This is a genomic window from Sphingomonas sp. FG14, assembly GCF_057809675.1.
In genome coordinates this window covers 54671-110706 of record NZ_JBMDKK010000013.1, presented here as the reverse complement: position 1 = coordinate 110706, position 56036 = coordinate 54671, and the positions used below count along the sequence as shown (strand labels likewise).

The following is a 56036-nucleotide window of genomic DNA, read 5'->3' as shown; positions in this document are numbered from 1 at the left end:
GACATCATGTTGCCCGGTGAAAACGGCCTGGATCTGTGCGGCGCGCTCCGTGAGCACAGCACCGTCCCCATCATCATGGTCAGTGCACGCGGCGAGGAAGCCGATCGTGTCGCCGGGCTGGAGGCCGGCGCCGACGACTATATTGCGAAGCCCTTCGGTCGATCCGAACTGCTGGCCCGCGTGCGTGCGCAGTTGCGGCGCGCGACCTGCTTCGCGCGACCGGCGGGCAGCGACGCATCCGAATGGTTGATCTTCGCGGGTTATCGTTTCAACATCCGTCATCGCGAATTGCTGGCCCCCTCTGGCGCGGAGGTCGAATTGTCGGGTGCGGAACAGGATCTCCTGCTCAGCCTGTTGCGGCATCCGCAGCGGGTGATCGGTCGCGAACGGTTGCTTGAACTCTCGCGCACCCGGATCCGCAATTCATCGGATCGCAGCGTCGATGTTCTGGTCAGCCGCCTGCGCCGCAAGCTTGGCGACGGGCGCAGGCCTCGTCCCATGATCCGCACGATCCGGGGCGTCGGCTATATGCTCGCGGTGGACGTCGAGGCCGGTTGATGGATTGGCGCAGATGGCTGCCCCGTTCGATGATCGGCCGCATCGGGGTGGTCCTGCTCCTCGCTCTCCTGCTGGAACTCGCAGGGAACCTGCTGCTGTTTGAACGCTCCGAGCGGGATCTGCTGTCGGCGGACCGCACACGGCACTTCGCCGAGCAATTGCTGGTCGCCGAGCGCGTGCTCAGCGATGTCGAACCCGCGTCTCGCGCGCGGCTGATGCATGACATGCGAACACGCGATGTCGGGCTCAACTGGGTTCCCGCCACCGTGATCGCGGATGCATCCAACGCACAACCTGCGCTGGAACGCATGAAGGCCCGGCTGGTCACCGCCGCGCCTGCGCTTGCCGGCCGCGATCTTCGGCTCAACATCGTTCGCTCCGGGGATTCACAACAACGCGACCTGTTGGGGGCATTCGGCCTGGCCGATGGCGGGTTCATCACCTTTCGCGTGACCCCGTTCCTGAACGCGCCACCAGGGGTGATCCCGACCGTGCTGCTGCACCTGGCGGTCATCGGCGGCGTCGTCCTGGTCACCATGCTGCTGGCCTATGCGCTGGTCCGTCCGCTCCGCGCGCTGGCCGAGGCCGCGAACCGGGTGGGCGGCAACGAAGCCGTCACCATGCCACAGGCCGGTCCGCACGAGGTTCGTCAGCTCGCTACCGCATTGGGCGGCATGCAGGATCGCCTGCTGCGCATCGTGCGTGACCGGACCGAGGCGCTTGTCGCGCTTTCGCACGACCTGCGCACGCCGATCCAGCGCTTGCGCCTGCGCGCATCGCTGCTCGACGACGCCGAAGCACGCGAGACGATGGCCGCAGATCTCGACGATATGGAGAAGTTCGTCGGTTCGGTGCTCGCCTATATGCGCGGCGACGAAGCGGAAGCGCCGCGCCTGATCGATCTGGCCGCGGTCGCGCTCACCCTCGTCGACCAGGCGACCGATGCCGGCGCGGACATTGTCTACGCGGGCCCTGATACGCTCGAGGCGACGGTGCCGCCGATCGCGTTCAAACGGGCGCTTTCCAACCTCATCGAAAATGCGGTGCGATATGGCGAGACCATCCATGTCACTCTCACGCCTGTACAAAGCATGATCGCGGTTACGGTGGAGGATGACGGGCCGGGAATAGTTCCGGAGCACCGCGCCGACGCTTTCGCGCCCTTTCGCCGGATCGATCCCGCGCGTGGTGCGGGTGGCGGCGCCGGGCTGGGACTCGCCATCGTCGAGCGCGCGGTCACCGCCATGGGCGGGCATATCGATCTGGGCGAAAGCGCGCTGGGCGGCCTGCTGGCGAGGATCAAGATCCCCGCCGGCACATGCCGCCCCTGATCGCTGCCAAACGGCTTATTCGGCCGCTTCGGCAATCTCCGGCGTCTTCCATACCAGCACGGGCTTGCGCGCGGCAGCGGTTTCGTCGAGCCGGCGGCGCGGCGCGAAATGCGGCGCGCTCTTGAGCGCCTCGTCGCCCGCCTTGGCGCGTTCCGCCACCGAGCGCAGCGCGCCGATGAACTGATCGAGCGCCGCCCTGCTCTCGGTCTCGGTCGGTTCGACCAGCATCGCGCCATGAACGACGAGCGGGAAATACATCGTCATCGGATGATAGCCCTCGTCGATAAGGCCCTTCGCCACGTCGAGCGTGGTGAAGCCGTCGGCGAGCCCGTCGTCCGAGAACAACGCCTCGTGCATGCACGGCCCGCTCGGCCCGAACGGCGCATCGAGCACGTCCTCCAGGCTGCGCAGGACGTAGTTCGCGTTGAGCACCGCGTCCTCCGAAACCTGACGCAAACCATCAGCGCCATGGCTCAGGATATAGGCCAGCGCGCGCGTGAACATGCCCATCTGGCCATGGAATGCGACCATCCGGCCGAAGCTGTCGGCATGATGCTCACCCGCCGTTTCCTCCTCGACGAGGTGATAACCATCCCCGGTCTTCTCCACGATCGGCAGCGGCGCATAAGCCGCCAGCGCTTCGGAGAAGACCACCGGCCCGGCACCCGGCCCGCCGCCGCCATGCGGCGTCGAGAAAGTCTTGTGCAGGTTGATGTGCATCGCATCGACGCCAAGATCGCCCGGACGCACGCGTCCGACGATCGCGTTGAAATTGGCGCCGTCGCAATAGACCAGCGCGCCCGCATCATGCACGGCGTCGGCGATCGCTTTCATGTCGCGTTCGAACAGGCCGCAGGTATTGGGGTTGGTGATCATCACCGCCGCGACGTCCGGGCCCAGGCGGGCCTTCAAGGCCGCCAGGTCGACGCGCCCTTCTTCCGTCGCCGGAATATTCTCCACCGCATAACCGCAAAATGCCGCCGTCGCCGGATTGGTGCCGTGCGCGCTTTCGGGCACGAGGATCACCGAACGGGCATCGCCGCGCGCTTCCAGAGCCGAGCGGATCGCGAGCAGACCGCACAATTCGCCGTGCGCGCCCGCCTTGGGGCTCATCGCCACCGCGGGCATGCCGGTCAGCGTCGTCAGCCAATGCGCCAGTTCATGGATCACGCCCAGCGCGCCCTGCACCGTATCGATGGTCTGGAGCGGATGGAGATCGGCGAAGCCCGCCATGCGCGCCACTTTCTCGTTGAGGCGCGGATTGTGCTTCATCGTGCACGACCCCAACGGGAACAGGCCCAGGTCGATCGCGTAATTCTGCCGGCTAAGCCGCGTATAGTGACGAACCGTCTCGGGTTCGGACAGGCCGGGCAGGCCGATTTCGCGATTGCGCTCGAGCCCGGAGAGACGCGACGCGATCGCCGGCGCTGCGTCGAGGTCGACGCCGGTGGTGTGCGAGTCGCCGATCTCGAAGATCAGCGCCTCTTCCAGCATCAGTCCGCGATTGCCAGTGAAGGTCGTGCCGGCCGGTGCGCTGCCGTCACCCATTTCTGGCTTCCATCCGCTCTGGTTGATCGTCATGCCAGCGCCTCCTCAAGTCCGGCGGCCAGCGCCTCGACATCCTCGGCGGTGCTCGTCTCCGTCACCGCCACCACAAGCCCGCGTTCGAGCGCCTCGACGCCCGGATAAAGACGCCCGAGCGACACGCCGGCCAAAATCCCGCGTTCGGCGAGCGAACGCACGACCGGCCGCGCCTCACGCCCCAGGTCGAGCGTGAATTCATTGAAGAACCCGTCATTGACCAGGGTGACGCCAGGCACCTTCGCCAGCCGGTCGGCCGCCTTCACAGCCAGGCCGTGATTGAGCATCGCCAGATCGCGCATCCCCTTCTCGCCAAGCAGGGTCATGTGGATCGAGAAAGCGAGCGCGCACAGGCCGCTATTCGTGCAGATGTTCGACGTCGCCTTTTCGCGGCGGATATGCTGTTCGCGGGTGGAAAGCGTCAGCACGAAGCCGCGCTTGCCCTCCGCGTCCACGGTCTCGCCGCACAGGCGACCGGGCATCTGGCGCACGAAACGCTCCTTGCAAGCGAACAGGCCCACATAAGGACCGCCGAACTGAAGGCCGACGCCGATGCCCTGCCCTTCGCCGACGACGATGTCCGCGCCCATTTCACCCGGCGCGCGGAGCGCGCCCAGCGCCACCGGCTCCGTCACCACCGCGATCAGCAGCGCGCCCTTTTCATGCGCGCGCGCCGCGATCTCGGAAAGATCGCCGATCCGGCCGAGAATATCGGGATATTGGACGACGACGCACGAGGTTTCACCATCGATCGCGTCGAGCAGCCGCGCCGCATCGGTAGTGGCCTCAAGCGAAGGCAAGGCGGTTTCGAGCACGTCGCCGGTGAAGCGCGCCATCGTCTGCGCCACTGACACGTAATGCGGGTGAAGCCCGGCCGAGAGGACCGCCTTGTTCCGGCGGGTGACCCGCCGCGCCATCACGATCGCTTCCCAACACGCCGTCGAACCGTCGTACATCGAAGCATTGGCCACGTCGCAACCATAAAGGCGCGCGACCTGGGTCTGGAACTCGAAGAGCATCTGCAGCGTGCCCTGCGCGATCTCCGGCTGATACGGCGTATAGGCGGTCAGGAACTCGCCGCGCTGGATCAGGTGATCGACCGAGGCCGGCACATGATGGCGATAAGCGCCACATCCCAGGAAGAAAGGCGCTTCCCCCGCCGACAGATTGCGCTTCGCCAGCGCCGCCATATGGCGCTCGACCGCGAGCTCGGTCGCGTGGTTGGGCAGGCCGGCGACCGGGCCGGACAGGCGCGCGCTTTCGGGCACATCGACGAACAGATCGTCGATCGACGCCGCGCCGATGCGCGCGAGCATCGCGCTGCGGTCTTCATTGGTCAGGGGAAGGTATCGCATTCGAGTCTCCAGCCCCTCCCTTTCAAGGGAGGGGTTTGGGGTGGGTGAGCAGACCGGACCGCTCGATGCGGGCCGGGCTGCTTTCGGAGCGAGGGCCAAAACAATGTTCCCCACCCCAACCCCTCCCCTGAAGGGGAGGGGCTAAGCTCAGAGCTTCGCGACGAACGCCGCGTAGGCGGCTTCGTCCATCAGGCCTTCGAGTTCGGACGGATCGGAAAGCGTCAGCTTGAAGAACCAGCCATCCTCCTCGGCCGAACCGTTCACCAGCGCGGGGTCGTCAGCGAGATCGGCATTGCCCTCGACCACAGTGCCCGACACCGGCGAATAGACGTCGGACGCTGCCTTGACGCTCTCGACGACGGCGGCATCATCGCCCTTGGCGAGCTGCTTGCCCTCGGCCGGCACTTCGACGAACACGATGTCGCCGAGCTGGCTCTGCGCATAATCGGTGATGCCGACGGTGCCAATCTCGCCGTCGACGTCGACCCATTCATGGTCCTCGGTGAAATAACGGCTCATTTCGGGGCTCCTTTGCGGTGATAGCGATGGGGAACGAAGGGCATGGGGGCAACCGCGACAGGCACGCGCTTGCCGCGCACCTCGGCTTCGAGCGCGGTGCCGGCGGTGGCGAGATCGGCGGAGACATAGCCCATCGCGATCGGCGCACCGACACTGGGCGCGAAACCGCCCGACGTGACGACACCGACCTGGGCCTCACCATTATAAAGCGGCGCGCCTTCGCGTACGGGCAGCCGCCCCTCGACCGACAGGCCGACGCGCTTGTTGGGCGCGCCCTCGGCGAGCTGCTTCAACACGACATCCGCGCCCATGAAACCGCCTTCGGTGCGGCGGCGCTTCTGCATCGCGAAAGTCAGGTCCGCCCCCACCGGCGTGACGCCCGGATCGAGGTCATGGCCATAGAGCGGAAGCCCTGCCTCCAGCCGCAGCGAGTCGCGCGCACCAAGGCCGATCGGCTTGACTTCGGGCTGGCTGGCCAGCGCCTCGGCGAACGCCTCGACGACGTCGGCAGGAACTGAAATCTCGAAACCATCCTCACCGGTATAGCCCGAACGGCTCACCCAGAGCGGCGTGCCCTTCCAGTCGAACCCGCCTGCTTCCATGAAGAACAGCCCCTCCACGCCGGGTACGACCCGCGCCAGCGCGTCCACCGCCTTGGGGCCTTGCAGCGCGATCAGCGCCTGTTCTTCCAGGTGGTTCATCCCGATCTCGTCGGGCAGATGCTCGCGAAGCACGCCGATGTCTTCGAACTTGGTCGCGCCGTTGACGACCATATAGATATCGTCGGCCCGGCGCGTGACCATCAGATCGTCGAGGATGCCGCCATTCTCGTCGAGCAGCAGCGAATAGCGCATCCGCCCGACGCCGAGTTCCTTGATGTTGCCGGGAAGCAAGGTCTCGAGCGCGGCATCGCTATCGTCACCGGTGAAGAGCAACTGGCCCATATGGCTGACATCGAACAGGCCGGCGGATTCGCGCGTCCACAGATGTTCCGCCATGATCCCTTCATATTGGATCGGCATGGAATAGCCCGCGAAGGGCACCATCCGTGCACCACGCGCCCGGTGCCATGCGTCAAGCGGAAGGGCTTCCGCGGCTTCTGCGATATTGGCGTCTTCGCTCATCGATATGCTCCCGTGACGGTCCACAGCCGACAGCGCGCATGATTGCGCCCTGTCTTGCTGCCCCCTCTGTCACGGAACCTGAGAGCTTTCGCGGCGCCATCGGGCGCCGCTTACCCCTTCGGTGGTTCCGACCTTCGCCGAAACGCTTTCCAGAGTGCCTGAGACCGCGCGGTCCAGTGGCCTGAGAGATTCCGGGGCGGTTGCTCCTTCGGCGCCCCGGACGAATCCGGGGGCTCTCCCGCGCGATCCCCGGCGGTTACCCGCCGGCGACGGGATTCCGCTTGGGCGAGGCCGCGATTCGAGTCAATCGCCGATCATCGATCGGCGATCGATTTACCGCCGCCTCGCCCGCAAGGCGTTACCGCGTCGCGTTGTACTGAAGCTGCTCGTTGGTGAGCTGGAAACCGATCAGCAGTTCGAAACTCGTGCGGCTGACCGCATCGCGCACTTCAGGGATCGACAGCGGATCGATCGCGGCGTCGGTATCCCCAGGCTTACGACGACGCACGATCTGCTCGCGGATATCGTCGGGCAAGGTGGCCGCCGCGCGATTGACCGCCGCTCCGGCCGCAGCCGTCGCGGTCGCGCGGGTCTGCCCGTCCTCGAACCGGATCGCGACACGGCTCAGCCGCTTCGAGACGACGGCGCGCCCGCCACGGATCACCGTCGCGAAATAGGGCAGGACCACCTCACGCGCGCCGCTGGCATTGGCGCGGGTCGCGATCACATCGAAGGTCGCGTTGACGGTGAGCTCGGCGCCGGTATCGTCACAGGTCGAACGGAGATTGGTAATCGAGGCGACGACGTCGATCGCGCGCGCCTCCCGGCTCGCCGGCGGATCGAACAGCGTCACGTCGCCGGTATGCGCCGGAATCGCGACCGCCGGGCAGGAAGAACGGGTGACGGTGATGCCGCCGCTGGCATCGATCTGATTGTCTTTCGCGCAGGCGCCCAGGCTGGCAAGCGCGGCAACAAGGATAAACGGCTTCAGATCGGGCACGTACAGACTTCCTTCAGGCGAGCGGAGAAAACCGCAGATCGGCCGATAGGCGGCGGACGCGATCATAGGAAGCGGCTTTCGTCGAAGCAAGCAATCGCGTAGAGGCGCGAGCATGACCGAAACTGCCTCCCAGCGCCCGCCGCTCGAGTTGCTGATCGCTGCCCCGCGCGGTTTTTGCGCGGGCGTCGACCGCGCCATTCGCATCGTCGAACTCGCGATCGAGAAATATGGCGTGCCGGTCTATGTCCGCCACGAGATCGTCCATAACCGCTTCGTCGTTGATGGGCTGAAGGCGAAGGGCGCGATCTTCGTCGAGGAACTGGACGAGGTGCCCGACGACGCGCCCGTCGTCTTTTCGGCGCACGGCGTTCCGAAAGCCGTGCCCGCCAAGGCGGCCGAGCGCGGCCTCTCCTATCTCGACGCCACCTGCCCGCTGGTTTCCAAGGTCCATCGCCAGGCCGAACGGCTCGTCGCCGCCGGCCGGCACATCCTGTTCATCGGCCATCGCGGTCATCCCGAAGTGATCGGGACATTCGGGCAGGTTCCCGAGGGATCGATGACGCTGATCGAGACCGTGGAGGACGTGGCGGCGCTGACGCCGGCCGATCCGGACAATCTCTCCTTCCTGACCCAGACCACCTTGTCGGTGGACGACACGGCGGCGATCGTCGCGGCGCTGCGCGCACGCTTTCCGACCATCGGTGAGCCGCGCGGCGAGGATATCTGCTATGCGACGTCGAACCGTCAGGCCGCGGTCAAGGCGATCGCCGCCGCGTGCGACGCGATGGTGGTGATCGGGGCCCCCAATTCCTCCAATTCCCTGCGTCTTGTCGAAGTGGCGGAACGCGAAGGCACACGGGCACGCCTGATCCAGCGCGCCGACGATCTCGATTTCGACTGGTTGCAGGGCGTCACCCGGCTGGGCATCACGGCCGGCGCCTCCGCACCCGAAATATTGGTGCGTGAAGTCGTCGACCGGCTGGGGACGCGCTTCGACGTCAGCGAACGCGAAGTCGAAACCACGGTCGAAGCGATCGCGTTCAAGCTCCCTCGCGGCCTCGAAGCAGCCTGACATGGCCGTTTATACGCAGGTTTCCGCCGAGGAGATGGCGGCGCTTCTGACGCGCTACGAGGATGCGGGCCAGTTGGTTTCGGCCAAGGGCATCGCCGAGGGCGTGGAGAACAGCAATTATCTGGTCGAAACCGACCGCCATCGCTTCTTCCTGACGCTCTATGAAAAGCGCGTCGATGTCGCGGATCTGCCGTTTTTCTTCGCCTTGCTCGATCATCTCGCCGATGCCGGCAACCGGGTGCCGCGCACGATCAAGGATCGTGATGGAGTCCAGCTCCAGACAGTCGCCGGCCGCCCGGCCTGCCTGATCGAATTCCTGTCGGGCGTATCGGTCAGCCATCCCACCGCCGTTCAGGCGCGTGCCGTGGGCGAGGCGCTCGGCCGCATGCACGCGGCGGTCGCCGATTTCGAGGGTGACCGGCCCAACGCACTGGGGCTGGCCGGCTGGCATGCGCTGGCGGAACGATGCGGCGGCGATCTCGACCAGATTTCACCCGGGCTGGGCCAACGCGTCACCGACGAACTCGCCTATCTGGACGCGCACTGGCCGAGCGACCTGCCAAGCGCGGTGATCCATGCCGACCTGTTCCCGGACAATGTGCTGATGCTCGGCGACGCGGTGACGGGCCTGATCGACTTCTATTTCGCCTGCCGTGAAATCCGCGCCTGGGACGTCGCGGTGACGCATGCGGCGTGGAGCTTCGAGAATGACGGCACCGGCTATCACGCCGATCTCGGTTCGGCCCTGATCGCGGGTTATGACGACAGCTTCGGCCTGAGCGACGCCGAACGCGCGGCGCTGCCCGTTCTGGCACGCGGCGCCTGTCTGCGTTTCCTCCTCACCCGCGCCTGGGATTGGCTCAACACGCCCGCAGATGCGATCGTCAATCGCAAGGATCCACTCGCCTTTCTGCGCCGGCTTGAAACCTATGCCGCCGATCCCGGGATTTTCACGCGATGAGCGAGCTGGAACATGTCGAGATCGCGACCGACGGCGCCTGCAAGGGCAATCCCGGTCGCGGCGGCTGGGGCGCGGTGATCCGCAAGGGAAGCCATGAAAAGGAATTGTCGGGCGGCGAGCCGCACACGACGAACAACCGCATGGAATTGATGGCCGCGATCAAGGCGCTCGAAGCGCTCAAGCGTCCATGCCGCGTGACGCTTTCGACCGACAGCAATTATGTGAAGGACGGGATCACCCGCTGGATCTTCGGCTGGCAGAAGAACGGTTGGAAAACCGCCGATCGCAAGCCGGTGAAGAATGCCGAGCTATGGCAAGAGCTGCTCGCGGCGATCAAGCCGCATCGCGTGGAATGGCTGTGGGTGAAGGGCCATGCCGGCCATCCCGACAATGAACGCGCGGACCGGCTGGCGAGCGACGCCGCGCTCGCCCAGCCGCGCGGCTGAAGAGCTCAGCTCGCGTCTTCGACTTCCGCGCCAGGGCCGTTTTTCTTGAGCGACTCGATCGCTTCCTTGGCGCTGGCCTTGCTCGAATAACCTTCGGTCCAGAACATGATCTCGCTGTTGTACTTGAACTTGGCCACGAACTCGCCTGCCTTGTTCTTCTCGATCACGAACTTGTGCGCCATGGATCCGACTCCTTGTTGATCTCGATCAATCGAGACTAGCGCGCGAGACGCATCTGCCAAGCCTATTCGAACCGTGCCGGATCGTAGATCGCCGGATCGATGCCCGGATCGGGCGACTGCCCTAGGATCAGCGCCGCCGCCAGCCTGGCGGCGGCCGGCGCGGTCTGGATACCGAAACCACCCTGCCCCGCGCACCAGAAGAAGCCGGGCCTTGCCCGATCGAAGCCATAGACCGGCCGCCGGTCGGGCGCGAAACTGCGCAATCCCGCCCATTTCCGCTCGACGGCGTCGACCCGCCAGTCGACCGCCCCCTCGAACCGGTCGATCGCGATCGCGACATCGATTTCCTCGGGCGCCGCATCACAGGGATCGGTCGGGCTTTCGTCATGTGGCGTCAGCCAGAGTCGCCCGCCCGCTTCCGGTTTGAAATAGAAACCTCCGCCGATGTCGATCACGATCGGCAGCGCATCGGGGCGCACCGGCGTCGTGCGGATCTGCGCCACGGTCCGGCGAAAGGGCTTGATACCGAGCGGCCGGACGCCAGCCAATCGCGCCACGGGATCCGCCCATGCGCCTGCCGCGTCGACCAATATATCCGCGCGGACCGGCCCCGCCGCGCTATCGATGACCCATCCCGCACCATCCCGCGTGGCCGAGCGAAGCGCGGCCCTCGTGCGCAATTCGACGCCGTGCCTGCGCGCCCGCACCAGGAAATCGGCATGGAGCGCGCCGACATCGATATAGGCGCAGCTCGGCTCGAACATGCCCAGCGTCCATTCGGGCCTGAGACCAGGGACATGAGCCGCCGGATCAACGGGCGTCAGCACGACGTCGCTCGCCGCGAAAGCTTCATACAATGCATCAAAGGCTGCGCGGTCCGAAACGCGGCCAATGTGCAGTGCCCCCATCGGATCAAGAAAATCGCCATTCCGCAATGCCGCGCCCGACGCGGTGGTCAACGGCTGGATCGCGGGGCCACCATAGGTTTCGCTCCAGAACGCGGCGGAACGGCCGGTGGCATGATAGCCGGGGCTATCCTCCGCCTCCAGCATCACGACCGATGCGTGCGCCGCCAGTTCGGCAGCCAGGCTTGCACCCGCGATGCCGGCGCCGACGATCGCGATGTCGTAGCGCATCAGCCGGCCGGAGCCTTCCGGTCAAGAAAGTCGTCGATCGCGGCGAGCGCCCGGTCACGGACAGAATCGATCTCCCGCAATATCTCATGCGCGGACTCGTCGCCGAAGCGCAGCAGCTCGGCATTGGGCAGCCGGCACGCGGCCTCGCGGATCGCCGCCGGTCGCACCAGCTTGTCGCGATCGGCGCACAACAGCAGCATCGGCGTTTCCACCGCTTCCAGGCGATCGGGCAGGAAGGTGTCGAGAGTCGATCGATAGGCCACGGCCAGCCATTTCCAGCTTGGCGGTCCGAGCGCAAGCGCTGGTTTCTGCGCCTTCCACCATAATTCGTCGTCATAGCGTTCGTTCGAGTGCGTCAGAAAGGCGCGCCGCGACGCGCCGGGTGGTGCCGGACGCTCGTTGTTTTTCCAGGCCGCACGCGCGGGATCGCCGATCCGGGTCATGAAGCGCGCAACCCTCTCCGCCATCACCGGCGTGAAGGGCGCGCTCTGTAAGCCCAGCATCGGCGCGACCAGCACCACGGCATCCGGCGACACGCGCCGTTCCTGAAGCGCGCGCATCACGAGATGCCCACCCATCGAATGCGCGACGATCACATGTGGCCCGGGCGTGGACGCACGCAGCATCGCGAAACGATCCGCAAGGTCGTTGATCCAGGGCGCGAAATCATCAGCATGGCCAACGTTCGGGTTGGCGCTCAGGCGGCCGGAACCGCCCTGTCCGCGCCAGTCGAAGCTCGTGACCGACCAACCGCGATCATGCCAATGCGCGAAGGATTCCAGATACTTCTCCAATATGTCGCCACGCCCGCCTTGGAAGAGCAAGGTGCCGCGCGCCGGCATGACATCGGCCGGCCAGTCGAAGACACGCAGCGACCAGCCATCCGCAACCGATTCGTTGCGCACAACCGCGCCGCGAGGGATGGACCGGCGGAGGGTCGCCGGAAATTCTCCTGATGCATCAGCCATGTCCTTGGTTACGGTTTCGTAAGGCATAGCGTCTAGACCTAGCTGGATGACTGGGGGAATTTTAGCACATGTTCTAGTGGCGGCACTCGGCGGTCTGTTGCTCGTGGCGGTGTTCACCGACCTCAAGGGCCGGACCATCGAGCACTGGACCGTCGCCGCCATCGCATTGCTCGCTCCCCTTTACTGGTGGACCACGGATTATGCGCTGTGGCCTGACGTCGCCGTCCAGATCGGTATCGCGATCGGCGTCTTCGCGCTTTTCGCGGGCGTCTATGCGATCGGCATGATGGGCGGCGGCGACGTCAAACTGCTCGCCGCACTGGCGCTCTGGCTGCCGATCGTGCCGCTGCTCAACATGCTGTTCATCATGGCGATCGCCGGCGGCGTCATCACGATGATCGCCTGGACTGCGCACAAGATACGCAAAATGAACGGAAATATTGAAGTGCCCTACGGCGTCGCAATCGCCATCGGGGGACTTTGGGTGATGTCCGAACACTATTTTAACCAATTTGCTTGATGAAACATCGCGGGCCTTTGGGGGGCCGGCTCAGGAGGCGAGAGTCGTCATGGACGTTAAGAAGATCGCATTGCTGGTTGGCGCGCTGCTCATCGCAGCGGTGACCGCCTTCATGGCAAAGAGCATGTTCTCGGGCGCATCGGCGCCAAGCGCGGCTGCGGCGCCGACGGTGCCGGTGGGGCCCGAGGTTCTGGTCGCGACGCGCGCCATGCCCGTCGGCACCATCATCGAACCAGACAGCTTCCGCTTCCAGCCCTGGCCGAAGGATCTGATCCAGAGCGCCTATTATCTGAAGGGCGAGGCCGATCCGGCGACGCTGTCGGGCACCGTGGTCCGCTACGCGATCACAGCCGGACAGCCGATCACGCAGGGCGCGCTCGTCAAGCCCGGCGACCGTGGCTTCCTGGCGGCCGCGCTCGGCCCTGGCATGCGCGCCGTGACCGTTTCGGTCGGCGCCGCGACCAGCGTGGCCGGTTTCGTCTTCCCGGGCGACCGCGTCGATCTCGTGTTGACGCAGGAAGTCGCCGGCTCGGGCGACGGTCCGGCGCTGAAGACGTCCGAAACCATCATCCGCAACCTGCGCGTGCTCGCTACCGACCAGCGCACCAGCAACACCAATGATGAAGGCCAGACCGAGGTCAAGACCTTCTCGACGGTCACCATCGAAGCGACGCCACGCATCGCCGAGAAGATCGCGGTCGCGCAGACCATCGGCCAGCTCTCGCTGTCGCTGCGCTCGATCGCGGACAACACGGCCGAACTGGAGCGCGCCATCGCCGCAGGTGAAGTCACCGTGCCCGAGAATGGCGACCCGAAGGCAGAGAAGCAGATGCTGCTCGCCATCGCGTCACGCCCGATCGACACCGATACGACCTTTGTCACCGGTGCGGATGTCTCGCGCTTCCAGCGCCGCTCGCTGCCCGTCGCGCAGCGTACCGCCTCCGCAGCGCCTTCGGGCGGCAGCGGGCCGTCGGTCGCCTATGCGCCGCAAGGTCCGGTTGTCCGGGTCGCGCGCGGGAACACTGTCACTGAAGTCCCGGTGGGGGGGAAGTAAGATGTCGATCGTCAATATGACCAAGCGCCAGGCGCTGGGGACCGCGCTCGCCGCCGTCCTGGCCCTGGGAGCAGGCACGGCGGGCACCGCTCCGCTCGAAGCGCAGCCAACCGGCGCGTCGCAGCCCGCGAACACCGTTAATCTCTCGATTGGCCGCGGCACGCTGGTGAATCTTTCCGCCCCGATGAGCGATCTCTTCGTCGCGGACAACAACATCGCCGACGTTCAGGTCCGGTCGTCGACCCAACTCTACGTCTTCGCCAAGACGGCGGGCGAGACGACGATCTACGCGACGTCGAAATCGGGCAAGGTCGTATACTCCGCCAATGTCAGGGTCGGCACCAATATCGGCTCGGTCGATGCGATGCTGCGCCTGGCAATGCCCGATGCACAGATCCAGGCCACGCCGATGAACGGATTGCTGCTGCTGACCGGTACGGTCGCCAGCCCCGACGACGCCGCCGAGGCGGAACGCCTTGCCCAGGCTTTTGTCGGCGCCGGCAGCCAGGTGATCAGCCGCCTGCGCACGGCAACACCGTTGCAGGTGAACCTCCAGGTCAAGATCGCCGAAGTCAGCCGGGAAATCAGCAAGGAGATCGGCTTCAACCTGCTGACGCAGGATCGATCGGGCGGTTTCCTGTTCGGCCTGGCGCAGGGCCGCTCGCCCGGCACCATCACCAATGTCACGAGCCCGACGCTCAAGGATCCATTCGGAAATCCGCGGATCGTCGGCACCGACTACAAGTTCGCGGCGCCCGGCGCGGGCATCACGTCAATCGGCGCGGCAGGCCGGCTCTTCGGCCTCGACATCATCAGTGCCCTCGATCTTGCGGAAGCGGATGGGCTGGTGACGACGCTCGCCAATCCCACGCTGACCGCACTTTCGGGTGAAACGGCAAGCTTCCTGGCGGGCGGTGAAATCCCGATCCCGGTGAGTCAGGATCTCGGCACCGTGACCGTCGAATTCAAGCAATATGGCGTCAGCCTTTCGTTCACGCCGACGGTGCTGGCCGATGGCCGCATCTCCATGCGCGTTCGCCCCGAGGTCTCGCAACTCACCAGCGCCGGCGCCGTAACGCTCAACAACTTCGAAATTCCGGGCTTCACGACCCGGCGCGCCGAGACGACGGTTGAACTCGGATCGGGCCAGAGCTTCATGATCGGCGGTTTGCTGAGCAATTCCAGCAACAACTCAATGGAGAAGGCGCCGTTCCTGGGCGACCTTCCGATACTCGGCAATCTGTTCAGGTCCAAGCGCTGGCGGCGTGCGGAATCCGAGTTGATGATCGTGGTGACGCCATATCTGGTCAAGCCGGTGTCGGCCAACCAGATCGCGCTGCCGACCGACGGATATCGCGCGACCAACGACGCCGAGACATTCCTGCTCGGCCAGACCTTCGAAGGCAAGACGGGCGGCAAGCGGCCCGTGCCGACCATGGGAGTTCCCCAAACGGTGAAGCCCGGCATCGATCCGGCGGCTTCGTTGCCCGCCGGTGGCCTGCCCGGCAATCTACCTGAGCAGCCGACGCCGAAAGTGGCGCAGGCGCCCATAACGCCGCAACCCAAGGGTGTCGCCACGGCGAAACCCGGTTTCAGCTTCGATTGATTGGGAGGGTTTCCATGTCGAACAATGTCCTGCGCAAGGCCGCAAGCCCTCTCCTCCTCGCACTCAGCCTCACACTCGGTGCGTGCGGCGGCACCAAGAACGCTGGTCTGGAATCGGTTCACCAACCAGTGGTCAACCGGTTGGACTACGCGCTTGATCTCAACACCGGCGGCAATGGCGGACTGGCCAATGGCGAGTCCCAGCGCCTGGCCGGCTGGTTCGACACGTTGCATGTCGGCTATGGTGATCGCATCTCGGTCGATGACCCTTCGCCTTATGGAAGCGCCGCCAGCCGCGACGGTGTGGCTGCCGTGGCGGCGCGCTATGGCCTGCTGCTCGACGATGGAGCGCCGGTGACGACGGGCGCGGTCGCCGGGGGAATGATCCGCGTGGTCGTCAGCCGCATGTCCGCGTCGGTGCCCAAATGCCCTGACTGGAGCCGCCCTTCCCAGCCGGAATATGAAGCGTCGAGCATGTCGAACTATGGCTGCGCGATGAACACCAATCTGGCGGCGATGATCGCCAATCCCGAGGATCTCATTCGCGGACAGGTCGGCAGCACCGATCAGCGCGTCTCGAGCAAGGCGATCAAGACCTTCCGCGACAAGGCGCCGACCGGCGCCGCCGATCTGAAGCAAGAGAGCAGCAAGGGAGCAAAATGACCATGAACGCACCCTGGAATTCTTCGCGCGGCGCGGCGCTTCGCGAACCGTTCAGCGCCTATGTCTGCGACGAGATGACTGCGGAAACGCTCCGCTCGGTCGCGATCGAGCTCGGCTGGCTGCCAGACAAGGTCAACAAGGGCGGACTGCGCAACGCCGTCCAGTCGCTCTCGGTTTCGGCAAGTCCGAACGTGCTGTTCGTCGATCTGTCGGAATCGGGCGATCCGCTGAACGACATCAACGCGCTCGCCGAAGTCTGCGAACCCGGCACGATCGTGATCGCCGCCGGCCAGGTCAACGATGTCCGCCTCTATCGCGATCTCATCGCGAGCGGCATCCAGGACTATCTGCTCAAGCCGCTCAACCCCGATCAGCTTCGGGACGCCTTCGGTCAGGCCCAAGCCACGCTGAGCGCGCCGAAACATGTAGAGACCGGCGTGGAGCGGCCCCACGTCATGACCGCGGTCATCGGTGCGCGGGGCGGCGTCGGCGCTTCGACCGTCGCGACGTCTCTCGCCTGGCTGTTCGGCGAGCGCTCCAATCGCTCGACCGCGATCCTGGATCTGGACGTCCATTTCGGCACCGGCGCGCTCGCGCTCGACCTTGAACCCGGTCGCGGGCTGACCGACGCCATCGAGAATCCCAGTCGTATCGATGGACTGTTCATCGAACGCGCCCTGGTGCGAGCGAGCGACAAACTGTCGGTGCTGTCCGCGGAGGCGCCGCTCAGCCAATCGATGCTGACCGACGGATCGGCCTTCTTCCAGCTCCAGGAGGAACTGCGGGCCGCGTTCGAATGCACGGTTATCGATCTGCCGCGCAACATGCTGGTCCAGCACCCGCATCTGCTTCAGGAAGTCCAGGCGGCCGTGATCGTGACGGAGCTGACCCTGGCGGCCGCGCGTGACGTGATCCGCATCCTTTCATGGCTGAAGAGCAATTCACCTCAGTCGCGCGTGATCGTCGTCGCCAATCGTGTGCCGACGACGGGCGCTCCGGAGGTGAGCCGCAAGGAGTTCGAGACTTCGATCGAACGCAAGGTCGATATGATCGTGCCGTTCGACTCCAAGGTCGCCGCCCAGGCGGCGAAGCTCGGCAAGCCATTGGCGGAAGCCGGCAAAGGCTCGAAAGTTGGCCAGGCGCTCCTGGAGCTCTCGAATCGCCTGCTTTCGACCGTCGAGGAAGCGGCGGAGGATGCCAACAGCCAGAACAAAGGCAAGTCGCTGCTCGGCAAGCTGGGCGACATCAAGTCGCTGATGCCCAAGGGCAAGAAAACCAAGGCTGTCGCTTGAGCCGGTGGTGAATGGAAGCGCCGATCAACCGGCGTGATTGAGGGAACGGGCCGATGACGCCGATGTCGATAATGCCGATGATCATGCTGGCCGTAGGAGCGCTGGGCGCGCTGCTGCTGGTTTTCGCAGCATTTTCCGGCCCATCGACCGGCAAGGCGCTGTCTCGCCGGCTCTCCTCCGCCAAGGATCGCCATGCCACGTCCGCCAGCGCCTCGATCGAAGCGCAGATGCGCAAGGCGATTTCCGCGCGCCAGGCGACGAAGATGGACAGCGTCGCATCTCAGATCCTGCCAAATCCCGCGTTGCTGAAGCAACGCATCCTGAGAACGGGCAAGAGCTGGACATTGGGTCAATATGGCGTCGCATCGCTGGGCATCGCGGTCTCCGCCGCCATGCTGGCGATGCTGCAGGGTGCCCCATGGGCGCTTTCCACATTGATCGGCGTCATGCTGGGTCTGGCGATCCCGCACATGGCGATCGGCTATCTGATCAAGAAGCGGATCAACGGGTTCACGGCGCGCTTTCCGGATGCCATCGAACTGCTCGTCCGCGGCCTTCGCGCAGGCCTTCCGATCTCCGAGACGCTGAACGTCGTCGCCAAGGAAATTCCCGGACCCGTCGGCGAGGAATTCAGCACCGTCGCCGACAAGATCCGCATCGGCCGAACGATGGAAGCCGCGCTGCAGGACGTTGCCGACAAGCTCAACACGCCCGAATTCCAGTTCTTCGTGATCACGCTGGCGATCCAGCGCGAAACCGGCGGCAACCTCGCCGAAACCCTTTCGAACCTGGCGGACGTGCTGCGAAAGCGTGCGCAGATGAAGCTCAAGATCAAGGCGATGTCGTCGGAATCCAAGGCGTCGGCTTATATCGTCGGTTCCTTGCCGTTCCTCGTCTTCGCGCTGATCTACATGCAAAGCCCCGATTATATGGGTCAGTTCTTCACCGATCAGCGGCTGATCATCGCGGGCCTGGGTGGATTGACATGGATGGGGATCGGCAGCGCGATCATGGCCAAGATGGTCAGCTTCGAGATCTAAGGGGCGGATAGAAATGAGCAACGCACCTGCCGGACCGACCCTGCTGGGAGTCGACGTGATCTGGGTGGCCACCATCCTGGCCGCCGTCGCGACTTTCGCCATGCTCGTGGCGATTTACGCTGCGACGACCGTTCGCGACCCGATGATCAAGCGCGTCAAGGCGTTGAACGCCCGGCGCGAACAGTTGAAGGCGGGCATCGTCGCGTCGACGTCGCGTCGTCGCGCAAAGCTTGTCCATCAGAGCGAAACCACCGACCGCATCCGCGAATTCCTGAAAGTCTTCAAGGTTCTGCAGGACGAGCAGGTGAAGGCGGCTCAGATCAAGCTCGCCCAGGCCGGCATTCGCTCGAAGGATCTGGCGGTCACCGTCATCTTCGCGCGCATGATCCTGCCCGTCGTGATCGGCGGCACCGTCGTGCTGGGCGTCTATGTGCTCGACTGGTTCCCGGACTGGAGCGCGTTCAAGAAATTCGGCCTCGCCGCGGGTGCGCTGATCCTGAGCTACAAGGCGCCCGATATCTTCATCCAGAACAAGATCCAGAAGCGCAGCGACGCGATCCGCAAGGGATTGCCCGACGCACTCGACCTGCTGGTGATCTGCGCCGAAGCCGGCCTGACCGTCGATGCCGCATTCGGCCGGGTCTCGCGCGAACTCGGCCGCGCCTATCCGGAACTCGGCGAGGAATTCGCGCTGACCGCGATTGAGCTGGGCTTCCTGACCGAACGCCGCATGGCGTTCGAGAATCTCTCGCAGCGCGTCGACCTGGAAGCCGTTCGCGGTGTCGTCACCACGATGATCCAGACCGAGAAGTACGGCACCCCGCTCGCTTCGGCGCTACGCGTCCTTTCGGCCGAGTTCCGCAACGAGCGCATGATGCGCGCCGAGGAAAAGGCGGCGCGTCTGCCGGCGATCATGACCGTGCCGCTGATCCTGTTCATCCTGCCCGTGCTGTTCGTCGTGATCCTTGGCCCCGCGGCCTGCTCGATCTCCGACAGCTTCCTGAGTGGACAGGCGACTGGCGCGACGCCTTAAAAAAGCGCCGCGATCGCTAAAGAAAAATGCCCCGGCATCTCTCGATGCCGGGGCATTTTTATCACGGCTTGAGCGCGGCCTGTGCGGCAGCCAGCCTTGCGATCGGCACGCGATAGGGCGAGGCCGACACGTAATCGAGCCCGGTCTTCTCGCAGAAGGCGATGCTGGCGGGATCTCCGCCATGCTCGCCGCAGATGCCGAGCTTGATGTCGGGCCGCGTCGCCCTGCCCCGCTCCGCTGCCAGCGCGATCAACTGGCCAACACCCTCGATATCGAGGCTGACGAACGGATCGCGCGCGAAGATGCCCTTGTCGACATAGGTCGTCAGGAAGCGCCCTGCGTCGTCCCGGCTGACGCCAAGCGTGGTCTGCGTCAGATCGTTGGTGCCGAAGCTGAAGAATTCGCCGACTTCGGCGATCTCGCCCGCCATCAGCGCGGCGCGCGGCAGTTCGATCATGGTACCGACGAGATAATCGACGCTGGAACCACGCTCCGCGAAAACCGCCTGCGCGGTCTTGTCGACGATCGTCTTCATCAGTTCCAGCTCGCGCCTGGTCGCGACCAGCGGGATCATCACCTCCGGGATCGGCGCGCTGCCCGACTTGCCGGCAACGTCGAGCGCGGCCTCGAAGATCGCGCGCGCCTGCATCTCGTAGATCTCGGGATAGGTCACGCCCAGGCGGCAACCGCGATGGCCGAGCATGGGATTGAATTCGTGCAGTTCCGCCGCACGCCGCTTCAGCGTGTCAATGCTGACATCGGCGGCCGCGGCGACCTCCGCGAACTCAGCTTCCTCGTGCGGCAGGAATTCGTGCAGCGGCGGATCGAGCAGGCGGATCGTCACGGGCAGCCCGGCCATCACCTCGAAGATCTCGGTGAAGTCCTTGCGCTGCTCGGGCAACAGCTTGTCGAGCGCGGCGCGGCGGCCCGCTTCGGTATCCGCCAGGATCATCTGGCGCACCGCCGTGATCCGGCCGGCATCGAAGAACATATGCTCGGTGCGGCACAGGCCTACGCCCTCGGCGCCGAACTCGCGCGCGGTGCGGCAATCGAGCGGTGTTTCCGCATTGGCGCGAACCTTGAGCCGGCGAACCTTGTCAGCCCACTCCATCAAGGTACCGAAATCGCCGGCGAGTTCCGGCTGCACCGTCGGCACCGATCCCAGCATCACTTCGCCCGAGGCGCCGTCGATGGTGATGATGTCACCTTCCTTCACCTCGCGCGCCCCCACGCGCATCAGCTTCGCCTTCGCATCGATCGCGAGCGTGCCGACACCGGAAACGCATGGCCTCCCCATGCCGCGCGCGACCACCGCCGCATGGCTGGTCATCCCGCCCCGCGCGGTCAGGATGCCCTTGGCGGCATGCATGCCATGGATGTCTTCGGGGCTGGTCTCCGTCCGCACCAGGATCACCGCATCGCCCATCTCGGCGCGCTTCTCGGCGGTGTCGCTGTCGAATACCGCGATGCCCGACGCCGCGCCCGGCGAGGCGGGAAGCCCCTTGGCCAGCACATCGCGCGGCGCGTTGGGATCGAGCGTCGGGTGGAGCAACTGGTCGAGCGCGGCAGGATCGACGCGCGTGATCGCTTCCTCGCGCGTGATCAGCCCTTCATCGGCCATGTCGACCGCGATCCGCAGCGCCGCCTTGGCCGTCCGCTTGCCAGAGCGCGTCTGGAGCATCCAGAGCTTGCCCTGCTGAACGGTGAACTCGATGTCCTGCATGTCACGATAATGGGTTTCGAGCAAATCGAAGACGCGCGCCAGCTCGGTGAAGGTCTCCGGCATCGCCTCTTCCATCGAAAGCGGCTTGGCACCTGCCCGCTCGCGCGCGGCCTGGGTCAGATATTGCGGCGTGCGGATGCCCGCGACGACGTCCTCGCCCTGCGCGTTGATCAGGAACTCGCCATAATAGGCGCGCTCACCCGTCGCCGGATCGCGGGTGAAGGCGACGCCGGTCGCCGAGGTGTCGCCCATGTTGCCGAACACCATCGCCTGCACGTTGACCGCAGTGCCCCAGTCGCCCGGAATGTCGTTCAGGCGGCGATAGACCTTGGCGCGCTCCGATTGCCAGGAGCCGAACACCGCGCCGACCGCGCCCCAGAGCTGGTCATGCACGTCCTGCGGGAACGGCTTGCCCCATTGCTGCTCGACAAGCGTCTTGTACTCGCCGACCAATGCCTGCCAATCCTCAGCACCCATCTGCGTATCCAGATGGAAGCCCTTATCTTCCTTGGCGATCTCCAGCGCTTCCTCGAAGGCGCCGTGGTCGAGCTCGAGCACGACGTCGGAATACATCTGGATGAAACGGCGATAGCTGTCCCAGGCGAAGCGAGCGTCGCCCGAGGTTTCGGCCAACCCCTTCACCGTCTCGTCGTTGAGGCCCAGGTTGAGGACGGTATCCATCATGCCCGGCATCGAGACGCGCGCGCCGCTGCGGACAGACACGAGCAGCGGATCGGCCGCGTCGCCAAAGACCTTGCCGGTCACTGCCTCGATATGCGCAATGCCGTTCGCGACCTCGGTCTTCACGCTGTCGGGGAAACTCTCGCCCTCCTCATAATAGCGCGTGCACATCTCGGTGGTGATCGTGAAGCCCGGGGGGACCGGCAGACCGATCGACGCCATACCGTCGAGGTTCGCGCCCTTTCCGCCAAGGAGATTCTTGTTCCCCTGGCCACCGTCCGACACACCGCCGCCGAAGCGGTAGACATATTGGGTCATCGTTCCGTCCCTGTTGAAATGTGGAGCTTCGCTTCGATTTCCGGGATGATGTCGAAACTCGCGCTCAGCCCTCTATTCTGGAAAAATCCGCGACGCGGTGCACCGCATCGCGAACCCGTGCCAGCATCCCCAGTCGCGCCGCCCGTTTGGCCGGGTCGGCATCATTCACCATCACCGCTTCGAAGAAGCTGTCGATCGGTGCGCGCAACGTTGCGAGCGCCGCCATTGCGCCTTCGAAATCCTCGGCCGCGATCGCCGCATCCGCCTTCGGCGCGGCGGCATCGAGCGCCGCGACCAACGCGATTTCCGCCGGTTCGGACGGCGCCGCGGCTGCGACGGTCGGCTCGGCCTCTTTCTTCAGGATATTCGCCGCGCGCTTGTAGCCGGCAAGCAGATTGGCGCCGTCCTCGGTTTCGACAAAGCCCTGCAAAGCCTTCACACGTGCCAGCAAGCGAACAAGATCGTCCTCGCCGCCCAGCGCGAACACCGCGTCGATCAGATCGTGGCGCACACCCGCCTCGCGCTGCTGCACCTTGAGGCGGTCGGCGAAGAAATCGAGCAGTTCAGCCGTATCGAGCGAGATGCTCTCGCCACCCGTCGACAGGCCGGCCTTGGCGCGCTCCAGCACTGCGATCAGGCTCAGCCGCGTGCCGTTGACCAGGATGGTCTGGATCGTCTGCAGAGCGGCACGGCGGAGCGCGAATGGGTCCTTCGACCCGGTCGGCCGGATGCCCTGCGCGAAGAAGGCTGCCAGCGTGTCGACCCGATCGGCCAGCGCAACGCATGCCGGGATGCAGCCTTCGACCGCGGCGACATATTGCTGCTGCAGCGCGGAGACCGTGCCCGGTTTCTCGCCGGCATGTTCGGCATAATAGCCGCCCATGATACCCTGCAGCTCAGGAAACTCGCCGACCATGCCGGTCGCGAGATCGGCCTTGGCGAGGAGCCCGGCGCGACGGGCCGTTTCGGGATCGCGTTCGGGGAAATATTCGGCCGCGATCCAGGCCGAGAGCGCGGCGATACGTTCCGCCTTGGCCCGCAGCGTGCCCATGCCTTCATAGAACAACATGTTCTCGAGCTTGGGCAGATAAGCGTCGAGCGGTGCCTTCAGATCCTGTTCCCAGAAGAACTTCGCATCGGACAGCCGCGCCGCCAGCACCTTGCGGTTGCCATCGACGATCTTCGCGCCGCCGTCCGTTGCGACGATGTTCGCGGTGCAGATGAAATTGGGCGCAAGCTTGCCGTCGCGATCGTTGACCGCGAAATATTTCTGGTTGGTGCGCATGGTGAGCTGGATCACCTCACGCGGCACCTGGAGGAATGCGGGATCGAACGATCCGAGCAAGGGCACCGGCCATTCGGTGAGCCCGGCATTCTCGGCGACCAGCCCTTCGTCCTCGACCAGCACCAGCCCGGCATTCGCCGCCGCAGCCGTCGCGCCATCGCGGATCAGCGCCTTGCGCGCATCCTGATCGACAATGACGTGGCAGGCACGCAGCTTGGCGGCATAGTCGTCAGCATTGCCGATGGTGATGCGGCCGGGATGGTGGAAGCGATGGCCGACGGTTTCGGCGCCCGATGCAACGCCCTCGATCTCGAACGGCACCACCGCGTCGCCGAGCAAAGCGACAATGCCCTGGAGCGGACGGACCCAGCGCAAGCTTTCGGTCGTCTGGCTTGCCGCGCCCCAGCGCATCGATTTCGGCCAGGGAAAGGCCCGAACGATCGCGGGCACCGCCTCGGCAAGCACTTCGGCGGTATCGCGACCGGGCTTCTCGATCACCGCGAACAGGACGCCGTCACGCTCGACCAGTTGCTCGCGGGCCAGGCCGGTCGAGCGCAGAAAGCCCGCCAGTGCCTGTTCGGGCGCGTTTGCCCGTGGGCCCTTGCGCTCCTCCGACACCGCTTCGGTTTGCAACGGCAAGCCGCGCGCGATTAACGCGAGGCGCCGGGGCGTCGCAAAGGTTTCGATCGCAGCGGGCGTCAGACCCGATTTCGCCAGTTCCTCGCCGAACAGACGCGCGAGATCGGCGCGCGCCTTGTCCTGCATCCGCGCCGGGATTTCCTCGGACAGCAATTCAAGCAGGAAATCCGCCATCACGCCGTCCACCCATTATGTTCCATCCAGGCCGCGCAGCTTCCCTTGGCGAGATCGCGGACGCGACCGATATAGGCCTGGCGCTCGGCGACCGAGATCACGCCCCGCGCATTGAGCAGATTGAAGATATGGCTGGCCTCGATCGCCTGTTCATAGGCCGGGATCGGCAGCTTGCGCTCCAGGCACAGCTCGCATTCGGCGGTCGCCTTGCGGAAAAGGTCGAACAGGCGTTCGGTATCCGCCACCTCGAAATTCCAGGTCGACATCTGGCGCTCATTCTCGAGGAAGATGTCGCCATAGGTGACGCCGCGACCGTTGAAGTCCAGGTCGTACATGCTGTCGACGCCCTGGATGTACATCGCCAGGCGCTCCAGCCCATAGGTGAGCTCGCCCGCCACCGGCTTGCAGTCGAAACCGCCCATCTGCTGGAAATAGGTGAACTGCGTCACTTCCATACCGTCGCACCAGACTTCCCAGCCCAGCCCCCAGGCGCCGAGAGTCGGGCTTTCCCAATCGTCCTCGACGAAGCGGATGTCGTGCTTCGAAAAATCGATGCCGATCCGCTTGAGCGACCCCAGATAAAGATCCTGGAGATTGGGCGGACTGGGTTTTAGTATCACCTGATACTGGTAGTAATGCTGTCCGCGATTCGGATTCTCGCCATAGCGGCCATCGGTCGGCCGCCGGCATGGCTGGACAAAGGCAGCATTCCACGGATCGGGGCCGAGCGCACGCAGCGTCGTCGCCGGATGAAAGGTGCCGGCGCCCATGCGCATGTCATAGGGTTGCAGGATCACGCACCCCTGCTCGCTCCAGTAATCATGGAGCGTGAGGATGAGTTGCTGGAAGCTCGGCGGCTTCGAGTCGGTCAATTTCCGGCCTTCGCAGATGCAAAAAATCTCGCGCGAGCCTTTGGCGGATGCGGTCCGGATGGTCAAGAAGAACGGCTGCTGCGGCAAGGCTTGCGAAGGTTGCGCCGGCACGCTCTATTGCCCGGCGATATCCGGTCTTTTCCAAAAGTGGGGTGATAACATGAAGAAGCTCCTCGGTGCGGCGCTGGCCGCCGCGACGATGCTGGCGCCCCCGGTCGCGGCGCAGGCCCCCATCGCGGGCACGACCGACGCCGATCCCGCGATCTGGGTGGTGAAGGATTCGGACACCACCATCTATTTGTTCGGGACGGTTCATATCCTGAAACCTGGCCTTTCCTGGTTCGATGAAGCCGTGAGGACCGCTTTCGATGCATCCGACGAACTGGTGCTCGAGATGATCGAGCCCGATCAGGCCGCCATGCAGACGCTGATGACCACCAAGGGCATCGACCCGGACGGTCCGCCGCTCAGCGAGAAGCTGGCGGAGCCCGCGCGCGCCAAATATATCAAGGCGATGGGCGATCTTGGCGTCCCCTATCAGGCGTTCGAGGCGATGAAGCCCTGGATGGCGGCGATTACGCTCGCGGTGATGCCGCTCGGCAAATATGGCTATGATCTCAACAGCGGCGCGGAGAAGATCCTGACCCGCGCCGCGACCCAGGCCGGCAAGAAACTGGGCCAGCTCGAATCCGCCGAACAACAGCTCGGCTTTTTCGACAGCCTCCCCGAAGAGCAGCAGATCGCGTTCCTCAACGCGACCGTCGACGAGATTCCGACGCTGGGCGAATCGATGGAGAAGATGGACCGCGCCTGGGCCAAGGGCGATCCGGCCGGGCTTGCCGCGTTGATGAACGAGTCGATGCAGGAAACACCCGAGCTCACCAAGATCCTGCTGACCGATCGCAATGCCCGTTGGGCCGAATGGATCGACAAGAGGATGGACCAGCCCGGCACCGTCTTCATCGCCGTCGGCGCCGGCCATCTCGCCGGCAAGAGCAGCGTGCAGGATCAGCTCAAGGCCTATCGCATCAGGGCAAAGCGCATCAAATATTGAGCATTCATTGCGAAGTCAGCCGCGCATCCCAACATGGCGCTCCATGAAGCGATTCCTTCTCTCGATCCCCGCGCTCGTCGGATCCCTGCTCGCCGGCTGCGCCTCCGCCCCCGCTGAGCCCGCCCCCAAGCCCGCGCTCTGGAAAGTCGCGGATGCCGATACGACGATCTATCTGTTCGGCACCATCCACCTGCTGCCGCCGGACACGCGATGGCGGACCAAGGCCTTCGACGGCGCCGCCGAGCGCGCGCAGCAGCTTGTCCTGGAGATCGTTCCGGACGGCATCGCCGAGCAACAGGCAGAGGCGATGCGCACCCTCGCCTATTCGCCTGGGCTGCCCGCGCTTCGTGACCGCGTGCCCGCCGGCAAGCGTGCCGCGCTCGATGTGCTGATCGAAAAGAGCCACATTCCAGCGACCTCACTCGACGGACTGGAAACCTGGGCGGCGGCGATCGCGCTCGCCTCGGCCACGCTGCGCACGCTCGACTCCAAGCCCGGGGCCGGCGTCGAGCAGCAGCTTGGCGATAGTTTCAAGAGCGCAGGCAAGCCGATCGGCGCGCTCGAAAGCGTCGATGCGCAGATGCGGATGTTCGACGGACTGCCCGAAGAAACGCAGCGACGGTTCCTGGTGAGCGTGATCGACGATGCGGCGGATACCAATGCCGCCTTCGCCAAGATGATCAAAGCCTGGTCGAGCGGCGACACCAACAAGATCGCCGCGAGCTTCGATGCCGAACTTCGCCAGTCGCCGGAGCTCGCGGAGGCGCTGTTTCATCGCCGCAATACCGCGTGGGCCGAATGGATCAGGAAACGGCTCGATACGCCCGGCACCGTGATGGTCGCGGTGGGCGCTGGCCATCTGGCCGGCAAGGATTCGGTCCAGTCACTGCTTCAGGCACAGGGATTGAAGGTCGAGCGCATCCAATAAGCGCGTCAAACCCGAGCCAGCTTGCATCTGGGCGCGGTTCCGCCTATAGGCCCGCGCTTCCCGTCATGGTCATCCCTGGAGGCGTGGCGGGATTGAACAACCAGCATTTGGAGACATGCATATGAGCGATCAGCTTACGCTGTCGGCCGAAGCGCGCGATCGGGCTGGCAAGGGAGCCTCCCGTGCCCTCCGCCGTGAAGGCCGCGTGCCCGCCGTCATCTATGGGAACAAGGAAGACCCCGTCTCGATTCACGTCGAGGAAAAGGTCCTGAACAAGCAGCTTTCGAACGGTCACTTCATGAACACCGTCGTCATGATCGACGTCGGCGGCAAGACCATTCGCACGCTGCCGAAGGACGTGGCGTTCCACCCCGTCACCGATCGCCCGATCCATGTCGATTTCCTGCGCATCAGCGAGCATGCGAAGGTTCATGTCGAAGTGCCCGTGCACTTCGCCGACGAGGACAATTCGCCCGGCATCAAGCGTGGCGGCGTGCTCAACATCGTGCGCCACGAGCTTGAACTGGTCTGCGATGCAGCCAACATCCCCGACCAGATCGAGATTTCGCTGGCCGGCCTCGACGTGGGCGATTCGATCCACATCTCCGCGGTGAAGCTGCCCAAGGGCGCCGAATCGGCGATCACCGATCGCGACTTCACCATCGCCACGCTCGTCGCACCGTCAGCGCTCAAGTCGAGCGAAGGCGACAACGAGACCCAGGCCGAAGGCGAGTAATCGCACAATCCCGATTGCCCGTGCCCCGCATTCAGCGCGGCGCGGGCAATCGGTCTTGATCGGCTCGGGCTTCGGAGGGTCGCGAGGACAATCCCATGCAAATCTGGGTCGGTCTCGGCAATCCGGGCGCGCAATATGCGATGCACCGGCACAATGTCGGCTTCATGGCCGTCGATGCGATCGCCGAAGTCCATGGCTTCGGCCCGGTCAAAAAGGCGTTCCAGGGCTGGACGCAAGAGGGACGCATCGGATCGGACAAGATTCTGCTGCTCAAGCCCGCCACCTTCATGAACGAAAGCGGTCGCGCCGTCGGCGAGGCGATGCGCTTCTACAAGCTTGGGGTGGATGACGTGACTGTCTTTCACGACGAGCTCGATCTCGCCCCCTTCAAGGTGAAGGTGAAGACGGGTGGTGGCACCGCCGGCCATAACGGGCTGCGCTCGACCGAGGCGCATATCGGCAACGCATTCCGCCGCGTGCGCATCGGCATCGGCCATCCCGGCCACAAGGATCGGGTGACCGGCCATGTGCTGGGCAATTACGCGAAGGTCGAGATCGAGCCGCTGTCCGACATGCTCGGCGCGATCGCGGGCGAAGCCGATTGGCTGGCGGAGGGCGACGATGCCCGCTTCATGAACGAGGTGGCGCTGCGGCTTCAGGATTGAAGCCGCGCATTGACCCTCAATGCCATTCCCGCGAAAGCGGAAGCCAGAAGATTCACAGACTCGCACGGGCATCGTATGGATTCCCGCTTTCGCGGGAATGACATCGAAGGATAGAAAACATCATGGGTTTCCGCTGCGGTATCGTCGGCCTTCCGAATGTCGGCAAATCGACGCTCTTCAACGCGCTCACCGAAACCGCCGCGGCGCAGGCGGCGAATTATCCTTTCTGCACGATCGAACCGAATGTCGGCAATGTCGCGGTGCCCGACGAGCGGCTTCAGGCGCTCGCCGGCATCGCAGGCTCGGCCAAGATCATCGAAACCCAGCTCGGTTTCGTCGACATCGCCGGGCTGGTGCGCGGCGCCAGCAAGGGTGAAGGCCTGGGCAACCAGTTTCTCGGCAATATCCGCGAGGTGGACGCGATCGTCCATGTGCTGCGCTGCTTCGAGAATGACGACATCCAGCATGTCGACAACAAGGTCGATCCGATCGCCGATGCCGAGACGGTTGAGACCGAACTGATGCTCGCCGATCTGGAAAGCCTGGAAAAGCGTGTTCCCAACTATGCCAAGAAGGCGGCGCAGGGCGACAAGGAAGCGAAGATCGCGGCCAGTGTGCTCGGCCAGGCACTGGAGTTGCTGCGCGACGGCAAGCCCGCGCGGCTGACCCAGCCCAAGGATGTCGAGGAAGAGCGCGTACTGCAACAGGCCCAGCTTCTGACCGCAAAGCCCGTGCTTTATGTCTGCAACGTCAATGAAGAGGATGCCGCCAACGGCAACGCTTTCTCCGCGCGCGTCTTTGAGAAGGCGAAGGCGGAAGGCGCCGAGGCCGTGGTGGTCTCGGCCGCGATCGAGGCGGAAATCGCTACGATGCCCGCCGAGGAGCGCGGTGAGTTCCTGTCCGAGCTCGGCCTGACCGAAACCGGCCTCGCGCGCGTGATCCGCGCCGGCTATGCGCTACTGCACCTGCTGACCTTCTTCACGGTCGGTCCGAAGGAAGCGCGCGCCTGGACCGTCGAGGCCGGCGCCAAGGCACCACAAGCCGCAGGTGCCATCCATACCGATTTCGAACGCGGCTTCATCCGCGCCGAGACGATCGCGTTCGACGATTATATCGTCAACAAGGGCGAGGCTGGCGCGCGCGATGCCGGCAAGCTGCGCTCCGAAGGCAAGGAATATGTCGTCAAGGACGGTGACGTCCTTTTGTTCAGGTTCAACGTCTAGAGCGCTTCCCGAAAAAGTGGGAACCGGTTTTCGGCCGGAAAGCGCGCATGATATTGGATAAGAAAGGTTCTAGGGTCACATTCCCGTAGCAGGATGAGGTCATTGGAAAGCTCGATGTTCCGATCCCTGCTTTTGTCTCTCGCCGCGATCACCCTGTCGGCCTGCGCGACGATGCCACCGCCGCCCGCCGCTCCGGCGGTCGAGCGGCGACGGCCCGTCACCATCCTGATCTCGATCGACGCGCTCCATCCCGACTATCTGGGTCGCGGCGACACACCTGTGCTCGACGCACTGGCCAGGGCTGGAGTGAAGGCGACGATGCGTCCGAGTTTTCCGACGCTCACCTTCCCCAATCATTACACGCTGGTCACTGGCCTCAGGCCGGACCGCCATGGCATCGTCGCCAACACCCTGTTCGATCCCCGCCGCCCGAACGACCGCTTCCAGAGCAAGGAGCTGGCGGCCGCCGATCCGTTCTGGTGGGCGGAGGCGGAGCCGATCTGGATCACCGCCGAGAAGAACGGGATATTGACGGGAACGATGTTCTGGCCCGGCGAGGAAGCGCCGCATGACGGCATCCGCCCGAGCGACTGGGCCCGGTTCGATCCCAATTACACCGAAGCGCAACGCGTGCGAACCGTCATGGACTGGATGCGGCGCCCCGCCGCGATCCGCCCCGCGTTCGTGACGCTCTATTTCGACCTGGTCGACAAGACCAGTCACAAGCAGGGCCCGCACAGCGATGCGACGATCGCGGCGGTGCGAGAGGCGGACGCGTTGATCGGCGAGCTTGCCGCAGGCCTCGATGCACTCGGTCAACCCGCCAATCTCGTCATCGTCTCCGATCACGGCATGCGGCAGATCGAACCCGAAAGGACCGTGCTGATCGAGAAGCTGCTGCCACAAGGCAGCTATCGCCTGATCAGCTTCGGTCCGTTCGCATCGATCGACCCCATGCCCGGCCATGACGCGATCGTCGCGCGCGCGCTGCTTGCGCCCAATCCGAATATGGACTGCTGGCGAAAGGGCGATGTCCCCAAGCGCTTTCGCTATGGCGCGAACCCACGCGTCGCCGCATTTCTATGCCTCGCCAAACCGGGTGCGGAGGTAATGGCCGGACGGCTGCCGACCAACAAGGGGGATCATGGCTATGATCCGGACGATCCGGACATGACCGCCCTGTTCCTCGTCCACGGCCCCGCATTCCGGCGCGACGGCACGATCCCGGCGAAGTTCGACAATGTCGATCTCTACCCCCTGCTGGCGTCACTGATCGGCGTGCCGGCTCAGCCCAATGATGGCGATACGAAGACGCTGCGACCGATCCTTCGGACAGTCGGCGATTGACGTTTCCGGGAGCGTCAGCTTGAAGCACTGGCTTCGCGGAGGTGATGATGCAGTATTTCGAGGATATCGAGGTCGGGTCGACGACACGGTTCGGCCGGTATGAGGTGACGCGCGACGAGGTGATCGAATTCGCGAAGAAGTTCGATCCCCAGCCCTTCCACCTTTCGGACGAGGCGGCCGCCAAGACCTATTTTGGCCGGATCGCGGCCAGCGGCTGGCATACTGCTGCGATGTCGATGTCGATGATCGTCGCACATCTGGAAACCACGAAACAGGCCGGGCTCGGCGGGCTCGGCATCGACGATCTGCGCTGGTGGAAACCCGTCTATCCCGGCGACACGCTGCGCTGCGAGATCGAGATCCTCGAAAAGACCGAATCGCGCAGCAAGCCTGATCGCGGTACCTATCGATCGCGCCTGAGCATCTTCAACCAGGATGACGAGAAGGTCATGAGCTACGTGAACACCGCGCTCATCCGCAGGCGACCGGCCGAAGGTTGAAATGGAAGGGTAAGCGGAAGGGAAAGCTTCCGCTCGATCAATGCCCGTCGAAGGCTACCAGGCTTTCGACGGTGATCCCGGCCTGACGCAGCCGGTCCGCACCGCCCAGTTCGGGCAGGTCCACGACAAACAGCGCGCCGGCCACCTCGCCGCCCTGGATACGGACAAGCTCCGCGGTCGCCATCACCGTACCGCCGGTGGCGATCAGATCGTCGACGATCAACACCCGCCTGGGCGGGATCAGGTCGTGCGCGTGCATCTCCAGCCGGTCCGTGCCGTATTCGAGCGCATAATCCACGCCGACGGTTTGACCGGGCAGCTTGCCGCGCTTGCGGATGGGCAGCACGCCCAGCTTCAATTCCTTCGCGAGCGCCGCGCCGAACAGGAAGCCCCTGGCCTCGACGCATGCGATGAGATCGGGCGCCATCGGACGCGCCAACACAGCCAGCCGATCGACGGTCTCGGCGAAGCCGGGGCCATCGAGCAGCAAGGCGGTGATGTCACGAAACTGGATTCCGGGCTGAGGAAAGTCCGGAATGGTGCGGATGAGCGCCTTCAGATCGGCATTGGCTTCACTGGAGGCGCTCATCGGATGCTCAGTGCGCCTTCTTGTCGCGCCAGATATTCTGGTACGCCATCCAGGTCAGCACGGTGAAGAACAGCAGGAAGATGATCACGCCCAGGCCGACGCTGTGGCGATTTTCCAGCTTGGGCTCCGCCGTCCAGGTGAGGAACGCCGAGACGTCCTTCGCCATCTGGTCGACGCTTGCCTTTGTGCCGTCCGAATAGCTGACCTGCCCGTCGCCGGTGATCGGCGGCGCCATCGCGAGATTAAGGTTCGCGAAATACGGGTTGAAGTGCAGGCCTTCGGGAGTCTTCGCATCGGGGAAATGCTTGAGCAGTTCCGCCGGCTGGTTCTGGAAGCCCGTCAGCAGCGAATAGACATAGGCAGGGCCGTCATGGCGAGCCTTGGTCATCAGCGAGAGATCGGGCGGCAGCGCGCCGGCATTCGCGGCACGCGCGGCGATCTCGTTGGCGAAGGGCGACGGGAAGCGATCCGAGGGAATCGACTTGCGCGTAGCCGGCTCGCCCGTTTCCGGATTGATGCTCGGCGTTTCGATCGCCCATTCGGACGCGATCGTCTTGGTCTGGCCTTCGGTGAAGCCAATGCCCTGCAGGTCGCGGAAGGAAACCAGACGCAGCGAGTGACAGGCGGCGCAAACTTCCTTGTAGACCTGGAAGCCGCGCTGCAACTGACCGCGATCATATTTGCCGAACGGTCCCTCGAACGAGAAGGACACGTGCTTGGGGGTCAGGTGGAACTCGTGTTCCACGGTCTTGGCGGGAGGCTCGCTCACGAAAGCGATGGCACCCCAGAGCAGCGACCACAAAAGGACGCCTACGAAGCCGAGACCGACCAGGAAGCCGATAGGACGGACCATGTTGTTCTAACCCCTTATTCGGCCGGCTGCGCGGAGGCAGTGTTGGTCGAGAGCGTTGCGCCGTCCTTACCCGCCAGGACCGCTTCGGTGATCGAATTGGGCAGCGGCAGCGGCCGCTCGATCTTCGACACGATCGGCAGGATGATCAGGAAGTGCGCGAAATAATAAGCTGCGGCGATCTGCGAGATCATCACATAGGGTTCTTCCGCCGGAGCGCCGCCGCAATAGCCGAGCACGGCGACGCAGGGGATCAGGCCGAACCAGAAGAACTTGCGGTAGAGCGGCCGGTAATTGGCCGAACGGACCGAGGACTTGTCGAGCCAGGGCAGGAAGAACAGCAGCAGGATCGCCGCGAACATCGCCAGCACGCCCCACAGCTTCGCCGGCAGGATGAAATCGACGGTGAAGGCGCGGAGGATCGCGTAAAACGGCCAGAAATACCATTCGGGAACGATGTGAGCCGGCGTCGAGAGCGGGTTCGCCGGAATATAGTTGTCAGCATGGCCGAGATAGTTCGGCGCATAGAAGAGCAGCAGCGCGAAAACGATCAGGAACACGCCCAGCCCGAAACCGTCCTTCGCCGTGTAATAGGGATGGAAAGGAACGGTATCCTGCGGCCCCTTCACTTCCACGCCGGTCGGGTTCGACGAGCCGGGAATGTGCAGCGCCCAGATGTGCAGCACGATCACGGCCGCGATCACGAAGGGCAGCAAATAGTGAAGAGAGAAGAAGCGGTTCAGCGCGGCGTTGTCCGGCGCGAAACCGCCGAGCAGCCAGGTCTGGATCGGTTCGCCCACCAGCGGGATCGCGCCGAACAGGCCGGTGATCACCTTGGCGCCCCAGAAGCTCATCTGGCCCCAGGGAAGGACGTAGCCCATGAAGGCGGTGGCCATCATCAGCAGGAAGATGACAAGGCCGAGCAGCCAGACCATTTCACGCGGCGCCTTGTACGATCCGTAATAGAGGCCGCGGAACATGTGGACATAAACGACGATGAAGAACATCGACGCGCCATTGGCGTGCGCATAGCGCAGCAGCCAGCCGGCATTGACGTCGCGCATGATGTGCTCGACCGAATCGAACGCCACCGCGCCGTTCGCCGCATAATGCATGGCGAGGACGATGCCGGTGATGATCTGGATCGCGAGCGCCGCGCCAGCGAGAACGCCGAAATTCCAGAAGTAATTGAGATTGCGCGGAACCGGATAACCGGCGCCGATCGCATTGTAGACGAGACGCGGCACAGGCAGCTTCTCGTCCAGATAGCGCATCAACGGGTGCTTCGGCGCATATTGCTCAGCCCAGGGAAAGCTCATCTGTGTCTACCTCACCCGATCCGGACCAGCGTGTCCGACGTGAATTCATATTCCGGCACTTCCAGATTCTTGGGTGCCGGACCTTTGCGGATGCGCGCGGCCGTATCGTAGTGCGAACCGTGGCAGGGGCAGAAATAGCCGCCGAACTCACCGCGATTCTCACCCTCGGCGGCACCCAGCGGCACGCAGCCGAGATGGGTGCAGACGCCCATGGTGATCAGCCACTGCTGCTTACCTTCCTTGGTGCGCTCCGCGAGCGACTGGGGATCGCGCAGCGAATCCACCGGCACCGCATCGGCCTCCGCGATCTCCTTTGGAGTCAGGTGGCGGATGAAGAGCGGCTGTTTGCGGAACACCGTCTTGATCGCCTGCCCCGGCTGGATCGCCGAAACGTCCTGCTCGATCGAGGCGAGCGCGAGCACGTCCGCCGAGGGGTTCATCTGGTTGATCAGCGGCAGCACCACGGCAGCCGCGCCGACTCCGGCGAAACTGACCGCCGCGATATTGATGAAATCCCGGCGGCGCACACCCTCCTCGGAGGGGTCGGTCTCGCTCGGGGCGGTCTGTTCCAGCGTAGCCATTCACCTGCCCTTGCGGTTCGAATCGATATGCAGGGGATCGGCCGCGCATGCGCGGCAACACGTGACCAAGCCCCTCATTCCGCCCTTGGTCCGGGGCGGATCGCCGGCCTGATAGCCAAGTGACGGCGGTTTTGCCAACTGCAATTTGACTGTTCCGCGGCACCCCCGCGCCCGGGGCTTTCACCAAGCGGCGATTTCAGGCGTTCAGGGTGTTTCCCAGCCGGGGGAATCGGCTCTAATGGCGCATCATGCGAATTGCTCTCTATCAACCAGAAATCGCCGGAAATGTCGGGGCTGTCCTGCGTCTGGCGGCCTGTTACGGCATCGCCGTCGATATCATCGAACCCTGCGGCTTCGCCTTTTCGGACAAGCGTCTCGCGCGCGCCGGCATGGATTATGCCGCCGCGGCGGAAATCACGCGTCACACCGATTGGGCGGCATTCGACAACGCGCGGACCGGCCGCCTCGCGCTCTTGACCACACGTGGCGCGGTGCCGCTCCATCAGGCGGTATTCGCGCCCGACGACATATTGCTGATGGGATCCGAAAGCGCGGGCGTTCCCGATGCCGTGCACGATCGAGCCGAATTGCGCGTGCGTATTCCGCTGCGCACCGGCTTTCGATCCTTGAATCTGGGCATGTCGGCTGGCATCGCGCTCACCGAAGCGCTCAGGCAGACAGGAGGAATGCCGGAATGATCGAGCTCGATACCGAGCAACAAGCGGCACGCACCTGGTTCGAAAGCCTGCGCGATCGGATATGCGCCGCATTCGAGGCGATCGAGCGGGACGCCGGCAGCGACGCGCGCTTCGACTATCTTGCCTGGGACCGCGTCGATCCCGACGGCAGCCCCGGCGGTGGCGGTGTACGCGGGGTGATGAAGGGCAAGGTCTTCGAGAAAGTCGGCGTGAACGTCTCGACCGTCGGCGGCAGATTCGAAGGGGACTTCGCCAAGACCATCCACGGCGCGGCGGAAGATCCGCGCTTCTTCGCCACCGGCATCAGCCTGGTCGCGCATATGGCCAACCCCCATGTGCCGGCCGTGCATATGAACACCCGTTTCCTGGCGACCACCAAGCGGTGGTTCGGCGGCGGCGCCGACCTCAACCCGCCGATTCCCCATGAAGCCGATACGGCCGATTTTCACGCACGCCTCAAAACCGCCTGCGATGCGCATGATCCCAGGCATTATCCGCGTTTCAAGCAATGGGCGGACGATTATTTCTATATTCCCCATCGCGGCGTGCATCGCGGCGTGGGCGGCATCTTCTACGATCACCTCGAAGGCGATTTCGAATCGAGCTTCGCGTTCACCCGCGATGTCGGCGAGGCATTTCTCGACATCTACCCTCGAATCGTGCGGCGACGGATGAACAGCGAATGGACCGACGCCGACCGCGCCCGCCAGCTCGCCTGGCGCGGACGCTACGCCGAATTTAACCTTGTCTATGACCGGGGCACGCTGTTCGGGCTCAAGACCGGCGGTAATGTCGACGCCATCCTGATGAGCCTGCCGCCGATGGCGAGCTGGGAATGACGACCGCCGGGCTGACTCCGGTGGCGCGGGGCCATGTCGCCGCCGTCGTTACCTCGCTCGAGATGCGCAAGCGCCCGCCCGCTCGCCCCCTGCCCCCGTCACCGTTGAGGCTGGAACGCTGGCACGCGCCAAGCGCCGATAAATATCGTCAGCTCTTCCGCAGGATCGGCGAACCCTGGCTATGGTTCTCGCGGCTCATCATGGCGGACGACCGGCTCGAAGCGATCATCCACGACCCGCTTGATGAAATCTACGCGGTGCTCGACGCGCGCGGCATCGAAGTCGGGATATTGGAGCTCGACTTCCGGACCTCGGGCCAATGCGAGATCGGCTTTTTCGGACTGGTCCCGGAACTGTCGGGACAGGGGCATGGGCGCTGGCTGATGGCGCATGCGATGGCGCTGGGCTGGCGCGCCGGGATCGAGCGGCTCTGGGTGCATACCTGCACGCTAGACCATCCCGGCGCGCTCAGCTTCTATCAGCGGCAGGGCTTCACGCCCTTCGCCCGCTTCATCGAAACCTTCCCCGATCCGCGCCTGGCCGGCCATCTGCCGCGCGAAGCCGCGCCGCATATCCCCGTGATCGCGGATTAGGTTCGCGGCGCCGAAACCTGCGCATAGAGATGCGCGATCATCGTCGATAGATAGACGGAAAAGACCGTGCTCAGCACGGCGCTGACCAGTTCCAGGATCAGCTTCGCGATCGGTTCATCCGAGGGGCTTCCGATCACGACCGTGACGACGATCCCGAAGATCGAGGAAAGCGCGATGCTCGCGACCATCAGCACGACGAAAAACGCGACGAACATCGTGAACAGCTTGAAAAACTGGCCACGCGTCAGTTTCCAGCTTCTTGAAACGATCGCAAGCGGCCCTGCCCCTTCCATCGCGGCCACCGGGTTCATGAACATCAGCCGGATACCGACCAATATGAACAGCGGGACCATCAGAAACAGGGCAATGCCCGTTCCCGCCGCGACATTCCCGCCACTCAGCGCCGCCGCCAACATGAGGACCGGAATGCTGGCGACCATGCCCGCCAGGACGAGGAGCAGCGCAGCGCCCACCAATGGCAGGATCCGGGGCATCGCCAGCCTGATCGCCTCACCCACGCTGATTCCCGGACGCAGCACCAGATTGTTGAGCGTCAGGCCGCCGGCGATCGACAGGATGACCATCGGAATGATCGCCAGCATCCACGGCCCGGGCTCCGGAGTCTGATCCGGCGCCATGCTGGGCGTGAACTGCCCGAGGATCACGCTGGGCAAGCCGACAAAGGCGAACGCGACCGGCATGAGCAGCCCGGCTTCGCGCGCAACGAACGCCATCGTCTGGTTCCATGCGCGACTGATCGAGAGATTAATCATCCGGTCTCCTTTGCGGCCGTCCTTCTAGAGTGGTTCCCCGCAAAGTGGGAACGGGTTTTTCAGTCCGAAGCACGGGGTTGCAGCCGCGCCCCGGTCAGCGCACATGGCGATCCATGAACATCCCCTCAGAGATCGAATGGCGCGTCAGCGACACGCCGGTTTCCTATCCCGAAGCGCTGGCCGGGATGGAAGAGCGCGCCGCGGCTGTCGCCGCCGGTGAAGCGGGCGAACTCGTCTGGCTGCTGGAACATCCGCCACTCTACACGGCAGGCACGAGCGCCGACCCGGCCGAACTGATCGATGCGCGCTTCCCCGTCTATCCGGCCGGGCGTGGCGGACGCTACACCTATCACGGCCCCGGCCAGCGCATCGGCTATGTCGTGCTCGATCTGAGCAAGCGCGGGCGCGACGTCCGGTGCTTCGTTCACGCGCTGGAAGGCTGGGTGATCGATGCACTGGCGGAACTGGGCGTCGCGGCCCGGCGCGCGGAGGGGAGGATCGGCATCTGGACCGACGACCAGGGCCAGGAAGCGAAGGTCGGAGCGATCGGCGTGCGGGTTCGCCGCTGGGTGACGATGCACGGCTTTTCGGTCAACGTTGATCCCGACCTGTCCCATTTCGGCGGCATCGTACCCTGTGGCCTGCCGGACTTTCCGGTCACCAGCCTCTCGAAACTGGGCAAGAACAGCGACATGGCCGCGCTGGACGCAGCACTGACGCGCGCTTTTCCGAACTTCCTGACTTCGATGTGCGGTGCACAAAGACAGGGTTGAGGCACATCAAGTTTGTGTTTACGCTGGGCGACGGATTGGGAAAAGGCCAGAGGGCCGCCAGATCCTGGCAACTAGGGAGTTTCAAATGCGTGACATGATCTCGAAGCTGATGACCGGTTCCGCTGTGGCCGGCGCGGCGCTTCTCGTCGCGGCCTGCGGCAGCAGCCAGCCCGCCGAGAACAACACGACCGCCAATGTCGAAGAAATGAACGCCGAAGACGCAATGATGGACGGCACCACGAACGACATGATGACCAACACCGACGCCGCGATGGGCAATGCCGAGAACATGGCTGCCGACAACGCGGTCGACGCCAACGCGACGAGCAGCGCTTCCTGATCGCATGAGATCGGGCCTCCCCACCCGGGGAGTGCTGACGGAAAGGGCCGCCCGGCATGTCGGGCGGCCCTTTTTCTTGGCCATGTCTCGGCGTCGTACGACCGGTCGTGCGAACGACACGACGAAAAGGCGCTTCACGCTTGAGCCTGATTCACCTAATCCTTAGGAATTATGCTGAGCGGAAGGCATTGAATACGATTATGAAGAGTGTGCGTAACATCGTGGCAGTCGCGCTGGCGGCAGCAGGATTCCTGGCATCGACGGGTATCGCCAATGCCCAGATCTTCCTGAAATCCCCTGACTTCAGCGGCGCGCCGGTCACCGGCGGCGAGGCGGGCGTGCTTTCCCCCCTGCCCGGCGCCAAGCCCGAGGAACTTCATGCGGGACTGGTCTGGAGCCTGCGCGCGGCGCTCAACGTCGCGGCGCTGCAATGCCAGTTCGAACCCTCGCTGCTGACGCTGAACCAATATAATTACCTGATCAAGGATCGCGCCGGCGAATTCACCAAGGCGTACAATACGCTCAACGGCTATTTCAAACGCACGAACAAGACGCCGAAGGCGGCGCAGATGGCGATCGACCAATATGGCACGCGCACCTATCTCGGCTTCTCGACGGTGCAGGGCCAGCTGGGCTTCTGCCTGACCGCCAGCCGCGTCGGCCGCGCGGCGCTGTTCGCACCCAGCAACGGCATGGGCGACATCGCGTCGCGGCGCATGCGCGAATTGCGCAACAGCATGATCCCGATGGGAGAACAGCAATTCTCGCGCTTTCTGATGCCGCCCTATCAAGCGAAGCGCGTCACCTATGATCCCAAATGCTGGGACAAGAAGAACCTGCTCAAGAAGAACTGCCCCGGCCTGCAATAAGCAGGCCGTACAGGCGCAGGCCTATCGCAGGCCGAGATGCTTGTGGGTCTGGAGTGAAAGCCGCCATTTCGGGCGCGCCATCGCGAAGTCGATCGCTGCGCGCACATTCTCCTCGCCACGCGCATCGTCCATTGGCTGGACGAGGAGACAGCCGAAATCCCAGCTTTCCATCGCATCGACATCGCTGCCCGGCTGCGGCCAGACCAGCTTGAGTTCGTCTCCCGATCGCTGGACCACTTCCGATCCAGCCTTGGGACTGACACAGATCCAGTCGAGCCCCGGCGGTGCCGCGATCGTGCCATTGGTTTCCACCGCAACCTCGAAGCCCTCGCCGTGCAGCGCGGCGATCAAGGCCTCGTCGAGCTGAAGCAGCGGCTCCCCGCCGGTGCAGACGATATAGGCATAAGCCCTGTCTTCACCCCAGATGGCACCGGCCCTCGCGGCGAGCGCGGCCGCTTCGGGATAGCGGCCGCCATCCGTGCCATCGAGGCCGACAAAATCAGTATCGCAGAAGCGGCAGATCGCATCGGCACGATCCTGTTCGCGCCCCGTCCAGAGATTGCAGCCGGCGAAACGCAGAAAGACGGCGCGGCGCCCGGCCTGACGCCCCTCCCCCTGGAGCGTCAGGAACATCTCCTTGACGGCGTAGCTCATTGGTCGGCGGCGGGCGCGCCGTGATCGACCAGCCCGGCTTCCGCGAAACCCTTGGCGCGCAGCCGACAACTGTCGCAAGTACCGCAGGGTTGCCCCTGTGGCGTCGGATCGTAGCAGGACCAGGCGAGCCCGCTATCCAGGCCCAGCCGATAGGCCTCCCGCGCGATCTCGGCCTTGCCGAGATGCTGGAGCGGCGCATGGATCCGGAAGGGCGCGCCTTCGACGCCCGCCTTGGTCGCGACCTCGGCCAGGCTTTCGAACGCGGCGATGAATTCAGGGCGGCAATCGGGATAACCCGAATAATCGAGCGCATTGACCCCGACGAAGATGTCGCGCGCGCCGGCGGCTTCGGCCCATCCCAGCGCGACCGACAGGAAGATCGTGTTGCGCGCCGGCACATAGGTGACGGGAATGCCGTCCTCCACGCCGTCATGCGGCACCGCGATATCGTCGGTCAGCGCCGATCCGCCGAAACTGCGCAGATCGAGCGGCAAGACCACATGCCGCTCGGCGCCGATCCGGTGCGCGATCCGCCGCGCGGCGGCCAGTTCGACCAGATGGCGCTGATTGTAATTGATGGTGAGCGCGAGCACGCTGAAGCCCGCCTCACGCGCGAGGCCGGCGCAGACCATCGAATCGAGCCCGCCGGACAGCAGGACGACCGCGCGCCGCGCGCCATTGGATGTATCGCTCGTCATGATCGCCGGGGGCTACGCGCTCAACGCCGTGCTGGCAAGGCCGCCAGCCCCCAACAAACGGGCCGCGTCCGGTTTCGGAGCGGCCCAGGTTAGGCTTATAGCCTGCTAGGGAGGAAAGCGTGCCGAACCCGGCACAGTCCCGTTCTAGCGCGAAAGCGTGAACATCCGATTAAGCTTCAGCGGCAGGCGCCGGCGTGCCGCGCCTCGTAACTGACGTTGAACGGCGCGTTGTTCGCGATACCCTGCGATTCGATCTGCAGGATGCGGCTGCTCTCGACGCGAATGCTTGTCCGGCCATGGCCGGCCCCCGGACAGGTATAATGGACGGTCGCGCGATTGGGCTGGCTGTCGATCACGAAGCGAGAGCAAGTCCCGCCGCCATGCTGGATCTGCACCAGCATCGATGGATCGGCGACGCACAGCTTGCGCGGTGGCGCGCTTGAGCCACGCACGCGCAGTTCCCACATGCCGCGCTCGATGCTCCGCAGGGCAGGCAATTCGGCAGGACGCTCCGCCTGCCCCGCAGGCGCGGTGCTGCCCGCCAGAATCGCCAGAGCCAAGCCGGCAACAGGAATCATGAATCGAAAACGGGTCGCGCGCATCATCTGTTTCCCTCGCCGGAACAGTGCCGACCCGCCGCTGCAACCCAGATGCGGCGAATCGTTACGCAGATCACATAATGTCCGCAGGCGCGGCTTCAAGCCCCGTCAGCTTTCCACCTTCTCAAGCGGGATCGGGAAAATCCGCGCGCAAAAGGCGCAGTCGACGCTGATGATCCCGCCCTCACCCGCCATCTCGCGTCGTTCGTCCGCCGGGAAGCGGCCGATGACGTCGCGGATATGCGTCGGATCGCAACGGCATCCCTTGCGGAGCGGCGCCTCGGCCAGCAGCCGGACCTCGTCCTCCTCGTTGAACAGGCGCCAGACCAGGGTCTCCAGCGGCAATTCGGAATCGGTCAGTTCCTCGCCCCGGATGGTTTCGCCAAGCATGCGGACATGCTCCCATTCGGGATGATCGAGCCGGGTATGAAGCCGCTCGCGCCCCTCCTCGCCCTCCGGCAGATGCTGGAGCAGCAGGCCGCCCACACGGCATCCGTCATCGCCGCCTTGCAGCGCGGCGAAACGGACAAGTGTCGGGATTTGTTCGGACTGGCAGAAGTAATTCTCGGCCGCGTCGGCCAGCGACGCGCCCTCCAGTGGCACGATGCCCTGATAGCGCTCGCCCGACACCGCCTGGTCGAAGGTGATGGCGAGATACCCTTTGCCGAACAGCGCGAAAAGCGTCGGTTCGGCCGGGATCTCGGCAAGCCGGTCCCCATCGAACTTCACATAGCCGCGCAGTTCGCCGCCGCGATAGTCGCAGACCAGCAAGTCGATCACGCCATTCTCGGTCTGCGCCTGCAGGGTCATCTGCCCGGCATCGTCCTTCAGCGTCGAACCGAGCAAGGCGGTCAGCGCCAACGCCTCCGCCAGCACCTTCTCGATCGCCGGCGGATAATTGTGCGCGACGAGAACCTCGTCCAGCACCGGCCCGAGCCGCACCAGTCGCCCGCGCGCATGATGGCCGGGGATGGTGAAACCGAGCAAAGTATCGAGATTGGCTGTCATGATCTCATTTCCGCGGGGGCACGCCCCGATGTCCCTCCCGCCCATGCGGGAAGGACAAAGATAGGCTTCAGGTCGCGCGGTTCAACCGATGCGGCCAAGCGCCCAGAGCAGGACGGACTTCTGAGCGTGCAGCCGGTTCTCCGCCTCGTCCCAGATCACCGAACGGGGGCCGTCGATCACGGCGTCGACCACTTCCTCCCCGCGATGCGCGGGCAAACAGTGGAGGAACACCGCATCCGATCGGGCATAGGCCATCAACTCGCTGGTCACCTGATAGGGCATCATCGCCGCCAGCTTCTCTTCGGCATGAGCCTGCCCCATCGAGATCCAGGTATCGGTGACGACCACATCGGCATCGGCGGCGGCGGCGCGCGCGTCGCGGAAGATGCGGATATCGGCGCCGCGCGCGCGCGCCGCCTCCACATAACCACCGCTGGGATCGTAACCCGCCGGGCAACCGATCGCGACCGAGAATTTGAGCAACCCCGCCGCCTCGACGATGGAATGAAGCACATTGTTGCCGTCACCCAGCCATGCCCATTTCGAGCCGGGCAGCGCCTTGCCATGCTCGATCACGGTCAGCAGATCGGCGACGACCTGGCAGGGATGCGAGGCGTCCGTCAGCCCGTTGATCACCGGCACGGTCGCATAATCCGCCATTTCGCGGATCTTCGCATGGTCGTCAGTGCGGATCATGATCGCATCGACATAACGGCTGAGCACACGCGCGGTGTCGGCCACGGTCTCGCCGCGGCCGAGCTGCGTGGTGCCCGCATCCATCACGATACTGGTGCCGCCGAGTTGACGGATCGCCATGTCGAACGAAACGCGCGTACGCGTAGAGTTCTTCTCGAAGATCATGCCCAGCACATGGCCGGCAAGCGGCGCATCACGATCGGCCTGCCCCTTGGGCATGCCCTTGCGCGCGGCCTTGCGGTCGAGCGCATTGGCCAGCATCGCGGCGACCGCGTCGCCGCCCGCATCGGCGAGATCGAGGAAATGCCGGGTCATTCGACAGGTGACCCGTAGGTGGAGGCGCCAAGCGAGAGCTTCTCGATAAACTCCGCGACATGCGCATCCTCGATCACCAGCGGCGGCAGGACGCGAACGACATTGTCGCCCGCCGCCACCGTCAACAGCCCGTACTTGCGCAGATGCGCGACGAAGGCGCGGCTATCGACCTTCATCTTGAGCCCGAGCATCAGCCCGCGACCGCGCACGCCTTCGAACAGGTCGTCATGATTGGGAATGAATTGTTCGAGCGCCTGAACCAGCCGATCGCCCATCCGGTTGACCTGTTCGAGGAAACCCGGTTCCAGAATCACGTCGAAGACCGCCTGACCGGCCGCCATGGCGAGCGGATTGCCGCCATAGGTGGAGCCATGCGTGCCAATGACCATGCCGGCCGCCGCCTTTTCGGTCGCCAGGCACGCGCCCATCGGGAAACCGCCGCCAATGCCCTTGGCGGTCGCCATGATATCGGGCTCGATGCCGTACTGCTCATAGGCATAGAGCGTGCCGCTGCGCGCAACACCGCTCTGAACCTCGTCGAGCACCAGCATCAGGTCGTTCTCGTCGCAGAGCTGGCGCAGCCCCTTCATGAAGGCGTCGCTCGCCGGACGGATGCCGCCCTCGCCCTGGATCGGCTCGACCAGGAAACCGGCGGTGCGCTCGCTCATCAACGCCTTGGCACCTTCGAGGTCGTCGAACTGGGCATAGCCGAAACCGGGCAGCAGCGGCTCGAACCCGTCGCGCATCTTCTCCTGGTTGGTCGCGCTGATCGTGCCGAGCGTGCGGCCGTGGAACGCGTTGGAGAAGGCGATCAGTTCATGCTTGTGACCGTTGCCCTTGACGTGGTGATAGCGGCGCGCGGTCTTGATCGAGCATTCGACCGCTTCCGCCCCCGAATTGGTGAAGAAGACGGTGTCGGCGAAGGTGTTTTCCACCAGCCGCTGCGCAAAGGCCTCACCCTGCGGCGAACCGTAGAGATTGGAGACGTGCATCAACGTCGCCGCCTGATCCTGAATCGCCCTGGTCAGGTGCGGATGGCCGTGCCCCAGCAGGTTCACCGCGATGCCGCTGGCGAAATCGAGATATCGTTCGCCGCGTTCGCCGATCAGGTAGCAGCCCTCGCCTCGGACCGGACGCACCTCACTCCGCGGATAGACGGGCATGAGAGGCGTGATGGTCATCGCTTGGGTACTCCTCCTTGAGATCGGCAAAAACGCAAAAAGGCGACCCGTGACGGTCGCCTCGCGCGTAGCGCGCTATACAGGCGCGCGCGCGGCTCAACAACCCCGCGTATTTTGCCCTACACGACCTTTAGCGCGCGATGGCTGGGATGGGTGTGGAGACCATTTTCGCGGCCTTGCGATCGATGCTCCACAGCGTGCGCGGCGCCACGGGATCCCAGTCGATCGCCTGTCCGGGCGTGGGCACCGGCAGCGTTGCGACCAGTTTGAGCCGCGTGCCCGCCTCGGGCAGCCGCAATGCATAGATTTCGGGCCGGTCATGGCCGCTCACATAAAGCAGCCCATCATCGCCCCAGGCCGCTCCGGAAGCGCTTTTCGGCGCGAAGCGCTCAAGGACAGCATCCGGAAACAGCCAGGATTCGAGCGGCCGAAACGCCGCATCCATCTTCACCAGCGTGGTGAAGCGATGGTCACGCCCGGCCTCGCCGCCGCGATCGTCATAATTGGCGAACACTGCCCACCAGGCGCCGCGATACCAATCGAGCACGGTCAGTGATCCGTACATCCGCCCCAGGCTGTGCGTGCGGATATGGCGCAGCGTCTTCGCGTCGAAGATCTCGACACTGCTCGCCATCGGCACCTGCGGATAGTTGGAAGCGGCGCAAACCAGTCGGGCCTTCACCACCGTGCAACTGTTGATGTGCGGGAACAAGGCGCGATCGCCTTGCCAATGCGCCACGCGTCGGCCGCTGCTCTTGTCGTATTTGCCGATCTCCGCATTGTCGATCGCATAGACATGGGCTGGCCCGGCCGCCACGCCCTGCCCGGCTTCGGGCGCGGCGATGGCGGCGAGCGAAAGAGCGAGCGCGGCGATCAAAAGCGCACCGACGCGCCGGCGTAGAAGGTCCGGCCATAGCGTTCGTTCTGGATGACCCAGTCGCGTCGCTCGCCCTGATATTGGCGGGTCGGCTCGTCGGTCAGGTTCTGCGCCTCGAAGAACAGCTTGATATTCTCGGTGATCGCGAAGCTCGCCTTGGCATCAAGACGGCGGAGAGCGTCATTATGCTGATCGGTCAGTGTATTGGTGCCCAGCGAGATCAAGGCCCGGCCGGTATGGTGATAGGCGATCGACGCCTCGATCGGGCCTTTCTGGTAGAAGAGTTGCGCACCGAAGAGCAGTTCGGACTGTTCGGGGAAGGCGGCGGGATCGACGCGCCCCGGCACGGTCAGGTCGGAGTCGATGAAGGTCACATTGGCTTCGATACCGAAGCCCGACCAAAGACCGGGCAGGAAATCGAATTGCTGGCGATAGGCAGCCTCAAGCCCCAGTATCTCGGCGCTGTCGCCGTTGAGCTTTTGCGAAAAACCCAGGATCGCATAGGTTCGCCCACCATAGGGCGTGTTCAGCAGCGTGTAGCTGCTGGTGTAGATCGGGTTCTTGATGAACTTGGCGAAGGCGCCGATCGAGAGCATGCCGCCCTTGGCGAAATACCATTCCGCGGTCGCGTCGAGCCCGTCGGACACATAGGGCTTGAGCTGTGGATTGCCGAGCGAGACCGATCCGTCGAAGGTTCCGTCGCCATTATCCTCGTAGGAGATCGCGCCGCCCGGCGTCAGGTCCGAATAATTGGGCCGTCCGACGCTGCGCGTGTAGGCGAAGCGCATCACCATGTTCCGCGCCGGTTCGACGCGGATGATCAGGCTGGGCAGGAAATCGGTATATTTGTGGCGCTCGGTCACCGGCACCACATTGGTACCGTTCTGAAGCTGGAAGCCCTGGATGGTCAGGTCGGTGCGTTCGACGCGCAGGCCCGGCGTGACCGTGATCGCGCCGAAATCGAGATTGGCCATGACATAGCCCGAGGCGATATTCTCATCGAGATCGATGTCGAGCAAGGTCGCGTTGGCGAGCGAAGTCGCGGTGTCGAGCACGAAATATTTGGCGTTCGCCGGATCCTTCGTGAAGGCCGCGATCGCATCGGCGCCGATCGTCGGCGTGATCAGATATCCTCGTCCTCGACGCGCATAAGACGTGACCGGATCGCCCTGGAGGTTGAACTGGCCGAGCGTGAAGCGCGTCGCGGCATTGGCGCCGCGCGCATAGACGGTATTGTTTGAATCGAAATCCTTGTCGGTCGCACGATATTTGCCGCCGAGCTTGATGAAGCTGTTCTCTCCCAGCGCCAGCTTGCGCGTCACATCGAGCCGGCCGGTCCAGATATATTCGTCGCCGCTTTCATCCTGCACCGTATATTGGCGGAAACCGAGGCCGGTGGGGGTGAGCGGCGTGCGCGGCGTCGCGGTGAACAGCTTGTCCGAAAAGTCGAAATCGACGGCGCCGGGATTGCCGCGAAACTGCCAGAGCTCGTTGGGCTCCACCACCCGATTGTGCGAGCGCGCAAGACCATAGTCGAAAATCCAGTCGTCCAACTCTGTCTTGCCGCCGAGCATGCCGACCAGGACCGATTTTTCCTTATATTCCAGCCGCAGATCCGAACGTTGCTCGGTCACGGTGGAAACACCGGTCACGCCATCGGGATTGAGTGTCACGGTGCCGGCGGCACGCTGGGCGGCGGTGGCGAAGTCGATCCGGTAACGCTGGCGATACTCATTCTCGGTGAACTTGCTGTAGAGACCGCGAACATAGAGCTGCGTCGTGTCGCCGATCCGCCAGTCGAGCGATCCGACCGCGCCGATGCGCTCGCGTTCAAGCTGATAGTCGGTGAACTTGTTGTTGATCGGCATACCCCCGCGCTTCGCGCCCGGATAATCGGCCCAATCGTCGGGGAAGATGCCGAAGCTCTGGAAATCGCGCTTGGAGTAGGCGGCCCCCACCAGGATGCCGAACTGCTCGTCGGCGCCGAAGCGGCCACCCAGGCTGACATCGCCACGGATCGGCGCCTTGTCGTTGAGCGTCTGATAGCCGACCTGAGCATTGGCGCTGACGATGAAGGGCTCGCGGAAGTCGAACGCGGTCTGGGTGACGAGATTGACGGTGCCGCCGATGCCCTGTCCGTCGAGATCAGCCGTCTTGGCCTTGGTCACCTCGACGCGATTGAGAAGCTGTCCGGAGACCACGTCGAGCGGCAACCGCCGCGTATTGCCATCGGGATTACCCAGTTCAAAGCCGTTGACGGTATAATTGTTGAGGTCGGACGGGATCCCCCGGATCGCGACATACCGCCCTTCGCCCTGGTCATATTGCACGCCGACGCCGGGCAACCGTTCGATCACCTCAGCGACGTTGCGATCGGGCAATTGGCCGATCTCGTCGGCGGCGGCGACGTCGAGGATTCCGATCGCATCGCGCTTGAGCTCGATCGAGCGCTCCTGCTGGGCGCGCTGTCCGGTCACGACGATCTCGTCGCCCGGCGCTTCGCCGCCTGCGTCCTGCGCCAGCGCAGGTGCAGCCGCCAACATCGCAAGCAGCGAGACGCCGCCAGAAAGAATCATGCGCATATCAAACCCCTTTTTGTCGAGGGGGCCGATAGGCAGGCGCGATTGCAGCGCGGTGTTAGATCGGTTGCGCTTTCATGACGATTTGACGGCGACAGCCGTCACAAAGCCTGTTCACAGATCGGGGCCTGTTCACAGATCGGGCGTCAGGCGGCGTCCGCCGTGGCCGTGGCGCTTCTCCCATCCGCGCGCGGATGCGGCTCGGCGCGAGGCGGGCGGATCGCTGCCTCCCCCGCCGAACGGCGATACACGCCGGGCGTCACCCCCGTCGTGCGCTTGAACGCCTTGGAAAAGGCGGACTCGTTCTCATAGCCGATCCGGTGGGCCACTTCCGCCACCGATCCCTGTTTCCGCCGCAGCATCGTGCCGGCGCGGAACATCCGCCAGCGCGTCACGTAATCGAGCGGGGTCAGGCCGACGCGCTCGCGGAAACGCGCGGCGAAGGCGGATCGCGACATGCCCGCGATCCCGGCCAGTTCCTCGACGGTCCAGCCATGTTCGACCGATGTATGGATCGCGCTGAACACCGATGCCAGCCGCGCATCACCGAGCGCTCCCAGCCATCCGCCGGCCTCGTCGCCCGCGCTTTGCGCATAGGCGCGGATCGCCTGGATGAAGAGAATATCCGCCAGCCGGCTCACCACGATCGAGGTGCCCATTTCCCGCCGCCCCGTCTCCGTGGCGAAGAGTTGGAGCGTCGTCTGGATCATCTGCGAACGATCATCGTCCATCCGCGTCAGGATCAGTTCCGGCATCAGGTCGAACAGCGGCTTGGCGCCCAATGTGTCGAACATGAACCAGCCGGTGACCACAGTCGCCGGCTCGCCGCCGCCACCCAACCGCACGACATGATGACTATGCTCGCGCAGCGCATCGAAACAGAATCGCGTCGGAGAATCGGGCCGATCCTGCAGCGAATATTGGGCGCCATGTGCGATGACGTAGCAATCGCCGGCCGTCAGCGCGATCGGTTCGCCGCCATCCACCGTCAGCCAGCATCCGCCGCGCACGACCAGCCCGAAGCGCGCCGCGCGCCCGCGGACAAAGGCGACGCCCCAGGGCGCGCTGCCTTCGATCCGGCAATAGAGCGCGGTGTGAGTCCGCATCGCACCAAACACGTCGTCGATCGCGTCCATTCTCAATCCCCTGGACGATCAGCAAGGAAACACGGTTTTGTACCCATAGATCATCCAGAGTCGCAAGCGTATTGCGCCGATCGCAATCGAACCTGATCGACACTGAATGGGAGTATCCCGATGAAACGCGTCCTTTCCCTCTGCCTTTCCGCGCTCGCGATCGTTCCGGCAACGGCATTCGCAGCGCCCACAGGCATCGCGACCATCGGCGGCGGCGCGGCGCTGCCCGCACAGATCGTGATTGACGGCAAAGTGTGGCGCTGCACCGACGGCAAGTGCCAGGGACCGACGGATCAGCGCCGCGTCGCCGCCGAACGGACCTGCAAGGATCTGGCGCGCAAAGTGGGGACGGTGGAAACCTTCACGATCGGCGAGATGACGCTCGACAGCGAACAACTCGCTGCCTGCAACAAGGGAGCTAGGGCATCCTGACACTCAGGATCAGTCGCCGTTCGGTTCCGAATGGGCCGAACGGCCAACTGTGCTAGCTCTTGATCTTCCAGCCCGAGCGCAGCAGCGCGTAGCATAGCGCGCCAAGCGCAGCGTTCAGCACGAACAGCAACAGCGCACCGAACAGGATCGGCGAATCCGCCTCACTCAGAAATCCGTAGCGAAAGCCCGAGATGACATAGAAGAACGGATTGGCATGGCTGATCCCCTGGAACAGCGGCGCCAGCCGATCGACCGAATAGAAGGTGCCCGACAGCAGCGAGAGCGGCGCGATCACGAAATTGGTGACAGCCGCGGCATGGTCGAATTTCTCCGCCCAGATCGATGTCAGCACACCGAGCAGCGCCAGGAACAACGATCCCATCAGGCCGAACCAGACGATCGCCCAGGGATGGCTGGGTGTCACATGGACGCCAGGCCACAGCGCCATCGCGCCCCAGACCGTGAGCCCGACCAGGATCGCGCGCGTCACCGCCCCGGCGCACAAAGCCGCCAGCAGTTCGCTCGTCGAAAGCGGCGGCATCAGATAATCGACGATCGTTCCCTGGATCTTGCCGACCAGCAGCGAGAAGCTGGAATTGGCGAAGGCGTTCTGCATCATCCCCATGATGATGAGGCCGGGCGCGATGAAATCCGGGAAGGGAACGCCCATCACCGTGCGGCCGGAACCGCCCAGCGCAACCGAGAAAATCACCAGAAACAGCAGCGTTGTGATCGCCGGGGCCCAGATCGTCTGGAGCTGGACCTTGAAGAAACGTCGCACCTCCTTGATATAGAGTGCGCGCAATCCACCCCAGTTCACATTGCGGATCAGCGGCACGCCAGGCTCGCGGCCCATGACGGGGGCGAACCCGCCGGGCGCATCCGTCGTTGAATCGGGGTGGTCGTTCATCGCCTGATCGCCTATCGGCTTCGCATGCAGCCCGCAAGCTGGACGATACGGGCACAGAGATTTGATTTTTTGAGGAGCATCCATGGCCTGGACCGACGAACGCATCGACCAGCTCAAGACCATGTGGGAAGGCGGCATGACCGCCAGCCAGATCGCGGTGGAACTCGGCGGCGTCAGCCGTAATGCCGTGATCGGCAAGGCGCATCGGCTGGGCCTCCAGTCGCGCCCTTCGCCCGTGAAGGAAAAGGACGGCAATCCGCCGCCCAAGAAACCGGCGGCACCCAAGAAAGCGGAGGCGGCACCACAGCCGACCGCCGCCCCGGCTCCGCGCCCGGCACCCGCGCCGCGTCCGCCTGTCGCCGCCGCTCCGGCAGCACCTGCCACCCCGGCGCAGCCGGCCGAACCCATTTTGCGCTCGATCGGCCCCGGCGGTTTCCTGCGCCAGGGCCCGGGCGATCAGCAGGCGCCGATCCCGCCCGCCCCGCCCCGCCGGCTGGTTCCAGCCAAGCCGAGCGCGGACGTGGCGGGCAAGACGAGCCTGCTCGATCTCAACGACAAGATCTGCAAATGGCCGATGGGCCATCCTGGCGAACCCGATTTCCATTTCTGTGGCGATCAGGTGAACCCGGGCTTCCCCTATTGCGTCCAGCATTGCGGCCAGGCCTATCAGGCGCAGCTTCCGCGCCGCGACCGCCGGCCGCCGCCGCCGCTGCCTTTTGGCGGGCCGCGCGTGCGCTGAAACAAAAAAGGCCGGCGGAAACGCCGGCCTTTTTCTTTGCTCGTCAAGCCGCTCAGAACCGGAACGACGCCGTCGCCCGAATGCTGTGGTAGCGGAACTTGTCGTCGCTGCGCTGCATGTCCGTGCCGCTGGAATTCACCAGCAGAAACGGATTGGTCGGCGGCGCGGTGCCGGGACCGGCGCGCACGACATAATCGTCATTGTTGAGATTGGTGTAGAGATATTGGAGGCCGATCGAGAAGTTCGATCCGATCTTCTGATCGACGCCACCACCAGCCGTCCATCCCCATGCATCCGAATTGCCGTTGTCGGTGAAGCTGTTCGCGGTGTTCGTCGTGGTGAAGCTGTTGCGCACCTTGCCATAGGCGCCACCGCCCGTCGCATAGAACAGGGTCTTGCCATTGGGGGTATAGCCCGCGCGCAGACGCAGGCCCGCGCTGTACTTCAGGCTGCGGGTGAAGGTGTAGGACGCAGGCGTCGTGCTGAAGCCGCTCACGCTGTCGCGGATATCGTTCTTGCCGAATTCGCCGACCGCACCGAGCACGAAATTGCCCATCTGCTTGTCGAAGCCGACATGGCCGAAATATTCGATCCCGTCCTTGTCGTTGCGGCACGCGGTGGGCGCCGTACTGGTGGCGGCACCGTTGCAGAAGCCGGGCGAGAACGCATTTGCGCCGCCCGAAGTATTGACGACATTGTTGAAATCGCCGTCCTGATTGGTGTCGAACAGGATCGACGAGCCCTGGTCGTTCGGCTGGACCGTCGCGCCGACCGAACCGCCGACATAAAAGCCGGTCCAGCTATCCTCGCTCGATTGGGCCATGGCCGGCGCGGCCGAAAGCACCGCGGCGATCATCGCCACGGCGGAAAACTGGGTACGCATACGCTACTCCTTACAGGCAAAAGCCCAACCCAAACGCGTGCGGCGCAGCAAATGATCCACACCATTTTGATCTTTATTCCGGCGTTGCACATTTGCCACAAAGGCAGCCGATCGCCAGCAACGGCGGCTTGCCAGCGCGACTCCGCTCCATCATAGCTAGTCCATGTCCGACGATCTGTTCGCCTCCGTTTCCCAGACATCCGGCAATTACGACGCTTCCGCGATCGAAGTTCTGGAAGGGCTGGAACCCGTACGCCGCCGCCCCGGCATGTATGTCGGCGGCACCGACGAACGCGCGCTGCATCACCTGGCCGCCGAAGTGCTCGACAATGCCATGGACGAAGCCGTCGCCGGCCATGCCACGCGCATCGAAGTCATGCTGGAGCCGGGCAACCGGCTCACCATCGTCGACAATGGCCGGGGCATCCCGGTCGACCCCCATCCCAAATTCCCCGGCAAGTCAGCGCTCGAGGTCATCATGACCACGCTCCACTCGGGCGGAAAATTCGCGGGCAAGGCCTATGCGACCTCGGGTGGTCTGCATGGCGTGGGCGTTTCGGTCGTCAACGCGCTCTCCGTCGAGACCGTCATCGAAGTCGCGCGCAACAAGGAAGTGTTCCGTCAGCGCTTCGCCCGGGGGCAAGTGATGTCGCCGCTGGAAAAGCTGGGGCCGACTCAGAACCGGCGCGGCACCAGCGTCTCCTTCGTGCCGGATCACGAGATCTTCGGCGATATCCTGCATTTCAAGCCGCAGCGGCTCTATCGCCTCGCGCGTTCCAAGGCGTACCTGTTCGCGGGCGTCGAAATCCGCTGGAAATGCGCGCCCGAACTGATCAGCGACGACACCCCGGCCGAGGCCGTGTTCCAGTTCCCCGGCGGCCTTGCCGATCATCTGCGCGAACAGCTTGGCGGGCGCGAATGCGCCACCAGCGATTTCTTCGCCGGATCGCAGGATTTTCCGGACGCCCAGGGCCGTGTCGAATGGGCGGTCGCCTGGCCGCTCTGGTCCGAGGGCAGCTATAGCTGGTATTGCAACACCATTCCGACGCCCGATGGCGGTACGCATGAGGCGGGCCTCCGCGCCGCGCTCGTGCGCGGTATCCGGGGCTTCGGCGAACTGGTCGGCCAGAAAAAGGCCAAGGATATCACGGCAGAGGACGTGATGACCGGATCGGAGCTGATGCTCTCGGTCTTCATCCGCGATCCGCAGTTCCAGAGCCAGACCAAGGACCGCCTGACCTCGCCCGAAGCGTCGACACTGGTGGAGCGCGCGGTACGCGACCATTTCGACCATTACCTTGCCGACAACATGGATCGCGGCAAGGCACTGCTCGGCTTCGTGCTCGAACGGATGGACGACCGGCTGCGCCGCAAGGCCGAGCGAGATGTCAAGCGCAAGACCGCGACGTCGGCACGCAAGCTGCGCCTGCCGGGCAAGCTGACCGATTGTTCGGCCGACGACCCCGCCGGCACCGAACTTTTCATCGTGGAGGGTGACAGCGCGGGCGGCAGCGCCAAGCAGGCGCGCGATCGCAAGACGCAGGCGATCCTGCCGATCCGCGGCAAGATCCTGAACGTGGCCTCCGCCAACAGCGCCAAGATCGGCGCAAACCAGGAAATCGCCGACCTGTCGCTGGCGCTGGGTTGCGGCACGCGCGAGAAATGCGTGCCCGACAATCTGCGCTACGAACGCATCGTGATCATGACCGACGCCGATGTCGATGGCGCGCATATCGCAACCTTGCTGATGACCTTTTTCTTTCAGGAAATGCCGGATCTCGTCCGGCGTGGTCATCTCTACCTCGCCCAGCCGCCGCTCTATCGGCTCGTCGCCGGCAGCAAGAGCGCCTATGCTCGCGATGACGCGCATCGCGCCGAACTGGAAAAGACCGAGTTCAAGGGCAAGAAGGTTGAAGTCAGCCGCTTCAAGGGCCTGGGCGAGATGAACCCGCAGCAGCTCCGCGAAACCACGATGGATCCCAAGACGCGCAGCATGATCCGCATCACCCTGCCCAAGGAATATGAGGAACGCGCGCAGGTCCGCGATCTCGTCGACCGGCTGATGGGCAAGAATCCCGAGCACCGCTTCCAGTTCATCCAGGAGAATGCGGCGCAGGTCGATGAAGAGGTGATCGACGCCTGAGCACCTGATCATCGCGCCATTCCGGCCGGTTCGAGCCGCGACGTGGATAATCGCGGCGCTGCTGATGTTGTTCGCCGCGCTGGCGCCCGCGCAGGCGCAGGGAGATCCCGACGCGGCCCTGCGCGCCCGCGCCGCCGAACTTCCGGCAATCCTGAGCGGCCGGGCGGACGCCACCACATATTTTTCCCCGGCGTTCTTCGCTGACGTGCCGATGGCGCGTTTCACAGCAATCGCACGCAGCCTGATCGACCAGAACGGCCCGGTGCTCCGCATCCAGAAGGTCATGCCTGAGGGCAATGGCAATGGCATCGGCACCGTGCAGGTCGGCTATGAGCGCGCCGTGGTGACGATCCGCCTTGTGGTGGAGCGTGATCCACCGCACCGCGTCGGCGGTTTCCTCGTCACCGGCAGCCAGGCAAGGGACGACAGCCTGGGCAAGCTGCTCGATGACATGAAGGCGCTACCCGGCACCAGCGCCTTTGCAATCGCCGAACTTGGCGACGGTCCGCCGCGCTGGATCCTCCAGCACAATCCCGATCGCCAGATGGCGGTCGGATCAGCCTACAAGCTCTATATCCTGGGCGAGATCGCGCGTCAGATCGCCGCCGGCGAACATCGCTGGGACGAAGTGGCAAAGCTTGGCGCCGCGTCGCTGCCATCGGGTATCACGCAAAGATGGCCGAAGGCGTCGCCGCTCACGATCCACAGCCTAGCAACGCTGATGATATCCTTGAGCGACAATACCGCGACCGACACGCTCCTCGATATCGCAGGGCGCGAAAAGGTGGGCGCATATCTGCGCGATACCGGCCATGCGGCGCCGGACAAGGCATTGCCAATCCTGAAGACCGCCGAAGCCTTTTCGCTCAAGATGCCCGCCAATGCCGCGCTGCGCGACCGATGGATCAAGGGCGATGCCGATCAACGCGCCAAGCTCCTCGAAACGGCGGCGGCCGACCTCGTCATCGAACGCATCGATTTCGCCAAGCTCGGCAGCATGCCGCTGCATATCGACACGGTCGAATGGTTCGCATCACCGGCGGACACCACAGCGATCCTGGATCGCCTGCGCAAGACGGCGGGCGCGGATGCGATGGCCATCCTCGGCGTCAGCCCCGGTGTCGATGCGCTCACCGCCGCCCGTTTCGACTATATCGGTTTCAAGGGCGGATCGGAGGCCGGCGTAATCTCGCTCAACTATCTTCTGCGCGACAAGAGGGGGCGCTGGTTCACCGTCACCGGCGCGTGGAACAACACCGCCCGCGACGTGGAGGCCCCTCGCTTCAACGGGCTGATGGTTCGGGCGCTCGCATTGGTCGGGCGCTGACCGCCCCTATCGATCGGTATCGGAGCCCGCGTCCGGCACGTTCATCCGCA

General features: G+C 64.4%; 57 protein-coding genes and 1 riboswitch (2 of these 58 running past the window's edge). Of the genes, 29 read left to right on the top strand and 28 right to left on the bottom strand.

All coding sequences use genetic code 11. The annotated features are described in order from the left end of the window. Together ACODTA_RS23665 and ACODTA_RS23660 are read left to right on the top strand one after the other, a co-directional pair. Positions 1–558, top strand: partial view of a response regulator gene (locus ACODTA_RS23665; protein ID WP_489069250.1) — the 3' portion only. Its footprint begins 261 nt before the window's first position; the window shows 558 of its 819 coding nt (coding positions 262–819); its start codon lies off the left edge, out of view; its stop codon occupies positions 556–558. A gap of 29 nt (positions 559–587) precedes the next feature. Continuing rightward, positions 588–1889, top strand: coding sequence for an ATP-binding protein (locus tag ACODTA_RS23660; protein WP_489069248.1), 1302 nt, complete (start codon positions 588–590; stop codon positions 1887–1889). Between the two features lie 15 nt (positions 1890–1904). On the opposite strand, the gene gcvPB is transcribed toward ACODTA_RS23660, so the two are convergent. The 5 genes from gcvPB to ACODTA_RS23635 form a co-directional block, all read right to left on the bottom strand. Then, positions 1905–3470: an aminomethyl-transferring glycine dehydrogenase subunit GcvPB gene (gene gcvPB, locus ACODTA_RS23655; RefSeq protein ID WP_489069246.1), complete on the bottom strand. Its 1566-nt coding sequence runs from the start codon at positions 3468–3470 to the stop codon at positions 1905–1907. Further along, the gene (gene gcvPA / locus ACODTA_RS23650; RefSeq protein WP_489069244.1) at positions 3467–4825 is read right to left on the bottom strand and encodes an aminomethyl-transferring glycine dehydrogenase subunit GcvPA; all 1359 of its coding nucleotides are present in this window, start codon (positions 4823–4825) and stop codon (positions 3467–3469) included. The genes gcvPB and gcvPA overlap by 4 nt, the downstream gene beginning before the upstream one ends. Positions 4826–4972: 147 nt before the next feature. Further along, on the bottom strand, positions 4973–5344 hold the full coding sequence (gene gcvH / locus ACODTA_RS23645) for a glycine cleavage system protein GcvH (protein ID WP_222989825.1): 372 nt from the start codon (positions 5342–5344) through the stop codon (positions 4973–4975). Then, on the bottom strand, positions 5341–6468 hold the full coding sequence (gene gcvT / locus ACODTA_RS23640; protein ID WP_489069242.1) for a glycine cleavage system aminomethyltransferase GcvT: 1128 nt from the start codon (positions 6466–6468) through the stop codon (positions 5341–5343). The genes gcvH and gcvT overlap by 4 nt, the downstream gene beginning before the upstream one ends. Positions 6469–6627: 159 nt before the next feature. Further along, a riboswitch (glycine riboswitch) is annotated at positions 6628–6719 on the bottom strand. A 107-nt stretch (positions 6720–6826) separates the two neighbouring features. Continuing rightward, positions 6827–7468 carry a hypothetical protein gene (locus ACODTA_RS23635; RefSeq protein WP_489069240.1) on the bottom strand — a complete coding sequence of 214 codons (642 nt, stop codon included), beginning with the start codon at positions 7466–7468 and terminating at the stop codon, positions 6827–6829. Between the two features lie 112 nt (positions 7469–7580). Here ACODTA_RS23635 and ispH point away from each other — a divergent pair, with 112 nt between their 5' ends. Genes ispH through rnhA form a run of 3 tightly spaced genes read left to right on the top strand, consistent with a single transcriptional unit; the run spans position 7581 to position 9947 of the window. Next, a complete protein-coding gene (gene ispH / locus ACODTA_RS23630) occupies positions 7581–8540 on the top strand; it encodes a 4-hydroxy-3-methylbut-2-enyl diphosphate reductase (RefSeq protein ID WP_489069238.1) in 960 nt (319 codons plus the stop codon). 1 nt (position 8541) lies between these two features. Further along, positions 8542–9501 carry a homoserine kinase gene (gene thrB / locus ACODTA_RS23625; protein WP_489069236.1) on the top strand — a complete coding sequence of 320 codons (960 nt, stop codon included), beginning with the start codon at positions 8542–8544 and terminating at the stop codon, positions 9499–9501. Beyond that, positions 9498–9947, top strand: coding sequence for a ribonuclease HI (rnhA, locus tag ACODTA_RS23620; RefSeq protein ID WP_489069234.1), 450 nt, complete (start codon positions 9498–9500; stop codon positions 9945–9947). Before thrB ends, rnhA begins: the two co-directional genes overlap by 4 nt. 5 nt (positions 9948–9952) lie before the next feature. Here rnhA and ACODTA_RS23615 read toward each other — a convergent pair whose 3' ends face one another. From ACODTA_RS23615 to ACODTA_RS23605, 3 genes are all read right to left on the bottom strand, one after another. Next, positions 9953–10129: a YegP family protein gene (locus ACODTA_RS23615; RefSeq protein ID WP_222989820.1), complete on the bottom strand. Its 177-nt coding sequence runs from the start codon at positions 10127–10129 to the stop codon at positions 9953–9955. Between the two features lie 62 nt (positions 10130–10191). After that, positions 10192–11265, bottom strand: coding sequence for an NAD(P)/FAD-dependent oxidoreductase (locus ACODTA_RS23610; protein WP_489069232.1), 1074 nt, complete (start codon positions 11263–11265; stop codon positions 10192–10194). Continuing rightward, positions 11265–12170 (bottom strand): alpha/beta hydrolase, encoded by a 906-nt coding sequence (locus ACODTA_RS23605; RefSeq protein WP_489069230.1) that lies wholly within the window; start codon positions 12168–12170, stop codon positions 11265–11267. Before ACODTA_RS23605 ends, ACODTA_RS23610 begins: the two co-directional genes overlap by 1 nt. A gap of 139 nt (positions 12171–12309) precedes the next feature. Between ACODTA_RS23605 and ACODTA_RS23600 the strand changes: the two genes are divergently transcribed. From ACODTA_RS23600 to ACODTA_RS23570, 7 genes are all read left to right on the top strand, one after another. Then, positions 12310–12753, top strand: coding sequence for an A24 family peptidase (locus ACODTA_RS23600; protein ID WP_489069228.1), 444 nt, complete (start codon positions 12310–12312; stop codon positions 12751–12753). Positions 12754–12802: 49 nt separating this feature from the next. Next, positions 12803–13807, top strand: coding sequence for a Flp pilus assembly protein CpaB (gene cpaB / locus ACODTA_RS23595; RefSeq protein WP_489069226.1), 1005 nt, complete (start codon positions 12803–12805; stop codon positions 13805–13807). A 1-nt stretch (position 13808) separates the two neighbouring features. Then, a complete protein-coding gene (locus ACODTA_RS23590; RefSeq protein ID WP_489069224.1) occupies positions 13809–15413 on the top strand; it encodes a type II and III secretion system protein family protein in 1605 nt (534 codons plus the stop codon). 14 nt (positions 15414–15427) lie between these two features. Continuing rightward, positions 15428–16075 (top strand): CpaD family pilus assembly protein, encoded by a 648-nt coding sequence (locus tag ACODTA_RS23585; protein ID WP_489069222.1) that lies wholly within the window; start codon positions 15428–15430, stop codon positions 16073–16075. 2 nt (positions 16076–16077) lie between these two features. Beyond that, positions 16078–17367, top strand: a complete 1290-nt coding sequence (locus ACODTA_RS23580) for a pilus assembly protein CpaE (RefSeq protein ID WP_489069220.1) — start codon at positions 16078–16080, stop codon at positions 17365–17367. 62 nt (positions 17368–17429) lie between these two features. Next, entirely contained in the window at positions 17430–18407 is a 978-nt protein-coding gene (locus tag ACODTA_RS23575) for a type II secretion system F family protein (RefSeq protein ID WP_489069281.1), read from the top strand. Positions 18408–18420: 13 nt separating this feature from the next. Next, the gene (locus ACODTA_RS23570) at positions 18421–19440 is read left to right on the top strand and encodes a type II secretion system F family protein (RefSeq protein ID WP_489069218.1); all 1020 of its coding nucleotides are present in this window, start codon (positions 18421–18423) and stop codon (positions 19438–19440) included. 61 nt (positions 19441–19501) lie between these two features. On the opposite strand, the gene ppdK is transcribed toward ACODTA_RS23570, so the two are convergent. The 3 genes from ppdK to ACODTA_RS23555 form a co-directional block, all read right to left on the bottom strand. Next, complete coding sequence (gene ppdK, locus ACODTA_RS23565; RefSeq protein ID WP_489069216.1) at positions 19502–22162, bottom strand: pyruvate, phosphate dikinase; 2661 nt, start codon at positions 22160–22162, stop codon at positions 19502–19504. A gap of 64 nt (positions 22163–22226) precedes the next feature. Then, complete coding sequence (gene glyS / locus ACODTA_RS23560; RefSeq protein ID WP_489069279.1) at positions 22227–24260, bottom strand: glycine--tRNA ligase subunit beta; 2034 nt, start codon at positions 24258–24260, stop codon at positions 22227–22229. After that, complete coding sequence (locus tag ACODTA_RS23555) at positions 24260–25132, bottom strand: glycine--tRNA ligase subunit alpha (RefSeq protein WP_489069214.1); 873 nt, start codon at positions 25130–25132, stop codon at positions 24260–24262. Before ACODTA_RS23555 ends, glyS begins: the two co-directional genes overlap by 1 nt. A gap of 160 nt (positions 25133–25292) precedes the next feature. Between ACODTA_RS23555 and ACODTA_RS23550 the strand changes: the two genes are divergently transcribed. The 7 genes from ACODTA_RS23550 to ACODTA_RS23520 all read left to right on the top strand — a co-directional run bounded on the left by ACODTA_RS23550 (position 25293) and on the right by ACODTA_RS23520 (position 31585). Next, a complete protein-coding gene (locus tag ACODTA_RS23550) occupies positions 25293–26186 on the top strand; it encodes a TraB/GumN family protein (RefSeq protein ID WP_489069212.1) in 894 nt (297 codons plus the stop codon). Positions 26187–26229: 43 nt separating this feature from the next. Next, complete coding sequence (locus tag ACODTA_RS23545; protein ID WP_489069211.1) at positions 26230–27114, top strand: TraB/GumN family protein; 885 nt, start codon at positions 26230–26232, stop codon at positions 27112–27114. A 121-nt stretch (positions 27115–27235) separates the two neighbouring features. Then, complete coding sequence (locus tag ACODTA_RS23540; protein ID WP_489069209.1) at positions 27236–27850, top strand: 50S ribosomal protein L25/general stress protein Ctc; 615 nt, start codon at positions 27236–27238, stop codon at positions 27848–27850. Positions 27851–27945: 95 nt separating this feature from the next. Continuing rightward, complete coding sequence (gene pth, locus ACODTA_RS23535; RefSeq protein WP_489069207.1) at positions 27946–28515, top strand: aminoacyl-tRNA hydrolase; 570 nt, start codon at positions 27946–27948, stop codon at positions 28513–28515. Between the two features lie 122 nt (positions 28516–28637). Beyond that, the gene (gene ychF / locus ACODTA_RS23530) at positions 28638–29738 is read left to right on the top strand and encodes a redox-regulated ATPase YchF (RefSeq protein ID WP_489069205.1); all 1101 of its coding nucleotides are present in this window, start codon (positions 28638–28640) and stop codon (positions 29736–29738) included. A gap of 114 nt (positions 29739–29852) precedes the next feature. Next, the gene (locus ACODTA_RS23525; protein ID WP_489069203.1) at positions 29853–31085 is read left to right on the top strand and encodes an alkaline phosphatase family protein; all 1233 of its coding nucleotides are present in this window, start codon (positions 29853–29855) and stop codon (positions 31083–31085) included. Positions 31086–31132: 47 nt separating this feature from the next. Next, positions 31133–31585, top strand: a complete 453-nt coding sequence (locus ACODTA_RS23520; RefSeq protein WP_489069201.1) for a MaoC family dehydratase — start codon at positions 31133–31135, stop codon at positions 31583–31585. A gap of 37 nt (positions 31586–31622) precedes the next feature. On the opposite strand, the gene ACODTA_RS23515 is transcribed toward ACODTA_RS23520, so the two are convergent. The 4 genes from ACODTA_RS23515 to petA are packed head-to-tail and all read right to left on the bottom strand — an operon-like array spanning position 31623 to position 34924. Next, on the bottom strand, positions 31623–32174 hold the full coding sequence (locus tag ACODTA_RS23515) for an adenine phosphoribosyltransferase (RefSeq protein WP_489069199.1): 552 nt from the start codon (positions 32172–32174) through the stop codon (positions 31623–31625). A gap of 7 nt (positions 32175–32181) precedes the next feature. Beyond that, on the bottom strand, positions 32182–33027 hold the full coding sequence (locus ACODTA_RS23510; RefSeq protein ID WP_489069197.1) for a cytochrome c1: 846 nt from the start codon (positions 33025–33027) through the stop codon (positions 32182–32184). A gap of 14 nt (positions 33028–33041) precedes the next feature. Beyond that, entirely contained in the window at positions 33042–34343 is a 1302-nt protein-coding gene (locus ACODTA_RS23505; RefSeq protein WP_489069195.1) for a cytochrome b, read from the bottom strand. An 11-nt stretch (positions 34344–34354) separates the two neighbouring features. After that, the gene (petA, locus tag ACODTA_RS23500) at positions 34355–34924 is read right to left on the bottom strand and encodes a ubiquinol-cytochrome c reductase iron-sulfur subunit (RefSeq protein ID WP_489069193.1); all 570 of its coding nucleotides are present in this window, start codon (positions 34922–34924) and stop codon (positions 34355–34357) included. Between the two features lie 248 nt (positions 34925–35172). Between petA and ACODTA_RS23495 the strand changes: the two genes are divergently transcribed. From ACODTA_RS23495 to ACODTA_RS23485, 3 genes are read left to right on the top strand one after another with little or no spacing between them, the layout of a single operon-like run. Continuing rightward, entirely contained in the window at positions 35173–35622 is a 450-nt protein-coding gene (locus ACODTA_RS23495) for a tRNA (cytidine(34)-2'-O)-methyltransferase (RefSeq protein WP_489069191.1), read from the top strand. Continuing rightward, positions 35619–36461, top strand: coding sequence for an oxygen-dependent coproporphyrinogen oxidase (gene hemF, locus ACODTA_RS23490; RefSeq protein WP_489069189.1), 843 nt, complete (start codon positions 35619–35621; stop codon positions 36459–36461). Before ACODTA_RS23495 ends, hemF begins: the two co-directional genes overlap by 4 nt. After that, complete coding sequence (locus ACODTA_RS23485) at positions 36458–37054, top strand: GNAT family N-acetyltransferase (RefSeq protein WP_489069187.1); 597 nt, start codon at positions 36458–36460, stop codon at positions 37052–37054. Before hemF ends, ACODTA_RS23485 begins: the two co-directional genes overlap by 4 nt. On the opposite strand, the gene ACODTA_RS23480 is transcribed toward ACODTA_RS23485, so the two are convergent. Further along, a complete protein-coding gene (locus tag ACODTA_RS23480) occupies positions 37051–37827 on the bottom strand; it encodes a DUF7847 domain-containing protein (protein WP_489069185.1) in 777 nt (258 codons plus the stop codon). The genes ACODTA_RS23485 and ACODTA_RS23480 overlap by 4 nt on opposite strands. Positions 37828–37940: 113 nt before the next feature. Here ACODTA_RS23480 and lipB point away from each other — a divergent pair, with 113 nt between their 5' ends. The 3 genes from lipB to ACODTA_RS23465 all read left to right on the top strand — a co-directional run bounded on the left by lipB (position 37941) and on the right by ACODTA_RS23465 (position 39809). Beyond that, positions 37941–38600: a lipoyl(octanoyl) transferase LipB gene (gene lipB / locus ACODTA_RS23475; protein ID WP_489069183.1), complete on the top strand. Its 660-nt coding sequence runs from the start codon at positions 37941–37943 to the stop codon at positions 38598–38600. A gap of 85 nt (positions 38601–38685) precedes the next feature. Continuing rightward, positions 38686–38940, top strand: coding sequence for a hypothetical protein (locus ACODTA_RS23470; protein ID WP_489069181.1), 255 nt, complete (start codon positions 38686–38688; stop codon positions 38938–38940). A gap of 200 nt (positions 38941–39140) precedes the next feature. Then, entirely contained in the window at positions 39141–39809 is a 669-nt protein-coding gene (locus ACODTA_RS23465) for a hypothetical protein (protein WP_489069179.1), read from the top strand. 21 nt (positions 39810–39830) lie between these two features. On the opposite strand, the gene queE is transcribed toward ACODTA_RS23465, so the two are convergent. The 9 genes from queE to ACODTA_RS23420 form a co-directional block, all read right to left on the bottom strand. Next, the gene (gene queE / locus ACODTA_RS23460; RefSeq protein ID WP_489069177.1) at positions 39831–40463 is read right to left on the bottom strand and encodes a 7-carboxy-7-deazaguanine synthase; all 633 of its coding nucleotides are present in this window, start codon (positions 40461–40463) and stop codon (positions 39831–39833) included. Further along, positions 40460–41161, bottom strand: coding sequence for a 7-cyano-7-deazaguanine synthase QueC (queC, locus tag ACODTA_RS23455; protein ID WP_489069175.1), 702 nt, complete (start codon positions 41159–41161; stop codon positions 40460–40462). The genes queE and queC overlap by 4 nt, the downstream gene beginning before the upstream one ends. Positions 41162–41337: 176 nt before the next feature. Next, the gene (locus tag ACODTA_RS23450; protein WP_489069173.1) at positions 41338–41721 is read right to left on the bottom strand and encodes a DUF3617 domain-containing protein; all 384 of its coding nucleotides are present in this window, start codon (positions 41719–41721) and stop codon (positions 41338–41340) included. A gap of 147 nt (positions 41722–41868) precedes the next feature. Further along, positions 41869–42768 carry an Hsp33 family molecular chaperone HslO gene (hslO, locus tag ACODTA_RS23445; RefSeq protein WP_489069171.1) on the bottom strand — a complete coding sequence of 300 codons (900 nt, stop codon included), beginning with the start codon at positions 42766–42768 and terminating at the stop codon, positions 41869–41871. 81 nt (positions 42769–42849) lie between these two features. Next, entirely contained in the window at positions 42850–43779 is a 930-nt protein-coding gene (gene argF, locus ACODTA_RS23440; protein WP_489069169.1) for an ornithine carbamoyltransferase, read from the bottom strand. Then, positions 43776–44960, bottom strand: coding sequence for an aspartate aminotransferase family protein (locus ACODTA_RS23435; protein ID WP_489069167.1), 1185 nt, complete (start codon positions 44958–44960; stop codon positions 43776–43778). The genes argF and ACODTA_RS23435 overlap by 4 nt, the downstream gene beginning before the upstream one ends. 130 nt (positions 44961–45090) lie before the next feature. Then, on the bottom strand, positions 45091–45837 hold the full coding sequence (locus ACODTA_RS23430; RefSeq protein WP_489069165.1) for a hypothetical protein: 747 nt from the start codon (positions 45835–45837) through the stop codon (positions 45091–45093). Beyond that, positions 45834–48419 (bottom strand): TonB-dependent receptor, encoded by a 2586-nt coding sequence (locus ACODTA_RS23425; RefSeq protein ID WP_489069163.1) that lies wholly within the window; start codon positions 48417–48419, stop codon positions 45834–45836. The genes ACODTA_RS23430 and ACODTA_RS23425 overlap by 4 nt, the downstream gene beginning before the upstream one ends. Before the next feature lie 143 nt (positions 48420–48562). Continuing rightward, a complete protein-coding gene (locus ACODTA_RS23420) occupies positions 48563–49552 on the bottom strand; it encodes an AraC family transcriptional regulator (protein WP_222989786.1) in 990 nt (329 codons plus the stop codon). A 120-nt stretch (positions 49553–49672) separates the two neighbouring features. Here ACODTA_RS23420 and ACODTA_RS23415 point away from each other — a divergent pair, with 120 nt between their 5' ends. Beyond that, on the top strand, positions 49673–49984 hold the full coding sequence (locus tag ACODTA_RS23415; protein ID WP_489069161.1) for a DUF8200 family protein: 312 nt from the start codon (positions 49673–49675) through the stop codon (positions 49982–49984). Between the two features lie 52 nt (positions 49985–50036). Here the strand turns inward: ACODTA_RS23415 and ACODTA_RS23410 are convergent, their stop codons facing one another. After that, positions 50037–50894, bottom strand: a complete 858-nt coding sequence (locus ACODTA_RS23410; protein WP_489069159.1) for an ABC transporter permease — start codon at positions 50892–50894, stop codon at positions 50037–50039. 82 nt (positions 50895–50976) lie between these two features. On the opposite strand from ACODTA_RS23410, the gene ACODTA_RS23405 reads away from it, so the two are divergent. After that, positions 50977–51633: a GcrA family cell cycle regulator gene (locus tag ACODTA_RS23405; protein ID WP_489069157.1), complete on the top strand. Its 657-nt coding sequence runs from the start codon at positions 50977–50979 to the stop codon at positions 51631–51633. Positions 51634–51685: 52 nt separating this feature from the next. Here the strand turns inward: ACODTA_RS23405 and ACODTA_RS23400 are convergent, their stop codons facing one another. After that, positions 51686–52516, bottom strand: coding sequence for an outer membrane protein (locus ACODTA_RS23400; RefSeq protein WP_489069155.1), 831 nt, complete (start codon positions 52514–52516; stop codon positions 51686–51688). Between the two features lie 163 nt (positions 52517–52679). On the opposite strand from ACODTA_RS23400, the gene parE reads away from it, so the two are divergent. Continuing rightward, a complete protein-coding gene (gene parE / locus ACODTA_RS23395; RefSeq protein WP_489069153.1) occupies positions 52680–54659 on the top strand; it encodes a DNA topoisomerase IV subunit B in 1980 nt (659 codons plus the stop codon). Positions 54660–54723: 64 nt separating this feature from the next. Continuing rightward, on the top strand, positions 54724–55986 hold the full coding sequence (locus ACODTA_RS23390; protein ID WP_489069151.1) for a serine hydrolase: 1263 nt from the start codon (positions 54724–54726) through the stop codon (positions 55984–55986). 6 nt (positions 55987–55992) lie between these two features. Here the strand turns inward: ACODTA_RS23390 and ACODTA_RS23385 are convergent, their stop codons facing one another. Continuing rightward, on the bottom strand, positions 55993–56036 hold the 3' end of the coding sequence (locus tag ACODTA_RS23385; RefSeq protein ID WP_489069149.1) for a hypothetical protein. 250 nt of this gene lie beyond the right edge of the window; the window shows 44 of its 294 coding nt (coding positions 251–294); its start codon lies off the right edge, out of view; its stop codon occupies positions 55993–55995.

Bases quoted from the DNA above. Each gene is read 5' to 3' on its own strand.
- ACODTA_RS23660 (WP_489069248.1), top strand. From the start codon at position 588: ATGATCGGCCGCATCGGGGTGGTCCTGCTCCTCGCTCTCCTGCTGGAA.
- gcvPB (WP_489069246.1), bottom strand. From the start codon at position 3,470: ATGACGATCAACCAGAGCGGATGGAAGCCAGAAATGGGTGACGGCAGC.
- gcvPA (WP_489069244.1), bottom strand. From the start codon at position 4,825: ATGCGATACCTTCCCCTGACCAATGAAGACCGCAGCGCGATGCTCGCG.
- gcvH (WP_222989825.1), bottom strand. From the start codon at position 5,344: ATGAGCCGTTATTTCACCGAGGACCATGAATGGGTCGACGTCGACGGC.
- gcvT (WP_489069242.1), bottom strand. From the start codon at position 6,468: ATGAGCGAAGACGCCAATATCGCAGAAGCCGCGGAAGCCCTTCCGCTT.
- ispH (WP_489069238.1), top strand. From the start codon at position 7,581: ATGACCGAAACTGCCTCCCAGCGCCCGCCGCTCGAGTTGCTGATCGCT.
- thrB (WP_489069236.1), top strand. From the start codon at position 8,542: ATGGCCGTTTATACGCAGGTTTCCGCCGAGGAGATGGCGGCGCTTCTG.
- rnhA (WP_489069234.1), top strand. From the start codon at position 9,498: ATGAGCGAGCTGGAACATGTCGAGATCGCGACCGACGGCGCCTGCAAG.
- ACODTA_RS23615 (WP_222989820.1), bottom strand. From the start codon at position 10,129: ATGGCGCACAAGTTCGTGATCGAGAAGAACAAGGCAGGCGAGTTCGTG.
- ACODTA_RS23610 (WP_489069232.1), bottom strand. From the start codon at position 11,265: ATGCGCTACGACATCGCGATCGTCGGCGCCGGCATCGCGGGTGCAAGC.
- cpaB (WP_489069226.1), top strand. From the start codon at position 12,803: ATGGACGTTAAGAAGATCGCATTGCTGGTTGGCGCGCTGCTCATCGCA.
- ACODTA_RS23590 (WP_489069224.1), top strand. From the start codon at position 13,809: ATGTCGATCGTCAATATGACCAAGCGCCAGGCGCTGGGGACCGCGCTC.
- ACODTA_RS23585 (WP_489069222.1), top strand. From the start codon at position 15,428: ATGTCGAACAATGTCCTGCGCAAGGCCGCAAGCCCTCTCCTCCTCGCA.
- ACODTA_RS23580 (WP_489069220.1), top strand. From the start codon at position 16,078: ATGAACGCACCCTGGAATTCTTCGCGCGGCGCGGCGCTTCGCGAACCG.
- ACODTA_RS23575 (WP_489069281.1), top strand. From the start codon at position 17,430: ATGTCGATAATGCCGATGATCATGCTGGCCGTAGGAGCGCTGGGCGCG.
- ACODTA_RS23570 (WP_489069218.1), top strand. From the start codon at position 18,421: ATGAGCAACGCACCTGCCGGACCGACCCTGCTGGGAGTCGACGTGATC.
- ppdK (WP_489069216.1), bottom strand. From the start codon at position 22,162: ATGACCCAATATGTCTACCGCTTCGGCGGCGGTGTGTCGGACGGTGGC.
- glyS (WP_489069279.1), bottom strand. From the start codon at position 24,260: ATGGCGGATTTCCTGCTTGAATTGCTGTCCGAGGAAATCCCGGCGCGG.
- ACODTA_RS23550 (WP_489069212.1), top strand. From the start codon at position 25,293: ATGAAGAAGCTCCTCGGTGCGGCGCTGGCCGCCGCGACGATGCTGGCG.
- ACODTA_RS23545 (WP_489069211.1), top strand. From the start codon at position 26,230: ATGAAGCGATTCCTTCTCTCGATCCCCGCGCTCGTCGGATCCCTGCTC.
- ACODTA_RS23540 (WP_489069209.1), top strand. From the start codon at position 27,236: ATGAGCGATCAGCTTACGCTGTCGGCCGAAGCGCGCGATCGGGCTGGC.
- pth (WP_489069207.1), top strand. From the start codon at position 27,946: ATGCAAATCTGGGTCGGTCTCGGCAATCCGGGCGCGCAATATGCGATG.
- ychF (WP_489069205.1), top strand. From the start codon at position 28,638: ATGGGTTTCCGCTGCGGTATCGTCGGCCTTCCGAATGTCGGCAAATCG.
- ACODTA_RS23525 (WP_489069203.1), top strand. From the start codon at position 29,853: ATGTTCCGATCCCTGCTTTTGTCTCTCGCCGCGATCACCCTGTCGGCC.
- ACODTA_RS23520 (WP_489069201.1), top strand. From the start codon at position 31,133: ATGCAGTATTTCGAGGATATCGAGGTCGGGTCGACGACACGGTTCGGC.
- ACODTA_RS23515 (WP_489069199.1), bottom strand. From the start codon at position 32,174: ATGAGCGCCTCCAGTGAAGCCAATGCCGATCTGAAGGCGCTCATCCGC.
- ACODTA_RS23510 (WP_489069197.1), bottom strand. From the start codon at position 33,027: ATGGTCCGTCCTATCGGCTTCCTGGTCGGTCTCGGCTTCGTAGGCGTC.
- ACODTA_RS23505 (WP_489069195.1), bottom strand. From the start codon at position 34,343: ATGAGCTTTCCCTGGGCTGAGCAATATGCGCCGAAGCACCCGTTGATG.
- petA (WP_489069193.1), bottom strand. From the start codon at position 34,924: ATGGCTACGCTGGAACAGACCGCCCCGAGCGAGACCGACCCCTCCGAG.
- ACODTA_RS23495 (WP_489069191.1), top strand. From the start codon at position 35,173: ATGCGAATTGCTCTCTATCAACCAGAAATCGCCGGAAATGTCGGGGCT.
- hemF (WP_489069189.1), top strand. From the start codon at position 35,619: ATGATCGAGCTCGATACCGAGCAACAAGCGGCACGCACCTGGTTCGAA.
- ACODTA_RS23485 (WP_489069187.1), top strand. From the start codon at position 36,458: ATGACGACCGCCGGGCTGACTCCGGTGGCGCGGGGCCATGTCGCCGCC.
- ACODTA_RS23480 (WP_489069185.1), bottom strand. From the start codon at position 37,827: ATGATTAATCTCTCGATCAGTCGCGCATGGAACCAGACGATGGCGTTC.
- lipB (WP_489069183.1), top strand. From the start codon at position 37,941: ATGAACATCCCCTCAGAGATCGAATGGCGCGTCAGCGACACGCCGGTT.
- ACODTA_RS23470 (WP_489069181.1), top strand. From the start codon at position 38,686: ATGCGTGACATGATCTCGAAGCTGATGACCGGTTCCGCTGTGGCCGGC.
- ACODTA_RS23465 (WP_489069179.1), top strand. From the start codon at position 39,141: ATGAAGAGTGTGCGTAACATCGTGGCAGTCGCGCTGGCGGCAGCAGGA.
- queE (WP_489069177.1), bottom strand. From the start codon at position 40,463: ATGAGCTACGCCGTCAAGGAGATGTTCCTGACGCTCCAGGGGGAGGGG.
- queC (WP_489069175.1), bottom strand. From the start codon at position 41,161: ATGACGAGCGATACATCCAATGGCGCGCGGCGCGCGGTCGTCCTGCTG.
- hslO (WP_489069171.1), bottom strand. From the start codon at position 42,768: ATGACAGCCAATCTCGATACTTTGCTCGGTTTCACCATCCCCGGCCAT.
- argF (WP_489069169.1), bottom strand. From the start codon at position 43,779: ATGACCCGGCATTTCCTCGATCTCGCCGATGCGGGCGGCGACGCGGTC.
- ACODTA_RS23435 (WP_489069167.1), bottom strand. From the start codon at position 44,960: ATGACCATCACGCCTCTCATGCCCGTCTATCCGCGGAGTGAGGTGCGT.
- ACODTA_RS23425 (WP_489069163.1), bottom strand. From the start codon at position 48,419: ATGCGCATGATTCTTTCTGGCGGCGTCTCGCTGCTTGCGATGTTGGCG.
- ACODTA_RS23420 (WP_222989786.1), bottom strand. From the start codon at position 49,552: ATGGACGCGATCGACGACGTGTTTGGTGCGATGCGGACTCACACCGCG.
- ACODTA_RS23415 (WP_489069161.1), top strand. From the start codon at position 49,673: ATGAAACGCGTCCTTTCCCTCTGCCTTTCCGCGCTCGCGATCGTTCCG.
- ACODTA_RS23410 (WP_489069159.1), bottom strand. From the start codon at position 50,894: ATGAACGACCACCCCGATTCAACGACGGATGCGCCCGGCGGGTTCGCC.
- ACODTA_RS23405 (WP_489069157.1), top strand. From the start codon at position 50,977: ATGGCCTGGACCGACGAACGCATCGACCAGCTCAAGACCATGTGGGAA.
- ACODTA_RS23400 (WP_489069155.1), bottom strand. From the start codon at position 52,516: ATGCGTACCCAGTTTTCCGCCGTGGCGATGATCGCCGCGGTGCTTTCG.
- parE (WP_489069153.1), top strand. From the start codon at position 52,680: ATGTCCGACGATCTGTTCGCCTCCGTTTCCCAGACATCCGGCAATTAC.
- ACODTA_RS23390 (WP_489069151.1), top strand. From the start codon at position 54,724: ATGTTGTTCGCCGCGCTGGCGCCCGCGCAGGCGCAGGGAGATCCCGAC.